We start from the raw sequence: 57,671 nt of genomic DNA on the forward strand, positions 1-57,671 counted from the left end.
GACGAGGAGCACGAGCTTCACACATGCACGTGCCGTGTCGAAGAGCGTGCGCACAGAAAAGACCTTCTGGAAGCCATTGACAGGGTTGAGCCGGCTGACGTCGGCGATCACCGGATCGAGCGACAAGACGATGCCTGTCTGCAACACGTTGGCCAGCAACGCAGCCAGCATGATCGTCACAAGAAAGGGCGCAAGCCAAAAGAGCGTGCCTTTGAGCGCCCCAGCAATCAGGGGCCACAGACTTGCACCGCCGGGGTCCATGCGTCCAGTTTGCAAGAGCAGCATCTGGTCGAACTGAAACTGCTCGCGCGTGGTGTCCCATCCACGCGAGCTCAGGTACACAACGGCGACCACGAATACAACGGCAGAAACGACGTCCGCGCTTTTGGAGACTTGGCCCTTCTCCCGGGCCTTCTGCAGCTTGTAGGGGGTTGCCGCCTCGTTACGGTCGAGATCTTGCTCAGCCATTACCGCCCAGCCTCCCGAGTGCCGAGACTTGACTGTGATGGGGCAGATGCGGAGGGAGCCGCCGCAATGAACATGGCCTGCCACGTATCAAAGATGCTGGCATACACACGGTTCATCGCGCCGCCCATGCCTGCAAACCACAAGGAGAGCACTGCCAGGCCCACGACGATCTTTGTGGGGATTCCGAGCACCAGCATGTTGATCTGGGGCAGGTTGCGCGAGACAACGCCCAAAGCAAGTTCCACCATCAGGATGCAAAACACCACCGGGGCGGCCAGAGCAAAGCCCAGGCTGAACAAGCCACCCGCCTGCTTCATTACGGCACCCGCCGCTGCCTCTGCAGACCAGGGCGCCCCTAGCGGAAATGCTTCGACGCTATAAGCCAATGCACGCAGCAAGGCGTGGTGCCCGTCCACCAGGAAAAACACCAGCACGGCCGCGTAATTAAACGTGGATACCAGCAAAGCGGATGGCCGCTGGCTCACCGGATCGAACACCTGCGCCAGGCCAAAGCCAATCTGCACGTCGAGCAGATTGCCCGCCATCGAAAACGCTGCGAAGGCCACCAGTACGCCCAGCGCCAGGGTTGCGCCCAGCGCCATTTCAATCACTGCAGCCCGTATCCAGGGGCCTGTCCCATCCACTGCAATCCCTACGGGCCTTTGCAGGCCCGCGGCCAGCGCCACCGCAAGCGCAATGACAACGATGGCCCTCACCCGTCCCGGCATGGGCATGGCATACAGCACGGGAGTCATGGCCAGAACGGTCGCGATGCGCAGGGACAGCAGGAAGACAGGCGCCATCAGCACCATCGGGCGCGTATCTCCGCGCAGAGCGGAAAATACCAATGTGTCGAGCGATCCGGCTGCCATGGTCAAAACTCAGAACATGCCGGGGATACCAACCCATAGCTGCGTCGCAAACTGCCCGAGCTTCTTCAGCATCCATGGACCAAACATGACGATCGCCACAGCCGCTGTGAGCAGCTTCGGAACGAAGGTCAAAGACATCTCTTGAATCTGCGTGACGACCTGCAACACGCTGATCAACAGCCCGACCAGCATGGTCAGGCCGAGGACAGGCAGGCAAACGACCAGACCTGTCCAAAACAGGTCTGAGAGCATCTTCAACGCAAGATCCGCATTCATTGGACACCAACTCTTAAAGCAGACGCGCACAAGTGCGCGCAAAGGCACGGGCCATAAACAAAAGTTGGTACTGGAAAGACGCCTCTGGCTTTTTGTGCTTTTATTGAGGTGCGCCCGGCATTCCCATGAAGGCACTCGCCCCACCCGAGGTGCTGCGACTTCAACTCCCTACCCCACGACAATGGCAAATCATGAGAGCGTCGTTTCGCTAGACAGCAAGTACGCCCTCAAACCGGCATTATTTTTCAGGTCCTGTGCAGACTCCATATGCCGATCGATGATCAATCGGCGCTGAGTTTACCGGGCCGAACACCTTTCCATACATCGAGCCCACGTCTGTTACGTTCTTGTTTAGTTTCAACAACAGTGGGCCATGCGAACCGAGTATTCGAAGATGAAGGGATGGTCTGAGCCTCTCGCGGTGGCGTTTTTGCTCGGCGTTTCACCGTCCACGCTGTCGTAGTGCCTGCGGGGCCGCACTTTGCAGCAGCCGCCCCGCCGCGTCGTACTGGCGGGTGTCCAGCAGGTACGCAGTGCCACTGGTGGCCTGCCCTTGTTCGTCCACGGTCTGGTGGCTGACGGTTTTAAGCCGGTTGGCGTCGTAGGTGTAGGTCTCCGTGACTGCGCCCAGCTTTGACTTCAGGGACTAAATGGACGCCATCGCTTGATGGGCATCATTTGTCGCTATATTTTTAGGAGCAAATTCGGTAGAGCGTCCGCGCCCCGAGGTTTGGCGGTCCAACTGGGCGTATCCGTAGGTGGCGGTTATCCCTCGGGGTGTTGAGCCTGCCAGGCGTACTTGCTACTCTGTTGATAGCAATCAAAGCATGCTGGGTAAGCGGTAGCGGCTAATTTTTATCAAACTTCGTGTACTGGGCCTCAACCAACCGAGATTCCTCTGGATTCACTGCACATGCAATGTTTCCTGACTGCCATCCTGCTGGCCCTGTGTTGGCATCCCCCCTGCGGCGACTCTTGGTGGTAAACATGCTGGGGCACTGGTGGTTGCGCCTTGGCCCCCCGAGGCCCACAGGAAGGGTGCGGCAACGGCGCAGGAAGGCCAAGGTGCAGTTCGATGCGGCGGGCTGCCAGACTCAGCCGTCCCGCAAGAAGCCAGCATGGGTGCTGGCCGAGGTGCTGCGACTCGCCGCGCATCTGCAAACGCCCCGAGCCATCGCCCACAACTTCAACCGTCTGCACGGCCAGCGGATGACGGTGGGCAAGACCTGGGTGCATGCGCGCTGCCGCGAGAACGCCGAATTCATCGCTGCGATGCGCCGAGGCATGAGGGGTAAGCCTCCCCGCATCGTGCCCGCCAAGCTGGAGTGGGGCATAAACCTGACCTTGACCTGTACCAGCGACGGCAACCAGCACCCCACCTTCGCCATCATCGACCAGGTTCGCGGGCCTTGCTGCGCATCAAGGTACTCACACGCAAATGCACTTGGACTTTGCTGTCCGAGTTCTATGCGGCCTGCGCTGAACATGGCGTGCCCGAGGCGGTGCGTACTGACAACGAGGCCAAGCTCACCGGTCGGGTGTGGTCCTCGTTCTTCAAGCTCGCGGGCATCAAGCGCCAGCGCATTGATCCGGGCTGCCCCTGGCAGAACGGGCGAATCGAGCGGCTGTTTGGCAACTTGAAGCCCTTACTTCGGCAACGCTTCATTCCTGACGCTGCGGCGCTGCAAGGGCGGCTCAATGAATTCGCGAACTTCTACAACCATGTGCGGGTGCACCAGAGCCTTGGTGCCCTGACACCAGCAGAAGCCCGGGGCGGGCAGACCTGAACGCAGTACGACACCGGTATGGGCAGGGGCGATGGGTGCAGTCGCTTGATGGGCTGATGTGGGCTACTGATTGCGATGTTGATTTTCAACCCCAACCGAAGCCGAAATATGAAGTGTCCGCATGAGGGAGGGATCAGCTCGTCCAAAGCGGAGGGTTTGCTAAAAAAGCAGGCGCACCAAGACGATGGATGGACGAGAGAAGCCAGTTGTGTGGGCGTTGGAGTGGGGCGCGAGGCCGAGATTGTTGAAAAATCAGCTCGCGAGAGCGACCAAAGGGTTGCGGACACGCGGATAGGACACGAACTAGAAAGCGTTCTATATAGAAAGATCAATCGTTAAATTGAATCTCGCATTCGTCCAGCGGGAAGCGTCGACTATCGGACAGCACGAGCATTTGTTCTATGAGCTTGGCCGTGACAAGACCTAGCTCTTTGGCCCCCTCCTCAATCTGCCGCTGCCATCCTGCAATGTCACCTTTGTAGTACAGAGCGTACAGGTGAGTTCCGTCTGGAGTCGTGATAACGCAGGGTTCCAGCATCACCGATCCTGCAGTCGGCACTATCGGATCGATACGACCGGTAACCTCTCGGAAGAGCTTCTTTGGAGACTTTTTACCGTCAAAGGAGACATAGCGAACGCGCTCTGCTTCATCACCACTTCCGGGAATCTTGCCTTTCTTTCCAATAGAACCACCAAGAATTTTTTCCATAGGACTGACCATGTGAACCTCTACTTACGAATTGCTGGAGTAATTACGAATCTAAAGTTCTCAACCCCAAGTTTCGTGAACATGTGTGTGTAATGCGTTGCAAACTCTGCGTTGTTAGTGTGGTAAACAACTCCTCCGTCAAAGAATGCCGAGTACTTTGCTGCTTGACTTAGCATTTTTTGTTGTTCGCGTACAGACCATGGGTAACTTCCGTTTGAGCCCTCAGGGTTGCGCAGCGAAGTATTCCAGTCTTCCACAAACTTTGCTTCAACTGCAGTCCTCTGACCATTCAATTCGATCACATGATCGGCCACTCCATTCACTAGCTTGCCGTTGACGATCGTTTGATAGCTGCGCTCCGCAAATGACACATCGTTTCCGTAAAGCGCGCGAATCCCAGATTCATAGCTCTTGCCCAAATCAATTGCTCGCTTGCCGCTAACTGTGACGGCGTCAGTGACCTCAAAGCCATGCGCTTTGCTGAGCGATTGCCCAACGCCGTCCGGAGCACCAATACTAAAGTAGTCATTTATGCCTAGCTGGCCGCCATTGGCCTTGTAGGTGACATACGCCAAATATTGAGCATCGTTGTATTGCGACGGGTTGTAAATGCCGGGTACGGTTAGTTTTGCTCCAATAGTGGCATCGGCAATGCGCAGCGTAAAGTCGTCTCTGTTGTACGAGAAAGAGGAGCCTCCCGCCTGCCAGTCAGAAGTTTCTGGATCGGGCATGAAGGTCGCTAAGCTTAGCCCCACCCCTCCGACCTTCAAGAGACGGTTGAGGCCGCGCCACATTCCATTGGCTGCAGGTAATTCCGCAGGTGCGGCAGCAAGCTCCGCATTTTGAAGGATGCGTTGCAATTGTGGATTGACGGGAGACTGAAATGCCAAGTCTCCATCGCCAACACCACCTTCACCCCCGTAAATTCGCAATCCCTCGGAAGTCAAGCGTATATCGGCCCCCTGCAGTTCCGCTGCAGTTGAGTAGTCACCCGAGTTCACAAGATTGCGGACATGTGTCTCTTTCCAGGACGCTATAGGGTCTTGTATTTGCTGGGTTTGCGTTAACGCACGGTTCCAGTCTTCTACTCCTGCTTTGAAGCCCAGGCTGTCTGAACCGTTACTCCAACCGTATAGCGCGTCTGACCGAGCCTGCGCTTGACTCTGCGCTTCGATTTCGGAGATTCGGAAACTGGATTGCGCCTCCCACATATCGCGTTGGTCTTGCGCAGCTTCCTGCTGCCCGATGAAGGTGCCGAGCCGGTCTTCCTGCATGCCCGAGCCTGCGCCCGAGGTTTGGCCATTGCTGTGGTCCAGTGATTGACCAAGTGCATTGCCAAACGGATTCGCCTCTGCCCCCTGCTGATCCCAATCCCCACCTTGCGCCGCCCACACCTCCTCACTGGCCCGGTCCATACGCGCAAAGTCTCCCGGCGTGCGCAGCATTTCGGCTCTCGGTCTGGCTTTGTAGGCCGCATCGCTCTGCCGGTCCATCTCGTTTTCATAGCCGTAGCTGCTCGGGTTGCCTGTCCCGCTCATGTTCTCGGCTACACCCTGCCCCAGAGCGTTGCCAAAGGCATCCACTGCCACTTGCGCAATGGACACCCTGCCGCCTCTCATCAGCGCTGTGGCAGTTCCTGCCACCAGGCCCGTGCTCAAGCGGGTCGCAAAGGCCGCAACGTCAGGAGCGTTTTCAAACACCGAGCTGAAGGCTCTGCCAAGATGGGGCGCTACCACCGCTCCCACACCCGCTCCTACAGCCGCTGCAGCCACGCCCTTCCAGTCGAAGCTCATTTGCAGCCCTGTCGCTACCGCCACTCCTTGGGTAATGGTGTTGCCTAGTGCCGAGCGGATCACGGCGTTGCCGAACTGGCCCGCGCTGAAGTCGACTCCACCCAGTCCGCCCGAGACGCCCGCGGAGATAGCGGCCATGGCCACGCTCTTCCAGCTAAAGCCTTTCTGCGCGCCAATGGCGATGCCGACAGCTTGGCTGGCAATGGAGCCCACCGCACCGCCGACGACTGCTGCACCAATGCTTGCGGCACTCACTGCGCCGGTGCCCCCTAGCACGGCCATCCCACCAGCGAAGCCGCCGCCACCTGCTGCTCCAGCAGCCCCAAAGTAAGCCCCCGCTGCACCTGCGGTATAGATCGTCACTACAACAGCCACGACGATCATGATGATCTTGCCCAGGATCCCGCATCCTCCGCCTTCGTCCGCTGGCGGCGCAGGCATGCTCGGTGTGGTGTCTCCCACCACTTCGGTGGCGTCGTAGGGCTTGTAGGTCTGCGCGTTGTTGTGCACCCCGGATGCTTGTCCCGCGATGCTCAGGCTTTGCCCTTCATTGAGGCTGCTGTCTGGCCCTTGCGCTGCCAGGCCGTTGAGGTCGGCCAGCTTCCACCACAGGCTGGCGTCTCCCCACACCATGCGTGCGATGCCCGCCAGGGTGTCTCCCCTTTGCACGGTGTAGCTGCTCACGCCGCTGTTGTAGCGGTTGTCGATGGCTTCGTAGGTGGCCCCGAATTCGCCTTGCGCTACGTAGTTGGGTTTGCCTTTGTCGTCGAGCTGTTTGTCCGGGTCGGTGCCTTTGCCGTAGGCGGTCATGACCTGGCCGGCGACCACCAGTTGCTTGAGGATGTTGCCTTCCTGGGTTTTGCGCAGGACGATGCCGTTGGCGTCGCTCTCAAACTGGCGCTCCAGGTTGGCGCCTGGGCTTTCGGCTTCGGGGTCGTCTTCGGGCCAGTCGGTTTCGCTCACCTTGGTGAGGTGGCCGTTGACGTCGTAGCTGCTGGTGCTGTCGCTGGGCCGTCCTTCGTTGTCCGAGCGCACTCCGTGGATGCTGGCCTCTAGGTAGCTGTCGCGTTTGTCGTAGGTCTTGGTGTAGCTCTGCGTGACGTCGTTTTCATCAACGATGTGGTACTGCAGGACGTTGCCTTCACCGTCCACGCTGTCGTAGTGCACGTCGTAGCTGCGGCTGCCGTCGGCCTTGAGGACCTTTTGCTGTACCAGGCGACCGTTGTCGTCGTAGGTGCTCTTTTTGGTGACCAGGCCACTGGCGCTGAGCTCTTCTCCCGTGAGCGCTTTCACGTAGTTGGCATCAAGCCCGCCTGCGGGGCCGCTTTGCAGCAGTCGCCCCGCTGCGTCGTACTGGCGGGTGTCCAGCAGGTACGCAGTGCCACTGGCCTGGCCTTGTTCGTCCACGGTCTGGTGGCTGACGGTTTTAAGCCGGTTGGCGGTGTCGTAGGTGTAGGTCTGCGTGACTGCGCCCAGCTGGGCCTTGAAGTAGGTGCTGCCCAGCAGGGCCAGGGGGCTGCCGCCGGTGTTGCCGGCGCCGTCGTTTTCTCGGTCGCTGGTGTAGCCGTATTGGGGGTTGCCGTCGGCGTCCAGCAAGATGTTGCCGTTTTCATCACGGGCGTATTCTCTTTCTGCCACCACCACCTGGCGGCCGAAGTGGGTGTCGCTGGTGCGGTTGCCGTTGAGGTCGTATGTGAGGATGTGGCCCTGGTCGGCCGTGAGGTTGGCTTGGTCTTGCGCGTTGCCGTTGACTGCCCCGTCCACCAGGATCTGGCGGTTCATGGTGTCGTAGGCAAACCATTGCGTTTGCGTGCTGCGCGTGCCTTGGTCTGTGGTGATCTGATTGCGCAGTTCTTTGAAAGGCTTCCAGCCGTACACGGGCTCTTCGCGGGTGATGACTTTGCCGGTGGCAGGGTCAACCTTGGGTTGGCCGGTGGCCGGGTCGATCACGGGCACGGTCTTGGTGCCCACCTGGGTCCAGGCTTTGCCCACTTCGGTCAGCTGCAGGCCTTCGGTGGTGCTGGGCAGCGGCACACCGCTTTGCACTTGCTGCCTGAGCACGTTGCCTTGTGCGTCGTAGTCTCGGGTTACGCGCACTCCGTCTTGGGCTTCTATCAGGGCCAAGCGGCCTTGGCTGTCGTAGGCCAGGGTCTGCTGCTGCAGGGTGGTGCCGTTCTGCACGGTCTGCTCAAAGACGCGAGCACCCACGGCGTCATAGATGTAGTGGCTTTGCTTGTTGGTTGCCGAATCCGTGATGTGAAGCAGGTTGCCCGCGGCATCGTATTGGTAGGCCAGATTCTGGCCCCGGCCACTGGTTTGCGACACCACTTGGCCTGCATGGTCTCGATCGAACTGCGTACTAACGCCTGCCAGGTCGGTGCGGCTGTCCAGGCGGCCAAAGCGGTCGAAGCTACTGGTTGCCGTATCGCCGTTGGCATTCTGATAAGCCACGCGGCGCCCCTGGCTGTCGAAGGCTGCACGTGTGACCTGCCCCATAGGGCGGGCGGTTGCAACGATATTGCCGCGCGCGTCGTAGCTGTAGGTTTCTTTCTCTCCCGCAGCGTTCGTCTTGCTGGTCATGCGCCCGGCCTGGTCGTAGACCATGCGGGTTACCAGTTGCACGCTGCCAAGGCCAACGATGTCGTTGCCCGATGCCTCGTGAGTTTCTACCGATGTCTGGGTGATGGAGGTTTGCCGGCCGAGTTGGTCATAGCCATACTGGGTGGCGTAGCCCATGGCATCGGTCATGCTCGTTCTCTGGCCGAATGCGTTGTATGCGTAGCTGACCACACCGCCGTCGGCGTGCTGTTCCTGCACCACGCGGCCATAGCTATCCAGCGTTTTGCCGGTGAGGTTGCCGTTGGCGTCGCGCTGCGCGATTTCCCTTCCAGCCGCGTCGTAATAGAAGTGCTTTGTGGGCGTCACGCTGGCCGCGCTGCCATCTGCATTCAGCGCCCCCACCTCAGGAAGCTCTTGCCTGACGACCTGGTTGAAGGCGTTGTACTGATAGTGCGTGACCCAGGCACTTGAACGGGCGTCGCTTTGACTGAGCAGGTTGCCCCATCGGTCGAAGGTCTGGTGTATGGCCGGGCGGCTGTTTTGCCCAGAGGCCGCATCCTGGCGCTGCGCAAGGTGGGCCACCGTAGTCCTCCCCAGCGCATCCAGCACAAAGTCCGTACGGCGCACGCCACTGTGTCCCAGCGCGTCGATCGCGGCGGAATCCATGGTGCCGTTGAGGCTGACGCTTCCATCGCTTTCAATACTGGTGGTCTGGCGCCCCAGAAGGTCATGGAGCTGAAACTGCCAGATGCCACCGGCCTCGCTGCCCTGACCGCGCGACGCATAGCTGCTGACCAGACGGCCGGCGTTGTCATAGGCATACCGTTCGCGTTCGGCATAGCCGCTGGTGCCCTGCGACACCACCTCGCCGAAGGCGTTGTACTCCGAGTCTTCCACCACCACCCCTGCTGCCTGCTGCACCGCAAGGGCCGCGTTGGCGCTGGAGATTGCACTGGAGCTCGCCGGAGTGATGACATGGGTCTTGCGGCCCAGCGCGTCGTATTGGAAGGCCGTGAACAACAGCTGATTGCTTGAGCCTTCGACAGCCACGCTCTGCCATGCCTTGCCCAGCAGGCCGCGCACGTCGTACGAGCGGAACTCGCTCACGGAGGCGTCATTCCCCTCATCGTCCACGTTGATGCGCGTCGTCTGTATGGCGCGACCATGACTGTCGTACATCGACAGGGTTACGCGGCCCTGCTGGTTCACGGCAATCACATTCCCCACTGCGTCGCGCACAAAGCCGACCGAGGCTTCTTGGCCTCCGAACGTCGCCGTCACCCGTCCCATCGCGTCGTACGACGTCTGCGTGTAGTGGTTGAGCGGGTCGAGGGCGTACAACAGATTGCCCACCGCGTCGTACGCGTACGTTGTAGTCAGGTCGCCCGTGCTTTGTGTTCCGTCTGGCGCAGCGCTGAACAGCACGTTCACCCGCGTCTCGGATACCTTGCGGTTGTGGGCGTCGTACGTGTAGCGGGTTGTACGGTCCTGCGCGCTGGCCTCGGGCAATGTGCCCGCTTCTGCGTCCCAGGGTTGGGCAAATTCAATCTGCGATGTGACATTGCCAAAAGCATCGAACTCGCGGCCCGTAACGTAGCCCATGGCGTCCAGGGCGCGCACCTGGTTGCCACGGATGTCATAGTCAAAGTGCTGAATGACCCAGGTGTCGTCTGCCAAACTTAGCAGTTGCCGTTGCTGTGTTTGTTGGCCAAAGATGTCGTAGACATATTGCGTGACAGGCCGCTCCATACGGCCCGACCCAGCGGCGCCATCGCTGGCCCACACAGCCGACTGCATGACGCTGACTGCCATGTTGCGCTTGTCGTACGCAGTCTCGACAGTGCGGTCTTTGGACGACTGCAGAGCAGCTGTGGAGCTTGCCAGGGTGCTCTCGGAAATGGTCTGGCCCTCCTCCACCACACCATGCGGCTCGGCATAGCGCGTGACAGCCACAACGTTCCCGAAGCGGTCGTAATTTTTCTCCGTGACGTAACCCAGGGCGTCCACCTCGAAGCGCAACTGGCCCCGCTGGTCGTATGCCCTGTGCGTTGCTACGCCAGCGGTGTCTACCACCACGACGGCTTCGCCGAACGCGTTGTAGACCGTGCGGGTGCTCAGCGAAAGCACCTGTTCGTTGCGTGTGGCAGTCGAAGCGCCAGAGCCCAACAATTGCGCCATGGCAGCGGCGTCCATCGCGGCCACCGGGGGCAGCAGAGTCCGGGTCAGGTGCCCTGCGGCATCGTATTCGTACCGGGTGGTCCGCCCCTCTGGGCGCCCATCAGCCTCTACCTTCTGCCTGAGCTGTCCAGCGCCGTCATACACAAAGCGCGTGACCACGCTTTCGGTCACTGTCGGGCCCTGTTGCAGGTTGCCGTGGGCATCCACAGTCAAACTTCCCACCGCCACTGCAGGATCCCGCTGGGCTACGACGTTTCCATCGGCATCGTATTCAAACCTTGTTTCAGCGCCATTTGCATCAGCACGCGAGAGCAGGTTTCCTAAACCGTCATAGGTATTGACCTCCATGAGGTCGCCGTTTCGTTGCATGGACAACAGGCGCCCCAAGGCGTCTACCCCGTACGTGACGACCTGATCGGCACTGTCCTCCTGCGGCAAGGTGGCAAATATCTCTTGCGCGGTAATCGAGCTGGGAATCTGCGTTACCGGCAGTACATGCTGGGTCACCTGTATGAGGCGCCCTACTCCGTCGTAGCTGCGGCTCGTGATGTACCCGGCCGCGTCCACACTGGCGCGCAGGCGCCCGGCCGCGTCATAGCTGTCCAGTGTAGTACGGTCATCTTCTGAGGGCGGCACCAGTTGCGCAAGTTGCGCTGACGCGGCGGCGGGATCAAGCCCGGCCACGAGCGACGGGCTCAGCGAATTCGCATAGGCGGTTCGCACCCGAAGCAGGCCAAACGCGTCGTATTCCTGGCGAGTCACCGCGCCTGCGGCGTCTACGCTGAAGGTTGCACGGTTCTCGGCGTCGTAGGCCTGCACCAAGACTCGGTCGTGCTCCGACGCCGCGGGCAGCCCCGCGTTCCACATATTGAAGGGCGCCGCGACCCGCGTGGCGTATTCATACCGACGCACCAGATTGCCCTTGGCGTCGTAAGAAAACAAGGCGACGCCGCCGAGCTCATCGACATGCGAGGTCTGCCGGTTGGCAGCATCGTATGTGTAGAACTGGATGCGGTCTTGTGCGCTCGGACTGACGGTGCTGGCAGCGCCGGGGGTATCTGCCTGATTGGCCCGCCGGATGCGCTGGATGGCGTTTCCGTTGGCGTCGTAGACGGTTTCCGATACGGCACCATTTCCGTCGATGGCCAGTCGTTGCCGCCCTGCCGCGTCGTAAACAAAATACGCGTTGCGGTCTTCGGCATCCACCGAGATAGCCGCAGCCAGCGCCTGTTCACTGAGGGCGCCTGGCAAAGTCACGCGCTGCACATAGCGGGTCTGTTGCACCATTTGCCCGCGTGCGTCGAACTTCGACTCCGTGACTGCGCCGGTGCCACTCACCACGAATCTCTGGCGGCCGGCGGCGTCATAGATGTAATGGGACACCTGATCCCGGTCGGAGGACTCTAGGGGGAGGCCATTGTTGACCGCCGGGTCCGAGAGGTTTGCGAACCGCGTTTCCTTGGTGACACGCCCGGCCGCATCGTATTCAAGCTGCCTGGCAGCCCCCACCGCATCGATGGAAAGCACCATGCGGTTGGCCGCGTCATACCGGTAGGTTTCCGAGAAACCTCCCATCGTCTTGGACAACAGGTTCCCGACCTGGTCATAGGTAAACCCGGTCGTTTCCGCCAAGGCGTTGGTAGTGGATACGAGGCGGTTTGCGGAGTCGTACACCTTGACCGTCACTTGGTCGTGCAGCGCATCGACAGCCACTGGTGGAGCGGTCCCGGGCGTCCAGAGCGCGGCATCAATGCGCTGAGCATGTCGACGCTGCTCCAGCACGTTCCCGTTGTTGTCGTAGCTGTAGCTGGTGACCTCCCCCAAGCTGTTGACCGTGCTAAGCAGCCGGTTGTCCTGGTCGTACTGGCGGTACTCCACCCGGTCTTGCGCGCTCGTGCCCAGTTGCGCACTGACTTGCGCCACCGTCAGTGTCCCGGCTGCCAGTTGCGCAGCCGCGACGGTCCCTGTGTGTTGGCGAACCTGCACCACGCGGCCTGCCGCATCGTAGGTCTGGCTTTGCACCTGCCCCATCGGGTCGATGGTGTAGACGAGCTGGTCTTGGGCGTCGTACACGTAGCGTGTGGTGTGGCCGTTGGCGTCCACGCTGCTGGTGACGTTGCCGTTGTCGTCGTATCGGTATGTCTTGGTCAGCGCCAGGCCGCTGGGGTCCACGATCTCTTTTTCACGCCGGCCCAGTGCGTCGTAGATGTACTGCGTGACGCTGCCGTCGGGCTGGGTCACGTTCACCACGTTGCCGCGTCCGTTGTGGGCGTAGCTTGTGCGAAGCGCTAATCCCTCGGGGTCCACCGTGCGGCTGAGCACCTGGCCCTTGCGGTCGTATTCGATGTCCGTGCGATTGCCGTTGGGGTCGATCGCGCTGATCTGCTGGCCCTTGGCGTCGTAGACATACTGTGTGGTCAAGGCCAGGCCTTGCGGATCCACGGTGCGGCTCAGCAGGCGATTGGCCGCGTCGTAGCTGTAGCTCACCAGGTTGCCGTTGGCATCCCGGGCTTCTATCAGTCTGTTGGCTGTGTCGTAGGTGTTGCTGCTTTGGCCCAGCGCCGTGCTGGTTTGCACCAGGTTGCCGTTGAGGTCGTATTGGTAGTTGGCTGTGTTGCCCCGGCCGTCGGTGACGCTGCTGGTTTGCCCGAACGCGTTGCGCGCTGTCGTGACCGTAATGCCTTCTGGCGTGGTCACCGTGACGCTGCGTGCAGCGTCGTTGTAGCTGTACTGGGTCGTGTGGCCCAGGGCGTCCGTCTGGCTCAACACACGCCCAAATGCGTCGTAGCTGCTGCTGGAGGCAACCGTGCCATTGGCACCCATGCCCGCGGGCTCTGTCTCGGCGATAACGCGCCCCAGGCGGTCGTACTCCCGGCTGCGCTCGTTGCCGTTGCCGTCCACCGTCCGAATCACCCGACCAAACGCGTCGTAGGTGTTCTGTACGCGAATGTTGGCGCCGGAGGGGTCCAGTTGTGCCGTGATGCGTTGCCCACGCGAGTCGTACGTCATCAACTCGTGCAATTCCCTGGTTGCGTCGACATCCGAAATGCGTTCGATCTCGTCTCCAAATGCGTTGTAAACGTGGGTCACGACCACGCCCTCTGCATCTATCGTCTGGGTCAGGCGTCCTGCGGCGTCGTACTTGTACTGCGTCACGGAGTTAGCGCTTGATGCGGCCTTCGCCGTGGCCAAAGCCACCACCGCAGCCGCGTTGTGAGCTGCGCCTAGAAGCCCACCCACCAGGTCCGTCGTATCCACTCTTTGGGCGTAGACCGTCGTCTGCACCACGCGCCCCGACGTGTCATAACTGCGCTCCGCGACTTCGCCATTGGCGTTGACGGTGTGGCGAAGCCGCCCCTCGGCGTCGTAGAAATAGACCGTTCTCAAGCCGCTGGGGTCTGTGCTTGCGATGCGCCGCCCACTGGCGTCCAACGTGTATTTAGTACTGTGCAGCGTCCACACGGTGTCGACGTCCGCGCCGCTGGCCAGCAGTGATGCCCCTTGAGCGGAAAGTTCCGCCACGACCCGCCCGTAGGCGTCTCGCCGAACAACACTCGTGCGCTGCTCTACCTGGCTATCCCCCTGAGCTACGGTGACGGCACGTCCAGCCAAGTCATATTGGTAGTTTGTGCCCGTTCCTTCAGCATTGACACGTTGGGTCATCAAGCCCAGCGCGTTCCATTGGGAGCTGCTCTTTTGATCCTTGCTGCTGGCCACTGGGCGCAGGTCAGCCAGAGTCGCACCGACGGATACGGTGCTTCCTACCTTCGTCGCATAGCGCACTACTTCCAAAACCCGGCCCTGCAGGTCGTATACCGTCTCCGTGAGGTACCCCTCAGGATCGACCTCGCCTACGCGCTGGCCGAGATGGTCGTAGTAGAAATGGGTGGCAAGGTCCTGGTCGGTTGGTGCAGGGCGAATCGTGCCGAGCTCGCCCAGGTGCTGGGCTGTAGCCAGCTGTGCAGCAAATGTTGCTGGGTTTGCAAACCCGGCGGCCTGAGTGGCATACGCCACGGACCTGACTAAGCGGCCTGAAGCGTCATACACGTTTTCCGTCAGATACCCTTGCGCATCGACGGTCGCAATCAGTCGGCCTGACTTGTCGCGAACCTGCATTTGCTCGCGGTCGATCGCCATACCTGTGGGCTGAGTGAGCGCGATGACTTGCTGTCCAGAGACGCCCTGGATCACCAGCTGAGAATCGTCGGCGGACAAGGTCAAACCCGTGCCGTCGCCCAACGAATTGACATCAAGCACCTGTGCGTAGTCTGTGCTCCCGATGAGGCGGTGCGCTCCATCTCGGTCGAAACGCTTGATATGGCCGATCCCATCAATTTGCGCGGCAAGCACCCCGGCACGGTCATAGACCGACCATGTGGTGCTGTCTGCACTGTTGGCCTCTGGGCGCAGCATTTCCAAAGTGACGCCGCCCTGCGGCGCATTGAGTGCGTTGGCATTGAATCCGGTGGTGGGGTTTCCCGTCGCATCGGTGAGCAGCGCCAGGTCGACGGGTTGCGCATACGTGGTGACTTTGGTCACCTGATTCGCCGTGTTGTAGCGGTATTCCGTGAGTGCCCCGTCTGCACTGATTTCTGCCGCTTTTCGCCCGCCAGCGTCGTACAGGAACCAGCGCCGCTGCCCGTCCGGGCCAGTGCTCATCAGCAAGCGGTTGTCGGTTCCGTAGGTATAGGTAGTGCCACCGGCCTGGCCGTCGGCATTGATGGATTGAGTCAGGTTGCCGTTAGCGTCATACGTATAGGTAACCGTCTCTCCGAGGCCATTCGTGGCGCTGCTCAGGCGGTTGAGTGCGTCATAGGCCCTGACAATCACGATGTCCTGGGTGTCGTCGGCGACAACTGAAGGAACACTGTCCGGGGTCCAGGCGGCGCCCCAGAGAGCGGCATCGATACGCTGAGCATGTCGACGCTGCTCCAGCACGTTCCCGTTGTTGTCGTAGCTGTAGCTGGTGACCTCCCCCAAGCTGTTGACCGTGCTAAGCAGCCGGTTGTCCTGGTCGTACTGGCGGTACTCCACCCGGTCTTGCGCGCTCGTGCCCAGTTGCGCACTGACTTGCGCCACCGTCAGTGTCCCGGCTGCCAGTTGCGCAGCCGCGACGGTCCCTGTGTGTTGGCGAACCTGCACCACGCGGCCTGCCGCATCGTAGGTCTGGCTTTGCACCTGCCCCATCGGGTCGATGGTGTAGACGAGCTGGTCTTGGGCGTCGTACACGTAGCGTGTGGTGTGGCCGTTGGCGTCCACGCTGCTGGTGACGTTGCCGTTGTCGTCGTATCGGTATATCTTGGTCAGCGCCAGGCCGCTGGGGTCCACGATCTCTTTTTCACGCCGGCCCAGTGCGTCGTAGATGTACTGCGTGACGCTGCCGTCGGGCTGGGTCACGTTCACCACGTTGCCGCGTCCGTTGTGGGCGTAGCTTGTGCGAAGCGCTAATCCCTCGGGGTCCACCGTGCGGCTGAGCACCTGGCCCTTGCGGTCGTATTCGATGTCCGTGCGATTGCCGTTGGGGTCGATCGCGCTGATCTGCTGGCCCTTGGCGTCGTAGACATACTGTGTGGTCAAGGCCAGGCCTTGCGGATCCACGGTGCGGCTCAGCAGGCGATTGGCCGCGTCGTAGCTGTAGCTCACCAGGTTGCCGTTGGCATCCCGGGCTTCTATCAGTCTGTTGGCTGTGTCGTAGGTGTTGCTGCTTTGGCCCAGCGCCGTGCTGGTTTGCACCAGGTTGCCGTTGAGGTCGTATTGGTAGTTGGCTGTGTTGCCCCGGCCGTCGGTGACGCTGCTGGTTTGCCCGAACGCGTTGCGCGCTGTCGTGACCGTAATGCCTTCTGGCGTGGTCACCGTGACGCTGCGTGCAGCGTCGTTGTAGCTGTACTGGGTCGTGTGGCCCAGGGCGTCCGTCTGGCTCAACACACGCCCAAATGCGTCGTAGCTGCTGCTGGAGGCAACCGTGCCATTGGCACCCATGCCCGCGGGCTCTGTCTCGGCGATAACGCGCCCCAGGCGGTCGTACTCCCGGCTGCGCTCGTTGCCGTTGCCGTCCACCGTCCGAATCACCCGACCAAACGCGTCGTAGGTGTTCTGTACGCGAATGTTGGCGCCGTCCGGATCCACCAGTGAAATCAGTCGCTGGCTCCGCTGGTCATAGACCATTTGCTCGCGCAAAGTCTGTCCAGTTGCCACGGTGGAAATGCGCTCTATCTCTTCACCGAGGCTGTTGTACACATGGCTTACAACCGCGCCTTCAGGGTCAACGGTCTTGAGCAACCTCCCTGTCACGTCGTATTCATAACGCGTGACCGAGTTGTTCTGGTCTCCCGCTGCCTTTGCTGCAGCCAATGCGGACATCGCATTGCCTGGGGAAGAAGCATTCAGCACGCCTCCGCTCCAGGCGCCAGCAGCCACATCGACCCTCTGGGCATAGACGGTCTTTGCAGTCACCCGGCCAAAAACATCGTATGTGCGCTCGGTCACTTCTCCCATCGCATTGACGGTGTGGGTGATCCGACTGTCTGCGTCGTAGAAGAAGGCTGTAGTGCCGAGGGAATCGGTCGAGCTGGTCCGCCGGCCACTCGCATCGTAGGAGTGGGAGATGCCATGCTGCGCCCAGATAGCATCTATCTGCGCAGCAGTCTGATTGCCGTTGAGCAATGCCGCGCCGTTGGCACTCAACTCTGCGATCAGCCGCCCCTGCAGGTCGTAACGTGCCGTCAGGGTTCGCGACTCGCCCACTCCGGGCGCAGTGGTGGTCTGCGTCAGTTGGCCGGCCAAGTTGTAGCTGTATTCGGTGACGGTACCGTCGATCTCAGTCTTGCTGATCAGGCGGTTGAGTTCGTCGTAGGCATAGGTACGACACTGATCCTGGGGCGACGAAGCTGGGCGCAGGGACGCGATGTCAGGGGCCGAAGAGGCCGCCGCAAGCGCCTGCAGGGAGGCGGCGGCGACGGCTTGGGAGCCGAGCACCGTGGAGTATTGAACGCTCTGCTTCAGATTGCCGGCCAAGTCATACACGTACTCGGTCAGAAACCCTTGCGCATCAACCTGAGCGAGCTTTTGGCCCCTAGCGTTGTAGAAATGCAGGGTAACCTGGTCCGCGTCAGCGGCTTGAGGAGTCAGTTGCGCAAGTGTCGCCCCGCCCCATACGTCCGGGTTTCCTGGCGACCGCGTGGCATACACGGTGGCTTTAACCAGACGCCCGAGGCCGTCGAATTCATTGCGGGTGAGATAGCCGGCGGCGTCCAGGTGGCCCACAGCCCTTCCAGATGCGTCAAGGAGAGTGCGCTCGACACGCGGCTCGAACATTGTCACGAGATCCCAACGGGTGCCATCGGCAAACGTTGCCAGCTGAACCGGGTTCAGGTCGTTAGAGGGCCTTCCGTCGGCGAAGAAGCCTTCGATGGTGACTTTGTCGCCACTGCCGACGATGCTGACCTCCAGCGAGTCTCCCACTCTCCGGGCCACTACATCCCGTGGGAGTACGCCCGGCTTGAAGGCCAGGACCCCGCGCGCGTAAGCGGTGTTTTCACCGTGGGCCGGACGTGCAAGGATGCGATCACGGCCATCGCCTATCCCAAAAAGGAATGTGCTCGCGCCACTACCGCCATCCAGGACGTCGTCGCCAAGTCCGCCATCCAGCAAATCACTGTCGCCGGATCCAATCAGCTTGTCGTTGCCATCCAATCCCGTCAGTACGTCCGGCGTCAAATAGCCAATGATCAGATCGTCGCCGCTGGACGGAGTTTGCACTGCCAGCTTTACGAATTCGACGTCGACGGTCGAGCCATCGGCAAAACGAAAAGCATCGACCTGGTAGTGGAACGCACTTTGCGCGTCCCCTTCGAAGTAGGACTGAATCCGCAACGAGTCGAGGCTATCTTTGATCAATACCAAGAGGTCCTGACCTTCGCGCCTGAAGATCACGTCGCTAGGCACCAGACCGGAAAGCTCCACGGTATCGGCGGGCATGGCTTGCCCGGAGTAGTAGTCCCCCGAGGCCCAGTTGTAGATAGTGTCATTGCCGGAGCCGCGGCTAAACACATACGTATCGGCTCCATCGTCGCCCATCAGCAAATCATTGCCTACGCCGCCATCAATGCGGTCGCTGCCCGCCCCTCCCTTCACCGTGTCCTCGCCAGCGCCACCGAGAACGATGTCATTGCCTTCGCTGCCGTCGAGGTTGTCGTCGCCTTCATCGCCTTGGACGATATCGTTGCCCGAACCGCCCAGGACGGTGTCGTTTCCGGCGTTGCCTGACAGTGTGTCGTCCCCGCCCTGCCCGGATATCCAGTCCGCGCCTTCGCCGGTAGCGAGACTCTCGCTACCCGCATAGCCCCACACCCGATCATCGTCGGCACTGGTTGCTTGAACTACCGATTTCACATAGTTCGCATCGACAGTGGATCCATCGCTGAATCTGAACAGATCAATGCGGTAGTGATAGACGCTTTGTGCGTCATCTTCAAAATATTGCTGAATCCGCAATGAGTCGAGGCTGTCCTTGATCACCACCACAAGGTCCTGACCGTCGCGCTTGAAGATCACGTCGCCAGGCAACAGACCAGAAAGCTCCACGGTATCGACGGGCATGGTTTGTCCGGAGTAGTAGTCCCCCGAGGCCCAGTTTTGAATGGCGTCAGTGCCGTATCCACGGCCGAACACGTAGGTGTCTGCGCCGTCGTCACCGTACAGCATGTCGTCGCCTGCACCGCCGTCAATGCGGTCATTGCCGGCACCACCCCTGACCGCGTCGTTTCCGGTTCCGCCCAGTAGGACGTCATCGCCTGCATCGCCGTCGAGAGAGTCGTTACCTTCGTCGCCAGCGACGGCATCGTTACCGGATCCGCCTGAAATGGCATCATTTCCCGCTCCGCCGCTGAGCGAGTCGCTGCCGCCCAGGCCAGAAAGCGAGTCCGCCCCCTCGGAACCCGAGAGCACATCTCCACTCTCATATCCCCAGATAGCGTCATCGTTGACACTGGCGATCTGCACCGTGGATTTGATCTGAGCCGCGTTGACAGCCGAGCCATCGGCAAAGCGGAACTGATCGATTTGGTAGTGACCTCGTCCTGTTGCATCCTCGTAAAAGTAGTACTGGATACGCAGCGAATCAGGACTGTCTTTGATGAACACCATCAAATCACTGCCCTCACGCCGGAAGATCACATCGTTGAGCAAGAGGCCCGTGAGTTCTACCGTGTCAACATTGGTGATTGGCGTGTCAGAGTAGTAGTCTTCATGAGTGAAGTTGTTGATGTAGTCGTTGCCCTGCCCCCGGCCAAACACATAGGTGTCTGAGCCGCCCGCTCCGTATAGGGAGTCGTCTCCGACCGTGCCAACAAGAACGTTATTCGATTCGTCGCCTTGAATCGACTGACCGGCAGGCTCTGCAGGCAGAGGCAGGTTTAGGTTGGCAGCGTCAATAGCCTGGGAATAGCTCCAGTTCACACCATCGCCAAACTCGAACCTGTCAACCGTGGTGCCGTAGTAGGAAGTCCCTTCGTCTTCATAGAAGAAGTTGAGTACCCGCAAGGTGTCATTGGTCCCCTTGACCTGTATAAGGAGGTCGTCGGTGCGCTCGGGATTCGTATGCGACCAAGCTCGGACGGACGGCACCCTTGTGAAGACGACGTCTGCTGGCGAGAGGCCTAGCAACCGAATGACGTCTGTGTTGCTGGCAATGTTGTCCCCATAAGCCTCGTTGGCGATGACGTCCTGCCCCGAGCCTTTGCGGAACAGATACACATCCGAGCCCTCGCCCCCTTCCAGCCGGTCGTTGCCAACCCCTCCATCAAGGATGTCGCTACCAACCCCGCCCGCGAGCGTGTCGTCGCCGGTGTCGCCTGCCAGCTGGTCGTTGCCCTCGCCACCGGTGACGTTGTCGTTGCCCGTCCCGCCGCTGAGCGTGTCGTTGCCAGCATCTCCAAGAACGTTATCGTTCCCCGCACCACCCAGGATGGTGTCGTCGCCCGCACCGCCCTCTACCTGGTCGTTGCCCAGTCCACCGTCCAGCGTGTCGTTGCCTCCGCGTCCATAGATGGTGTCATCGCCTTGCAGACCTTCGATGGTGTCGGCCCCCACGTAGCCGACGAGCCGGTCGTCGTTCGGGGTTTGTGCACGGACCGCGAGCTTGACGTCCTCGATCGTCCACTGCACGCCATTGCCAAATTCGAAGCGATCGACGGCCGTGCCGTAGGTTGACTGAAGCCCCTCTTCTGAAAAGAAGTTCAGCACCCGCAGGGTGTCGTTGGTGCCTTTGACCTGGATCAGCAGATCGTCGGAGCCGCCCTGGCTGTCCAACCACCATCCTCTGGTGGAGACTGTGCGGGTGAAGGTGACGTCCGTTGGCGATAGGCCCAGCAGCCGAACAACGTCGGTCTTGCTGGCAATGTTGTCCCCGTACGCATCGTTGGCAATAACGTCCTGCCCCGAGCCTTTGCGGAACAGATACACATCCGAGCCCTCGCCCCCTTCCAGCCGGTCGTTGCCAACCCCTCCATCAAGGATGTCGCTACCAACCCCGCCCGCGAGCGTGTCGTCGCCGGTGTCGCCTGCCAGCTGGTCGTTGCCCTCGCCACCGGTGACGTTGTCGTTGCCCGTCCCGCCGCTGAGCGTGTCGTTGCCAGCATCTCCAAGAACGTTATCGTTCCCCGCACCACCCAGGATGGTGTCGTCGCCCGCACCGCCCTCTACCTGGTCGTTGCCCAGTCCACCGTCCAGCGTGTCGTTGCCTCCGCGTCCATAGATGGTGTCATCGCCTTGCAGACCTTCGATGGTGTCGGCCCCCACGTAGCCGACGAGCCGGTCGTCGTTCGGGGTTTGTGCACGGACCGCGAGCTTGACGTCCTCGATCGTCCACTGCACGCCATTGCCAAATTCGAAGCGATCGACGGCCGTGCCGTAGGTTGACTGAAGCCCCTCTTCTGAAAAGAAGTTCAGCACCCGCAGGGTGTCGTTGGTGCCTTTGACCTGGATCAGCAGATCGTCGGAGCCGCCCTGGCTGTCCAACCACCATCCTCTGGTGGAGACTGTGCGGGTGAAGGTGACGTCCGTTGGCGATAGGCCCAGCAGCCGAACAACGTCGGTCTTGCTGGCAATGTTGTCCCCGTACGCATCGTTGGCAATAACGTCCTGCCCCGAGCCTTTGCGGAACAGATACACATCCGAGCCCTCGCCCCCTTCCAGCCGGTCGTTGCCAACCCCTCCATCAAGGATGTCGCTACCAACCCCGCCCGCGAGCGTGTCGTCGCCGGTGTCGCCTGCCAGCTGGTCGTTGCCCTCGCCACCGGTGACGTTGTCGTTGCCCGTCCCGCCGCTGAGCGTGTCGTTGCCAGCATCTCCAAGAACGTTATCGTTCCCCGCACCACCCAGGATGGTGTCGTCGCCCGCACCGCCCTCTACCTGGTCGTTGCCCAGTCCACCGTCCAGCGTGTCGTTGCCTCCGCGTCCATAGATGGTGTCATCGCCTTGCAGACCTTCGATGGTGTCGGCCCCCACGTAGCCGACGAGCCGGTCGTCGTTCGGGGTTTGTGCACGGACCGCGAGCTTGACGTCCTCGATCGTCCACTGCACGCCATTGCCAAATTCGAAGCGATCGACGGCCGTGCCGTAGGTTGACTGAAGCCCCTCTTCTGAAAAGAAGTTCAGCACCCGCAGGGTGTCGTTGGTGCCTTTGACCTGGATCAGCAGATCGTCGGAGCCGCCCTGGCTGTCCAACCACCATCCTCTGGTGGAGACTGTGCGGGTGAAGGTGACGTCCGTTGGCGATAGGCCCAGCAGCCGAACAACGTCGGTCTTGCTGGCAATGTTGTCCCCGTACGCATCGTTGGCAATAACGTCCTGCCCCGAGCCTTTGCGGAACAGATACACATCCGAGCCCTCGCCCCCTTCCAGCCGGTCGTTGCCAACCCCTCCATCAAGGATGTCGTTGCCAGCCCCGCCACGGATAGTGTCCTCGCCAGCTCCCCCCCAAAGGCGGTCAGCCGAACCGAATCCATCGATGACGTCGTTACCGCCGGTGGACAGGTTGGCTAAAACCCCTATCTGCGCCCGGTCCCATACGACACCGTTGGAAAACTCAATTCTTTTCAGCCCATTTGGATAATAGTCGCCTAAGCTCCCATTTGGGGCGTACAAAAAGTTAGGGTCGGTAATTGATGCCGAAAACTTCGCAGACTCTATTTTAACGAGGTATTCTCCCGGCTTTCGAGAGATCCTAATATCTGCCGGATCAATTCCTTCCGCCATACGGATGACCAGCGGCAAACTCCTGAAAGTCGAATTAATTTCAACATCAGCACTTCCGACACCTATATCGAGGACCTCTTCCACAGCGGCGGGAGCTGCAGGGGCGATTTCGGCATTCGGAACCACCACCAGCCGCAGCGTTTGGCTCGCAGACATGTTGGTACTGCCGAAAACCATGCTGACCTGGATTTCCAGGTCAGTGAGTTGTTCCACGGAAGGTCGACCGTAGAAAGTCTTCGTGCTTGAATTAAATTTCAGCCAAGCAGGGAGCGGACTTCCATCTAGCAAAGTTGCAGAGTAACTGATGGCATCAACGCTTGCTTCCCCATTGAACACACTGTCGGGAATGGTGTAGCCAAAATCCAAACCGCTAACGGCCACCTGATCAGGAATATGCCCCAAGCTTTCAGGTGCATATGTAAACGGCACCTCATCGTCAATTGGCAAAAGCCAGAGCATTTGCCGAACATCATTCACAGTAGTAGCGGCTGACACTAAAGAGGGGTCAACGGTACGCCCATATCGTTCCGACCCTACGGCTCTATAGAATTCATCGTAAATTGTTTCAGTGACCCCACCCAGGCAATCAATTTCGAAACGAAGACGCCCCCCTCGATCGTAGACTTGCCACTTGGTGAAATCGCTTTGATTGCTTGTCGGCCGAATTGAATCAAGCATTGGATTCAATGGCTGCCCCAGGCCGTCGATTAACTTCTCGACGTCGACATTTTCTGCATACACCCTTGTTTTGATCAATCGATCAAACTCATCATACGAATACTCGGTAAGAGTACCATCCGGGTCTACAGATCCGATTTTCAATCCGCCCGTGTTGTATAGGCTCCAGTATTTTTCGCCCGATGCACCGGTCCGCATGACCATATTGCCGTTCGAGTCGTAGTACGACCTGCTAACTCCCAACTCCGCTCCCGACGGTAGCTCACTCCTGGTGCTGATGAGCCTTCCGTGCGAATCATAGGCAGATATATTGACCAAGCCATTTTTGTTTGAGACAACGGTTGTGGCGTTAGCATCATCATAACTCGTCAAGTCAAGCTGACCAAGAGCATTTTGCGCAGATAAAATCCGCCCTAATCCATCGTAGGTAAAAGCGGAATTTCGACCTGCCGAATCGACGGCTTGCAAAAGCTGGCCTCTTGCATCGTAGATGTAATGCTGGACTGACTCAGTCCCATCGACAACGCCACTTCCATCCGGGTTAATACTTGAATATTTCGTTACAGAAGATATTTGCCCCCTGAAATCGTATGCGATTTCAATTTTCGACAAACTTGCCGAAGCCTGCCCTGCCGCCCAGGCCTCCATATCCAAAGCATCAATAAGAACCATACCATCCGCATTGAAGCTGGGCGCCCGCCGCGTCTGGTAGCTAATAGTCTCCGTATTCCTTCCGAAAGCGTCATATCTGTACTCCACGACGTCCCCCACCTCAGAGATAGAAAATCTCAGGCGACTCTGAATGGATGGATCGTAAACAAATTGCTTTCCCTTTTTCAAACCGCCGGAGCTAGTCACCTCCGCCAGCAATTTATTCTGATCGTTGTAAGTACTCTCGACCACAGGGCCTAAATCAGTCGATGCGCGAATCAAATTCCCACGGCCATCGTAGGCCATGGAAATAATTTTGCCAGAAGACTCTATATGGCGAACTAAATTCCCGGAAGTATCATAATAAAACTGCTCAACATTGTTCGAATTTTGCTCATGCGGTCGAACGATCTCTTTGATGCGTCCAAAAACATCGTATCGATAGGTGGTAATTCCCCCTGCTGGATCTGTAACAGCTATCTCGGTGGTGGCCTCGAACCGAGCTAGGTTAATTTCTACATCCGTAGTCAAGGGAACGTTGAGCGGTCCCTCTAGCGAGATATCAATTCCTGGATTTGCAATTTTTAATGCATTGATGATTGCAATGTCAGCAGATCCATATAGGCGGACCGCTAATTGCTCCCACGACTCACCCCCCTTCAAACGGTAGTAGGGAGTCTTGTAGGTGGACCCAGATACGGCGTTGCGGGCATTCAGAGTGTGATATTTTTCTGGCCCCTCGTACACGATCACGCTCAGAGGCAGATTGATAACCGCACCCTCAACCAGAGGAATGTCGTTGAGGAAATTCTGGAGCTGCGAAGCAGCAAGGGGGTCATCGCTTCCATAAACAGACAAGAGGATCTCCGCCCAGCCTTGGCCGGCGGCGACTACGTGCTCAATCGAATTGCTGAACGCTTTGTGTATGTTCACACTGAGGTTGGTGGGCAAGCCAACTAAGGAACTGCCGACAGTGAGCCCGGGGTTACCCATGGCTGCGGCCAGGGCATCCGCGTAATCAGCATTGCCATACAGGGAGGTAGCGATACTTGCCCATGTCGCGCCTTCAGCCACCAGAATTCCCTTGACAGAGGGCGGCTGCAACGTGATGACAGATGGCATTCCATAAAGCACTGTGCCTTCGGAGATATCTACGTCACCCATGGCCTGGCGCAACTGATCTGCAGCGGACTCGCTACCGTAAAGCGCCAGGGCTATCTCGGCCCACGTCGCGCCTGGTGAAACCACATAGTGAGGAGAAACCGCGACTTGTTCCGTATACGCAAGAACGTCCGGTATTCCCGTGATTCGCGTTCCTACAGTGAGCGGAATATCGTTAAGGAACGTCTTCAACGCGTCAGCTGCGCTAGGCGTGCCATACAGGACATTGGCCAGACTTTCCCAAGTAGCGCCCGCAGGAACTATGTAATAGGGAGTACTAGATGAATCGAAGCGGGTGCCGATAATACTATTGACAGTATCGCTCGAATTTTTCTGGAGCCAAATCGCCTGGATATTCCCATTGTCATCGATGCCGATGGCCGGAGTGTCTGAGGCAGCGGTCCCAAGGGAGTTATAAATATCCTCAATGAGGACCGCCCCCAGCCAAGCCCCTCCATTAAACCGCGCCGCCAAGACATTGTTTGTCGAACCGTCCGATTGGACAAAGCCCACGACTGCTTGCCCTGCATTATTTATGGCTGCGGCGGGATTTCGAGCTACCCCGCTCTCAGACTCTAGTAGTACCTTTCCTTCGGGGCTCCATGTCTTGGATGAATACACTCGCGCGAAGACATTCCCTGATTCCGTCCAAGCGGCAATGGCATTGCCATTTCGGCTCATACTCAGCGACGGCACACCCGTTGCAGTGGTACTCAGCGTGATCGCACTACTCCAAAGTCCTGTCGCCGATGTCAAGGTCTTTGACAGGAGGGAACTCCCTTGGAGCCACATGGCCAACCCGTTGCCCTCCAAGTCGAAAACGATTTGGCTCTGGCTAACGGCCGTCGTAGAGTTCTCGAAAATCGTAGAGGTCGAACTACCCCATGTCCCGGTTGTGGAGTTATATTGCGTGTAGAACAGGCTGTTGGCCGTCTGGGTGCCAAACTTTTGCCGCCAAGCTACTGATACATTTGCCAAGCTATCGATAGCGATACTGGGAACTAATGCAGTTCCAATATCATTGTTATTAACAGTACCCACATCATCAATGGCGACCGGACTGCTCTGCCAGCCGGCACCTTGATTTAGCGTGGCGTACAGATTATATTGAGTCCCGTCTGTTTGCGAGAACACGACGACCGATAGTCCGTCGTTTGTGATTGCCGCCACTGGATTGGTAGCGGCGCCAGTCGCATTTTCTAGCAACGGTATTGCGTTGTTCGGCGTATCCCAAGAGCCGGCAATATTCCTACGGGCGTAGATGTTCGAGCCTTGAACCCATGCGAGAATGACATTCCCATTTGCGCTTGCATCTAGGGTGAGCTTGCTGGGCGCACCTGATAAGCTGCCATCCATGACGACCGGACTGGCCCAAGTACCAGTTTGACTGCTATATTTCTGGTAGTAGATATTGTTATTCTGCACCCACGCCGCATGTGCATTCCCTAGTTCATCATATTTAAACTGCGGGGCACTCGCCGCTTGAGTCAACGATTCCAGAGGCGACGCGGCTGCCCAACCAGGGCCCGTGATGGCGCCAGGGGTTAAATACCCCGTCCTGTCTTCGAGAATCGAATTCTGCAGCGCTCCAGAATTGAGATCCCACAGCGTTGGTTCCGGGAGTACATCTTCTAATGCAGCGGAATTCACCGGTACATCCACTGAATAATTCAGTGTCTCAGGGATGAGGAACTGCTCTGGTGAGGACGGCATCTCTTGAATGCCCAGAGCAACCTTGAGTGCGGCAATTGCCGCAGCGATGTGTAATGGATCGTCAATTCCGTAAATTGTCTGAACAGCCCATTCCCAAGTATCCGCCGGCGAAAGTAGGATCGTGGGCCCTGACAACTCCATGACCGTAAGCGCTGAAGGAATAGCGCTTACTGAATAGCTTGGAAGAGCGACCGAGTCCGCCGTGGTTGTGGCGTACGAATAGCTTGTCGTTCGGGGGCTCCCATTGACAATTTGGGTTGCCTGAACAACGCGCTGTTTACCTGCTATTAATTCATACGATATATAAAGCGCTGAGCCATCCTTCTGGATAACGCTTGAAATACGCTGACTGTCCCCGTCGTATGTGTACGAGGTGGTGTAAGTTGCGCCATCTGCGATTGAGGCGTCCTCTGGCGTCAGGTCCACGATGACCTGAGATAGCCTGTCAGCTAGATCATACTGATATCGAACCAGTACGGATTCCTGCCCATTCGCATAAATGCTCTTGACGCGAACAAGATTACTTCCAGAGTATTCTAGAATGGTTGTATCGCCACTGGCATTAGCAATACTCGTTAGCAGATTACCAGTGTATGAATACGTAGAGTAATTATTTTCCCCATCATTCTCAGATTCAAGCCTGCCTGCCACGCCGTCCCAGCTGTAGGTTTCTGCAGTGGATGAGGCTCCATCCCTCCACGTCCAAAGGTTGGCGCCGGTATTGAGTTCAAGATAGTCATCTGCCCCTGCCCCATCTTTGGTGACATAAACCCCGCGGGCTGTGTCATAGCGATATAAGGCTTCTGAGCCGTCAGCGTCGACACGAACCACCGAACTTCCGGCGGTGTTGGCAACCCCCGCCAACAGTTTCACGGACCGATAAAACCCTATACGCCAGTTGTCTGCATTCTCGTCATCGAGCAAACCTTGACTGTTATAAGTTCTCAAGACGGCGGTGTCATTTCCCAGAGCAACGCTTAGGTCATCGTTGCGCTGGATTACCAAATTACCTGTGACGGCATTGACATATGCATAGTCCTTGCCGCGCCCCACAGCAGCAGAGGGGTCCTGAACTCCGCCATTGAGTGAACCCAAGGAAGTTGACGACAAACCCAAGCTATTGCCCGCAACGATGCCCACCATGACAGTTCCTTTGTTTCTTGATTCAAGATGGGGACAGACCAGTCGCGAGAGCGGTTGCGCTTCGCTTCGGCCCTACCCCTTCAGCAATAAGTCCAAAAGAAGCGGCGTTTGTTGAGGGCGCGCGGGGCAAGCCGAGCAGTTCGCAGCCTTCTCGACGAAGTGCCCAAATAAAATCAACGACTTACGCGAAATTTGGAGGCGTATATCCCAGTGTGCAGAAGGGGTATTGCAGCCCTTTTCCACCCTCAAAAGTCTCATACGACTGAGGCTTGTCACTTGTTCATAGCTGCGCGGTACTACACCTCCATGCCGTAAGATCGCCGGCAATATCAGTGAGGCCTGTTATGGATATCAGTGGAGGGGACCACGCAGAGCGCGAAGCACTGCTGCGACTTGAGAGCTTTCTTGTCCAAGACCCGGACAACATGTCGTTGCGGACCGCGATTTTTGAAGCTGCGCTGCGGTGCGCAGATTGGAATTTGGCTCGCGCCCAGATTGATTTTGGGCTCCGCCATGCGCCAGAGTCCATGGTCTGGCGAATCCGCGAGGGCGACCTTTTGCTGGCAAAAAAGGACTATCGCCAGGCCCGCGAGGTGCTCCAAGCGTTAGGTCACGACGCGCTGCCCGCGGAAGCTCAAGATACCCTTCTCCACAACGTTGCTTATACGTATTTTGGCGAAAGCAACTTCGACCAATGCGTTGCGATACTTGAACCGCGCATGGCGAAGTTGCTGCAGGGTGAGCTGTCGGCCCATCCGCCGAACGAGGCCGAAGTAGGCCTGCAAAAGCTGTGGTTGCGCGCTTTACACCACAGCAAAGACGCAGCCCGTGCGTGCGCTTGGGCTAAGGCTATGGATGAAGCAGGAGAGCTTTCGCACAGGGTCGCGGGAATTGCGAGTCTCGCGGCTCTGGACGCGTCTGAAACAGTTTTAGCTCAGAAATGGTCGCGCATCGCACTTGAGAGCGACATTAAAGAATCGGAGCGATCAGAAGCAATTGTGACGCGGGCATCGCTCCTCTTAGCCAGTCGGGACACTGAGCAGGCGTGCAAACTTGCCGATCGCGCGCTCATGCTGAGCCCGCGCGAAGGGCGCGCATGGTCAATCCGAGGCTTTGCCAAGATGCTTGACGGCGCTCTCGCGGAAGCACAAGCTCACTTTTACACTGCCCTTGAAACACTACCGGGCCACATCGGAACGTGGCACGGGCTCGGGTGGTCTCAGTTGCTGGCAGGATTGCTCCAAGAGGCCCTTGCTACGTTCCAGCATGCGTTAGATCTTGATCGCAACTTTGCGGAAAGCCAGGGCGCTGTTGCGGTCGCCCTCTTTCTCACCGGTGATGCAGTGGGAGCAAAGAAGCACGCAGACAATGCCCTTCGCTTGGATAAGAATTGTCTTGCTGGGCAGTATGCTGCGGCGCTGATCAGCGGTGAATTGCAAAGTGCACAGGCGCTGCAACGCTTGGCCAAGCGAATCCTTGGAGCCCACCAAGGACCGCTAGGGGGGACTATGGCGGACTGGATCCACCGACCTTAGCCCCGAAAGCCGAGTGGTCCTGTGGCCCGGGGCATCGCTGGGCCCAGAGGGACATGCAAAGCGTCGCGTGGTCCGCGCAAATTCGAACGGATCACACCCCATATCTTGAACCTGATGATCATCCATGCGGCCCTTTCCGCAGCCGAAAGGGAGCTGTCTTGGCGATACCTAAGCCTGCGTTGATGTCAGGCTTCCCATGCACATATGGAGTCGCCTTGTTCCCCCCGAACGGTTTCAGTGCACTGATTCCGTTTGAACTATCGTTTGATTCCAACAGTTGAGGGCTAACCCTGGCTTGTTGCGTATTGCGCGTCCTGCCGACGTTTCCTTCTGGGTCTTGTCAGCCTGACTGCCGCAAGCCGCTGTCGCGGACAAAGCGTTAGCTCCGTTGCGTTCTTTGGTGCAGGCACCTTGTGGACTCCCGTGATCTTGACCAATCACGGTTTTGGGTTCTTGGCCGTCCCAACTATTCCTGTCCTACTCGATAGCGGTTTTGGATCGCATCAGCTGGCCATTTCCCTCAACAGGACGAAATCGGCGGGATCCGGTTAGTTGTGCTTGCTGAGGAAGGGTCAGAGACTCCTCCCCGCCCTCGGGCTATTGCGACTGCTGGGGCTCAAGGGCTTTGCCAGCCCTGGCGACGCTGGCTCTGTCCAGACCCGAGCGCAGGCACGAGGACAGATGTACTCCGTAGGTCGTCAGCCGATCGTCCAAGGCGGCGACGAGCTTGCTGGCCGCACGCAGCCGTGAATTGCGCAGTTAGTGACCACGATAGATAGAGAAACAAATCAGTCTACGGGGAAAGAAACCCTAAGCCGAAGATGGCTTTACTAAACAATTTCTCGACCATGTGGATTGACTGGATTGAGTGCGGGAGGCCGCACCGTCACCACACAGGAAACAGACATGGTCGGGATCGTCAGCGGCAACAGTTTAGGCCTCGGGGCAAGTTCTTTGGCAACACTGGGACAGAAAGGCGTTGGCACCAACACGACCCAAGGGCGCAGCGGCGAACAGGCGTATATCAACGTTGCGAACGGCAACCTTGTTCTACAGCGCCAAGATGAGTACCTGGCCAGTGTGGGAAGCGATTCGGCAGTAGTTCGCACGTATAACAGCCAGGGGGCTTTTGACGAAGGTGAGTGGTCGTATGGCCTCCAGCGCAAGCGACTTGCCTTCCAAGGGACGGGGGCAGCAGACGTCGTTGTCACGCGCACGGACCACGACGGCGCTCAGTTGCTCTACACCTATGACGCTACCACCAGCATGTATGTCAACCGCGATGGCGGCGGTGCGTATGACACCCTCCAACAGGCGAACGGCCAATGGGTGTGGACGGATGGCGAAACCGGTATTCAAGAGCATTACGACGCCACCGGGATCCTGCGAAGCCAAAGTGACGCCAACGGCAATGCGATTACCTTTGCCTACAACCCCGACGGCCTTTTGGAAAGCGTTACCACCGCTTCGGGCGAGTCCACGCGCTACGACTACAACAATGGACGCCTCACGCGGATTCAGGTTTTGGATCGCAATGGCGCGACCAGTACCAGAGTTCACTATGGATACGACAACGCCGGGCGTCTTGCCACAGTCACAGTCGACCTGACTCCATCGGACAACTCCACGGCGGATCTAAAGAAATACGTCACCACCTATGGCTATGAGGGCACCAGCAAGCGGGTTGCCTCAGTCACGCAAACCGATGGCACCGCCCTGTCCATCTCCTACGTAGAAGTGGGCGGTGAGCATCGCGTTGCAAGCGTCACAGACGGGGCCGGCAAAACGACGCAGTATGCATATGACCTTGCCGGATTGCGCACAGTAGTCACCGACCCCCTCGGAGCCGTCAGCAGCTATTCCTACGATGCCAGCGGACAACTGACGGGAGTACGCACGGGTATCACAGCCGCCAGGCCAGAGGGACTGACAAGTCTCACCTACCACTACGACAGCAACGGCAATCTTGTCTCAATGACAGATGCCTCGGGACAGAGTATCGGCTACCAGTACGATGCAAATGGCAACCAAACCGTCAAGACCGATGCTCTGGGCAACTCCGTCAGGAGCACATACAACGCTCACAACCAGCTGCTGACCCAAACCGTCGCAGGCATTGATGGCATATCGCTCACGACACGCTATGTGTACGACTCCGCCAAAGGTCGTCTGGAACGTTTCCGCATCACACCAGAAGGCCGAGTCCAAGAGTTTCGGTATGACGCATATGGGCAACCTGTCACCACGCTAGAGTACTCGACCAGTATTTACCCAACTGCAACCCTGGCGGAGACTAACGTCCCGGATGAGGCCCAAATGCAGTCCTGGGTCGCTTTGCAGAGCCTCGCGGGCGTCATGCGAACCGACATAGCCTATGACTTTAGAGGCCAGCTCCAGACCAGCACCTCTTACCAAACGGTCGATGCCGCCGGCAATGGCAACGATCCAAGCACAACGCACTACCTCTACGGGCAAGCGGGAGAACTCCTTCAGATCGTTCGTCCGAATCAGGACAGCATCACGCAACATGTCTACGATGGTCTGGGACGCCTCATTGTCAGCAGTGAGCCTTCGCCTAGTGGAGGCGCGCCCACCACGGTTGTCATTGACTACGCCGACGCCGCCCGTACCGTCACCACAACTCGCGCCAACGGCCTGACCACGCTCTCGTCCTATAACACGGCAGGTCGGTTGATCAGTGTCTCTCAGAGCCAAGCGGGGACCAATCTAGGTGTTACGCGTTACAGCTACGACGCGGTTGGACGCTTGACTATGACTGAGGACCCCACGGGCGTACGTCAATGGGTGATCTACGATGAAAGTGGCCGCAAAGTCGCGGATGTGGACGGGACAGGCGCGGCTGTCGAGTACGTGTACAACGACAACGGCCAGATCGTTCAAACCATCGGTTATGCCCGTCTCCTCGGCGCTCAATCCCAGGAGCCTAGCCTTGCAACGATCAGAGCCCAAGGCGGCGCCGACGATCGCAAGAACTGGCGCATTTATGACAAGTCCCAGAGACTTGTGTGGCAAATCGACACGCAAGGATATGTCACCCAGACAACCTACGATGGGGCGTCCCGCATTACCGCGGTCACGCAACTCGCCACTCCCATCGACACGGCGCTACTTGCCAATGTCGCACAGATTGTTGCCGGCGGCACAGCAGGGCCATCTCAAGGAGACGGTCGCAGCCTCAGTGCTATTGGGCTGCAGGTCACCCCATCCTCCGCTGTGCAAGGCTCCACTGTCAGGCTCACGGCCGTTGTGCTGGGCAGCAATCCTGCGGGGCCCGTCAATTTCTACAACGGACCAACCCTGGTTGGCACCGCCGCAATGGTTGGTGGCATTGCGACCCTCGAACTGAACAACCTACCAGCAGGCCAGCTCCAGATCTCCGCCCGATACGCTGGGGATGCAAGCAATGCAGCGGCGGTTTCGGCTCTCGCCAATCCCACTGTTTTAGTGCCCACACAGACTGCACTGTCGGTTTCCCCGCCCACAGCTCAGGCTGGCAGTACCGTCACTCTTTCAGCCTCAATAGACAACGCTGGAGCGAATGGCTCAATCGCGTTCTTCCACGGCTCTATTCTTCTGGGCACAGCCACAGCAGCAACCGGCCAAGCGAGCCTTCAGGTCACAGTAAAAGCCCCTGGTTTCTCTACCGGCGCCAACGACCTACATGTCACGTACCTGGGTAGCCCATCCCATGCAGGAAGCATTTCCGCTGCACAGAATCTCAACGTCACAGCTGCTTCTGTAGCCACTCCGGGGCAGGCAACAGACACTGGCATTGCTGCGGGCGTCAGCTACCCCAACAACCCGTACTTTGGCGATACGGTGAATTTCTGGGTCAGCATGTGGGGCGGCAACACCCCCCCAACTGGCGGAACCCTCAATTTTTTCTCCGGCGCAACGTTTCTGGGCAGCACCACTGTGGACGCAACGGGCAATGCCACGTTCGCCACGGCGGCACTGCCACTGGGTGCCAACAACGTCACCGCAGTGTATGCAGGTGATGCGGGCCATGTAGGCGTCACATCTTCTCCCATACAGATCACCGTCGCGCCCGTTGCGACAACCACAGCCTTGAGCGCGTCCAAGGCGCAGATCCGCCAGGGTGAGTCCGTTAGTTTCGCAGCCACGGTGACAACCGCATCGGGGCAACCGGCACAAGACGGCCAAGTCGCTTTTTACAACGGCAACACCCTCTTGGGCGCCGTACCCGTCGTCAACGGCGTAGCGGTTTTCGTGTCCCCCAGCCTTCCCACCGGCACCGCATCCGTTCGAGCTGTCTACGAGAGCAACGCAACCGCTCAACCCTCCACGTCACAGTCGGCAGTGGTGCAAGTCCGCACGCCCTTGACCCTCACGGCGACACCCGCTTCAGCCGGCCCAGGACAGACCGTTACCCTTACGGCACAAATTCCGGACGGTGCATCCACCGGCAAAGTCACGTTCCTGGACGGCTCCGCTATCGTGGGTGCCGCAGACGTTGTCAATGGCGTTGCTACCCTGTCGCTTTCCAATCCAACAACTGGGGTACATGCCTTCTCCGCAAGCTATAGCGGCGACGCCAGCACCCCTGCCGAGTTAAGCAGGGAGGCTGCCTCCGTCACCGTGGCGGCGGGGTTGCGGCCCGCCAGTCTTGAACTGAGCAGCGCGCTCGCAGCCAACGGCTCGCTGACCCTCCACGCAAAGTTCGCCGGCACCAACCTTCCATCAGCCGGCCTTGTCACGTTCTCGCACGGCGGCACTGTACTTGGCACCGCGGCCATCATCAACGGCTGGGCCAGTCTCACACTAGCCAACCCACCGTCCGGCAATCCACTCCTTAGTGCGGACTATGCCGGAGACGCCACGTACGCAGCCGCAAATGTCGGCGCCTTCTTGCAAGACAGTATCGCCAGCACACCAGCGCTCGCGTTGCGCAGCAGCATCACGCAGCAAGGCAGCAGTTCCTCGACGTTGTTGCTCAGTGCCCTTGCTGATGGCATTCCAGCCGGCGGCACAGTCACCTTCTACAACGGAGCGAACGTCCTTGGTCAGGCAAGCCCAGTCAACGGTATCGCAACCCTCACAGTAGACATTGGATCGGGACAACACACCTTAAGCGCCCGCCATGACAACGGCCAGGGCACGGTCGTGAACTCAACCACCAGCATTGTCTCGGTAGCCGCCACGAACACCGGGATTGCAGCAGGCCTGAGCTATCCCAACAACCCCTCTTGGGGAGAGACTGTTAATTTCTGGGTCAGCATGTGGGGCGGTACGGCACCTCCTTCTGGAGGCACCGTCAGTTTCTTCTCCGATGGCATTCTGCTCGGCAGCTCCACCGTAAGTGCATCGGGAAACGCCACCTTCGCCACATCGGCCCTGCCACTGGGCTCCAACAGCATCACTGCTGTGTACTCCGGAGACGCTGGTCATACCGGAATCACCTCAACTCCGATTTCTGTCAATGTGGCGGCAGCCACCACAAACACTGCGCTGACGGCGTCCAAGACGCGAACCACCGTGGGCGAAGCTGTGAGCTGGACAGCAACCGTTCTCACGGCTGCGGGGCAAAGAGCACAAAGCGGTCAAGTCACGTTCTACAACGACCAAACGGCCCTTGCGACCGTCTCCGTCGTCAACGGCACAGCTACGCTCACCTATCCCGACCTGCCAGTAGGAACAGCATCCGTTCGTGCTGTTTTCGAAAACGGGAGCGGCAACGCCAACTCGCAGTCCTCCACCCTCGCCCTGACGGTGATGACTGCTCCCGTAAACCAGTCCACGGCTCCGGCTGGTCCGTCCGGTACACCGCTCCCACCTGCACAAATCGCAATTACATCGGCCAGTAGTGCCCCGGCGGGCAGCGCCTTGGCCATCAGAGTCACTGGGGACAGTCCTACGGGCAGTGTGGCGCTGCTCAGCAACGGAGTCTGCATCGCAGTCGCAAATCTCATCGATGGCACTGCAACACTGCCAACTGGCACGCTGCCTTCTGGCTCTCACCAGTTGACCATTTCCTATGCCGGAGACCTCAAAAATGCCAGCAGCCAGCACTCGTTCAGCCAGAATGTCCAGCAGGCGTCAGCTCCCACCAGCACTGTTCTAAGCGCCGCGCGCCAAAACGCCACGATCTTGCTGACAGCGCGAGTTCTGGGCAACAACCCAGTTGGGGGTATCAATTTCTATCAAGGGGGCGTGCTGCTGGGGACCGCCTCTCTGGTTCAAGGGCTGGCCTCACTGACCCTCAGCGATCTGCCTGATCCGACGTTGCCCCTGACAGCCTCCTACGGCGGAGATGCAACCAATAGCACCAGCGTATCGTCCACACTGCCTGCGGCCGCGCTCGCGCTCGCGTCCTCGCCTCTCAATCTCACACATAGCTCGTCCGACCGCGTTGTCCGGCAGGTCTACAACAAGGACGGTCAATTGCTCGCCACCGTGGACGGTGAGGGGTATCTGCAGGAAATGCGCTATGACGCTGCCGGGCGACAGCTCGGCACCATTCGATACGCTACGCGAATCGCCGATTTTTCTGACGATGCAACGCTGCAGCCCCGGTTGCAAGTTGCGCGAAATACCTCGGACCTTAGCGGACTTCGCCCAGCCTCAAGCCCTAGCGACATCAGGTCGTTCATCCGCTACAACGCGCAAGCCCAAGTCGTGGCGTCCGTGGATGCGGAAGGCTACCTGACCGAATACACCTACGACCAAAACGGCAACGTAGCGCAAACCACCAAGTACGCCCAGCGAGTCAGTGCGTCCGTCAATCCTGACACTGCCAGCATGGTGGACCTTCGTCCAACGACCAGCCCTCTGGATCAAATCGTGCGCAGGCAATGGAATGCGCGAAACCTGTTGGTGCAAGAAACAGCTGCGGATGGCACGGTCACCAAGTACAGCTATGACGCATCCGGCAATGTTCTTTTCTCCACCAAAGCGGAGGCGACGGCCAACTCTCGCAGTCTTGCAAGCCGCTACGATGCGCAGGGGCACGTTACGGCCGAGCTGTCAGCCACAGGTGTCGCCTTACTTGATGCGGGACAAACGCAGGCGCAGATCGATGCGATCTGGAACCAGTATGGTCTCAAACATACTTATGACCTTGCAGGTCGTAGAACCAGCACGGCAGACGCCAACGGCAACAGGACGCTGTACTTTTACGATGCAGATGGGCGCCTCACGCATGTAGTCAATGCCCTGGGGGAAGTCGTAGAAAACCAGTACAACGCGTTCGATCAGATCGCCACCACGGTTCGCTACGGAACCCGGATCAGCCTCACAGGCCTTACTGGCTCCAATGCAGGCGGACTGATCAATGCAGCCCTCACCAGCGCTTTGAATGCAGCCAGAAATTCAACCGTCGACAGCAAGGATATCTATACCTATGCGACCACGGGCACATTACTGACGCATAGCAATGCTCAAGGCCTTCTGGCCGGCTACGCCTATAACGCATTCCGCGAAGAATCTTCTCGCACCTTAGCCAACGCACTAAGCCCGGCGATTCATACCGTCACAGCCTACGACCGACGCGGCCTCAGGACCAGCGAATCGCGGGACCCCGCCGGGTTGAATGCCATCACCACCGCGGTTTACGACGCCTTTGGGCGCCAGACCAGTGCAACGGATGCCAAGGGCAACACACGGTCGCAATCATTCGATCGTCTCGGACGCACGGTCAGCCAAACCAATACGCTCGGCAACATAGACCACACAACCTACGATGCGTTTTCACGCAAGGTGAGCTATAGCGACGCGCTCGGCAATACCACCACCTATGCGTACGACCAGACCGCACGCAGCCTGACGATTACGAGCCCTGAGGGCGTTCAGGTCAAAACCGTTCACGACCCCCTTGGACAGGTGCAGACCGTGACCGACGGTCGCGGAAACTCCACGACCTACACCTACGACGCCGACGGTCACTCCACGGGCATCGCTACGGCACTCACCAGTACAGCAGAGCAGTACGACCGCGCCGGACGCCTCGTTCAGACGACGGACGCCAATGGCGTCAAGGTCCAGCTGGCTTACGACGCAGCCAATCGCTTGCTGACGCGCACCGTGGACCCGACGGGACTGAACCTTGTTACCGCCTACGCGTACGACGCCAAGGGTCAGCAGCTGTCGGTCACCGACCCCAACGGCTCCGTCACCCGCTACACCTACGACCTGCAGGGCCAACTCACCAGCCAGGCTGTTGACCCCAGCGGGCTCAACCTCGTCACTCGCTACACCTACGACACGCAGGGCCAAACGCTGAGCGTGACCGACCCCAACGGCTCAGTCACCCGCTACACGTACGACGCCGCCGGCCGCCGTGTCCAGGAACAGATTGACCCGGCAGGGCTGAATCTCACACGCACCTACAGCTACGACAAGAACGACAACGTCACCAAGATCGTCGATGCCAACGGCAATGCCAGCTACCGCGGCTACGACACCGAAAACCGGCTCACCCACACCGTGGACGGAGCGGGCGGCGTGGTTCAGACCGTTTATGACGCAGCAGGGCGGGTAAGCAAAACCATTGCTTACCGAAATGCCATCCAAACCACGGGCCTGGACTCTGCTGCGGTTTTTGGACCAGGTCCGTCCGGCGTGGCCGGGCAGATATCCCAGCGGGTGGTTCGCTCCACCGAAGACCACATTGAGTACCGCGGATACAACGGCGACGGCTGGCTCATGACCAGCGTCAATGCACTTGGCGAAGCTACGTCCTACACGCGTGACGCCAACGGCAATGTCCTGGAACAGCGTCGCTATGCCGCTCGCCTGGATATGAGCGGTGCGACAAGCTGGACCACAGAAACAGTGCTGCCGCTAGTAGCTGACGACGCCCACGACCAACGCATCCGAACCGCCTACGACGCGCTGGGCCGGTCGACGTACTCGATGGACGGCACAGGCGCCGTGGTCCGCTACGTCTACGACGGCAACAGTAATTTGCTTGAGCGCACCGCCTTCGGCCAGCGTGTCAATGCGAACACTGGTTGGCTCGAAGGGGATTTCGCCTCCGCCGTCTCGAGCCAGTCCCAGTCAAGCGAGAACATTGTTCAGCGCTACGGCTATGACAAGGCCAACCGGCTGTTGTGGAGTGTCGACGGTGTCGGCGCTGCAACGCGCAACGCCTATGACCGCAACGGCAACGTCATCAAAACCGTGCGCTTGGCCACACCGGTTGCGATGGGCAGCGGTATGTCAACGCCGGGGTTCATCGAGTCTGCGGCAGATGCAGCCAACGACTATGTCTACGACGCCGCCAACCGGCGGGTCTACACGGTCAACGCACTGGGCGGCGTCTCGCAGACAGGCTACGACGCCAACGGCAACGTTACGCAGCAACTGGACTACGCAGTCACCATCACGCCGCCGGCTGCCACCACCGGGGCAGTGTTCAGCCCTTCTATTGGCAACTACACGCTCGCCAACATTCGTACCGCATTGGGAGGCGCGGCAGACTACCAGCCCGGAAACCGCCTGACCCAATACGCGTATGACGCCGCAGACCGCTTGGTGGTCACCGTCAACGCGACAGGGGCCGTGACGCGCACCGACTACGGCACCAACACGGTCACGACAACACGCTACGCGGCCCAGGCCAATATGAGCGGCCTGACCTCTGCCAGCCGGCCGCAAGACATCCTCGCGCGCGTGCAGGCCAGCTCCGACGACCGCACAGGTGTCCAGGTCCTTGATGGCGCGCGCCGAGTGGTGTTGTCCATCGACGCACAAGGGAACGCAACGTCAAGCGCATACAACGGCTTGGGCCAAGTTACGTCCACAGTTGCCCATGCGGCCGCCGCCAATGGCACTCAGGCCGTAACCACGCCGGGACAAGACAGAACCACCACCTTCCGCTACGACGCGGCGGGCAGGCTGGCAGGCAGCACGGACGCACTGCAGCGCTCGGAAAGCTACACCTACGACGCTCACGGGAACAAGGCCAGCTTCACCAACAAGAAGGGAAGCCTGTGGGAGTACCAGTACGACGTCGCAGGGCGCATGGTGCTGGAACTCTCCCCGCAAGTTCAAGTTGCCTCGGTGGTCAACGATGGAAACGGAGGGTTGACCGTCGACGGCTCGCAGACCGGGTCGGTCCAGATCGCCACACAACTGCAGTACGACACCTTCGGCAACCTGGCATCCCGGACCGAAGCCGCCGGCCGCCCTGAAGCAAGAACGACACGCTACGAGTACGACGCGCTGGGCCGCCAGACCAAGGTGTTTCTGCCTATCGTCGGAGTCTATGACGCGTCTGCGGACAATCTCGTCACCAACGGCCAAACCGGGACCGCGTCCCGTGCCGAAGCCGCTGCGCAACTCTGGACGGAAACCCGTTACGACGCTTTGGGCAATGCAATTGCGGGGCGCGATGCCACGGGCAACTGGAGCTACAAGGCCTACGACCGCGCGGGGCAACTCTCGTACGAGGTGGATGCAGAGGGCTTCGTCACCGGCTACACCCGCAATCGTTGGGGTGAGGCTGAGTCGCTGGTTCGCTATGCCGAGAAAAATATGTTGTGGACCGTCGCCGGATCCGCGCCGTCCGCTGCAGACGTGCGGACGCATATGGCCGGCAAGAATCACGCAGCCGACCGTGAGTTCCAGACCACCTATGACCGCATGGGCCGTGTCCTGCAGGTGCAGGAACCTCAGGTTTTCAACTACGACAGCGAAACAGGCACTCAGTCCCTGGGCCGCAAGACCACCGTCAATTCCTATGACACCTTCGGCGACCTTGTCGGGGTGAGCAAGAACCTTGGCGACTCACGCTGGAGCTTGAGCACCAACAAATATGACCAGTTGGGCCGATTGACAGCGTCCACGGACGCACTGGGGTTCGTCACTAGCTGGAGCTACGACGCAGCAGGCAATGTTCTGCGCAAGGTCGAGTATGCGAGCGCTCAAAGCACAGGCGCCACCACTCCCAACACTACGGTGGGTGACCGCGTCACGGACTTCAGCTACGACCTTCTCAACCGCAAGACCGCTGAGATCCGCCGCGGAGCCGGGTACTCCGAAATCGACCCCAATAGCGCTTGGTCGCTGGTGGAGCGCACTGGCGACCTGACCACAGCCTATACCTACGACGCCGTGGGCAACCTGGTGTGCACCACCGACGCCGCAGGCGGCAAGACCTACAGCTACTACGACGCGCTGGGCCGTGTCACGGCAGTTGTGGCACCGTCTGCCAATACAGGCACAGGCGGCCTGAACAACGGGGCATCGAAAGTTGCCGCGTTGACGGAATTCAAGCGTGATGCCCACGGCAACGTTCTTGTCTCTACAGAACGGATAGCTGGCGCGCTTAACGCCACTGAAGCCGGGTTCATGACCGCGGTCGACCTCTTTAAGGACCGAGTCAGCCTGTCACGCTTCGACGCGCAGGGCCATCTGGTGCAAACCACCGATGCGCTGGGCGCGAGCCGTCACTTCTCCTACAACGCTCAAGGCCAGATCGCCAAGGAATGGCAAACCGTCAGCGTGCTCAACGAAAACGGAGCCCAGGGATATCAGACGCTGTGGCGCGCCTACGGGTACGACAAGGTCGGGCGCCAAACCCATACGTTCACGCCGCTGCAGTATGGGCCGGTAGGAGCTCTGAGCAAGGGCGACACCAGCCTGACCTACAACGCCTTTGGGGAAGTCACACAGCGCGAAGTCCGCGACGGCCAAACCTTGGTTGCACTGGAGAAGCAGGACTACGACAACGCTGGCCGCCTGTGGCGCAGCAATGCGGGTGATGGCGTTACCAAGGTCATGGCCTATAACACCCAAGGCCAGCAGACCATCCAGCTGATCGCCAGCGGAAGCATCAACCTGGAAAGCTACAGCGGCACCCAAGCAGCGCTTACTGGGCAGTACCTATCGCCCGAGCAGTTCCGCCGCACCGACATGCGCTACGACGCGCTGGGCCGCCTGACGCAAACACTCGCACCTGAACGCGTCAGCGATCAGGCCATGAGCATCTCCACGCGCGAGAGCCTGATCTACGGCACCATTAGTCAAAGCCAGTCGATCAGCCAGCATCCGATCAACACCTCCATCAACCAGGTAGATCTGGTGTGGCGCTCTCTGCAAAACCTTGGCAGCGGCGACGTTCGGATTACGCTGACGTACGACACTCTGCCCTACACAACCGTTACCAACCAAGACTCGGGCACGACAGCAGACTATCCGGCCACGCTCAATCAAAAGATCAGCTTGGTTGTCAGCGCGGAAGAGGCTGCCAATGGCTATGTTCTCAAATGGAGCACCGACGATCTGCGCCGGCTTTCAGACGGACGTACGGTTTGGTCGCCAGGTCAACCATTGGGCATCAGCGCCATCAAGGGCATCAAGCTGGAGAAAATGGACCTGTTCGGTGCTTGGACCAGCCTGTATGACGTGGCACCGCCGGGCCACGCTCAGCCGATGAACTGGTCAGAAACCGCGAGCCCAGGCTTCATCTGGAGTGAATCTGGCGACGGTCGGATACCCATCTACCGCTACTACAACCGCATCTCGGATTCGCACTACTTCAGCACCAGCGCCGGCGAACGCGATACTTTGCTCAACCAGCAGCAGGGATGGCTGGACGAAGGCATTGCAGGGTACGTCAGTGCGAGCCCGGCCGCCGGATTGGTGGCGATGTACCGCTTGACCAAACCCGGGCTTGATGGGTCTGTCTACGCACGAGGCTCGGAACTGACCGCACTGACCAACCAAGGTTGGGTTAACAAGGGCATTGATGGCTATGTGGGCGACCCTGCGGGGGGCACGCCTCTGGGCATGGTCAAGCTGTACAGCCTGCAGCACAACCGCAACGCGACCAGCGTGGACGGTACGCGCGCCGATGGCCTGTACACCACGGCACTGAGCGACCGCAACGCGTTGCTCGGCATTGCCCCTCCTGCGCCAGGTGTAGCGAACCCCCGCACACCTACCCTATATGCATCTGCCGGTGGGCTGACCATCGAAGTCACCTATCCGCAAGACTTGGTCAGCAGCACAACGCTGGAATACCGACGCACAGGAAGCGGCGATGCCTGGGCCACCGCACCTACAGGCATTCAACGATCCTTTGGATCCGCAGCCCGTTTTGACGTGAGCCAACTTGGCCTCGGCAATGGCAGCTACGAGTACCGCATCCGCAACACCAACCCAGAAAAAACGCGCGAAGTTGGCTCCGGCACATTCAACATCGGCGCCACAGGCCCAGCCACATTGCCAGTAATGGCGGGCGTCAACCAGGGCACTGCCAATATCGACGGCACGTTCTACCGCGTGCTGCAATGGCCCAAGCCCTCGTCCGACTGGACTGTGACCTTCCGCTATTGGCCGAAGGGAAGCACCAGCGGTGGGACGGAACGTGCCGTAGGCAGCGGCATCTTCAGCTATGGCGACGGCCGCACCAGCGGCATGGGCATTGGGATGCAAGGCATCGCGCTCAACCTGGGGGCGGGAGACTTCGAATACGAAGTGCTCGCGCAAAAGGCAGGTGGCGCAGAAAAGATGCATGCCACGGGCGTGCTCTCTGTGCCGCAGGGTGTAAACGCGTGGGACAGCACACCACCGGTCACCGCTGCCAACAACAACGTCACCAACCTGGGAATTGTTGGGTATGTCTGGACCGAATGGGCACCCGGCCGCACGCCGTTGCACCGGTACTACATGCCGTACAACAATGACCATCACATCACCACCGCAGACCCCTCCGTCATCGCCATGTTCGAGCAGATCCTGGCCGACCAAAGAGCCAACCCTAGCTCACCGCAGTACGCCTACTACGATGGGATCATGGGCTACGTCGAGACTGCGCCGACCGCGAACAATGAGCGCCTGTACCAGTACAAGTACGGTAACGAAAACATCTACCGCCTGACGGCCAACCCGTCGGACATCGGCTACTACCAAACGTTGACCTCGGCGCCAAGCTCGCTGAGCCCAGGCGTCTGGTACCAGTCGGCCTACCAATTCGACGGCTACATCTCCAAGGTCCCTGCCCCCGGCACCACTGCGCTGTATGCCGTATACGACGGCAACTCCTACGGTCCCCTGAGCCAGGGCGACTACCTGACCACCATCTACGAACAGGAAGTCCTCTACTGGTACATGCTGAACGCCAGCAACAGCGCTACGGCCAAGATTGCCGGCGTCAAAACCAGCATGGCCCAGATTGACGGGCAGGTACACCCTGTCCTCCAATGGGAGAAACCCGAGGCCAATGCCAGGGTCACCGTCACGGCCTCGCCGCCCCTGCCATCGTTCGGCAGCTCGCCCAGCGTGTTTACGCAAGGCGACAGCCACGGCAGCGCGTTCAGTGCGGGTGGCAGCCAGGGCATCGTGCTCAGCACCATGCAGCCTGGTGCCAGCTACACCATCTCGGTGGTCGTCGAGTACCCCGCCACAGCGCAGCACCGCGCCTACAAAGCCCGCACGGACATCACCATCAACGTGCCCGCCGCCGGCCCCAGTGGCGCCGTTGCCAACATCGACAACACGCCGGCGTACACCCCGCCTTCGCACATCGTTGCAGGCACGCCCTACAACCTCACCAGCCGCGCCATCAGCAGCCGCACCTACGACCGCTGGAACAACGTCACGTCGGTGCAAGACCCGCGCGTCCTTGATGCCACCGGCACCCAGCACTACACCACCACCTACCGCTACAACGCCAGCAACCAGCTCATCGAGCAGACCCTGCCCCAGAACTACCCTGAGGGCGCCTCTACCATCCGCATCTACTACGACCAACTGGGCCGCGAGATCGGCGTGCGCGATGGCGTTGGCAGCCTCAACATCAAGGTCTACGACGCAGCCAGCAACCTGGTGCAAAAGCGCAATGCCGACGGCGGACGCACCGACTACCGCTACGACGCCTTTGGTGACCGCATATCGTCTGCAGAGGTCCTCAATGCGCAGCGCACGGTGGTCACCAACTTCGCCTACGACAAGCTCTCGCGCCTGACCTTCACAGCCCTGGAGCGTGCCATCACCCGCCATGCGGTGACGAACACCGAAGGCACGGTGCAAAACGCAGAGGGCGGCGCCACTGCCAACGGCGTGACCACGCAAAGCCGCGAGCAAACCCTGCTCGAACGCGTCGAATACGACGAGGCCGGGCGCCGCGTGCGCGTCATCAACGGCAACGACGAGTCCACCCGGTATGTGTACGACCGCGCAGGCAACGTCGTCTATACCGGCCAGGAAGCCGGGCTGCGCCCGGTCGACGGCCAAGGTCTTCCGGCCAGCCATGTCTTGAAGTACGGCTTTGTCTACGCCTACGACGCCCTGGGCCGCAAGGTGGAGCAGTCCGACGCCAACGGCCTGACCCAGACCTGGACTTACAACACTCTGGGGCGCCTGACCGGCCACGGCGACAAGAACGGCGCCGTTCAGTACAACTACGCCTACAACCTGGCTGGCCAGCTCACGCATGAGGGAAACAACGCGGGCCTGAAGAAAGACATCGGCTACCAGTACGACGGCGCAGGCCAGCTCATCCGCATCCAGGACAACTTCCTGGGCCAGACCACTTCGTACTCCTACGACCTGACAGGGAACCGCCTGAGCGAGCGTGTCACGCAAAAGACCAAGCTGGCCAGCGGCGACTACGCCAACGTGGTCTACCAGGACAACCGCCTGTTCTACGACGCGCAGAACCGCCTGCGTGCCGTGCTGGACGGCCGCGTGGACGTGCGCATCGACTATGACTTGGCGGGCAACCGCAGCAGCGTGTCCACAAAGGTCAAGACGCAGTCCGGGGGCACCGAGAAGGTCAACAACAGCGTCACACGATTCACCTATGACGCGATGAATCGCCAAAAGGGCAGCTCTGAGTACGCCTGGAACGGAGATCAGTTGGGCACCCTGCTGGAGACGCACAACTACGTCTACGACCTTGCGGGCAACCGCATTGCCGACAACAACGTGTTCATCAGCGGCGGTGGCGAAAACGGCAGCAATGTCAACGGCAGCTATGCCTACATCTACGATGACCTGCACCGCATGGTGAGTTACAGCGGTTACGGCATTGCCGAACGCCAGACTTACCAGTACGACGGTGCTGGCCGCGCCGTCTACACCATGTCGCTGGTCAAGCGCGGTAGCCTGTGGAACGAGGAGCACCGCTACAACCAGTACGCCCCCGCCGGCAAGCTGCAGGACACCCGTGCGGTGCTGCGCCGTGACGACACCAAGGCCAAGACCCATGTGGATGACATCCGTTACCACGACACCACCGGCAGCAATGCCGCCACGGGCCTGGGCTATGACGCCGCAGGCAATCTGCGCGGCTATCAGCAGGTGAGTGACGGCGACGCCACCACCACGCGCTACCAGTACGCCACGCAAAACGGCAGCTACTTGCAGTCAGAGGCCACTACCACGCGCGGTGGCAGCTCTGCCACCAGCCATACCTGGCGTGATGCCAACGGCTTCATCAGCCACATCACGGAGACCAATACCGACGGCAGCCCTACCTTCAAGGATCTGCGCTTTAACCGCGCCTTTGTGAACGACGTCCAGGGCAACGCCTTGTATGTGAACCAGGCTGCAGGGCAGACGGGGCGCATCCAGAACGGCCCGGGGGGCTACATCGGTGGCTGGGTGGGTGATTCGCTGGACCCCGGCCATATCCAGCGCCAGCTGGTGGCCAATGGCCAGGTGCTGGGCCGCTTTGGTGATGCGCCCGACAGCATCAACGATGCCGACCCCAAGGCGGTGCCCAAGTATGTGCACTCCACGGACTTCCAGCTGGAGGCGCAGGTGCTCAATCTAAAGGGCGCCAGTGTGGACCCGGTCTCCTACACGGTGGTGGGCGGCGAGACGCTGCGCGATGTGGCGCGCAATGTGCTGGGCGACGGCAGCCTGTGGTGGCGTATTGCCGACGCCAACGCCCTGGCGATCTCGGCCGATGCACCGCTGACCGTGGGGCAGACGCTGTCGGTGCCCAAGCTGGCGCTGAACGCGAACAATGCCGAGACCTTCCAGCCGTATGACCCGAGCAAGATCACGGGCGGGATGGAGGCCACGCTGCCTATGCCTGCGCAGGGGGATAAGTGCGGGGGGATCGGCCAGATCATCATGATCGTGGTGGCCATTGTGGTGACGATCTATACGGCCGGGGCGCTGAGTGCGGGCGCTAGCAGTTTCTTGTCCACCATGCAGGCGGGAACTTCGGCCCTGGCCGGCAGTGGCGGACTTTCTTTTGGCGGTGCCGCACTGTCAGCAGCTGCAGGCAGTGTGGTCAGCCAAGCGGTAGGCATTGCCATCGGAGCCCAAGAGGGCTTCAACTGGAAAGCGGTGGCCTTGTCCGCCCTCAGTGGGGGGATTGGTTTCGGGCTTAGTGAGATGGGCGTCGCTGGCAGCATCGCCAGAGCTACCAACAGCAGTTTCCTAGGAGCGGCTGGCCAAGCGGCCATCGCCAATGCTTTGACCCAGGGGGTCAGCGTGGCCACCGGGCTGCAAAAGAGCTTTGATTGGAGGGGCGTGGCGGCCTCCGCCGTCGGGGCAGGTGTGGGTGCGGTGGTGGGGGAATCGCTCGGGATGAATCACCCCGACTTTAAGACGCTGCCATTCGGGGAACAATTTGGAGCGCGCCTTGCCACCGGGCTGGTGGCGGGGACTGCTGCAGCGATTGCACGCGGGGGCAAGGTGGCTGTGCAGCAGGTAGCTGTGGATGCGTTTGGCAATGCGTTGGGGAGCTCGATCGCAGAGGCGAACTGGGGAGGCGGTCAGCAGGACAGCCAGGGCACCGTGTACAACGATGGCGACATCGGTCGCAGTGAATTGCGCTACGGCGCAGCGGCACCGGCGCAGCAGCCGGAGGTCGACGCTGTGCTCGGCGCGTTCAACAACTCAACGCCGGTCGGCGTCGAGGACGCTGATTTGGTTGCTGCTGCAGGTGACTACAACCTGGGCCGCGCACGTCGAACTGCAATGGATGCAGGCCCCATTCACGATGAAGCTGGCAATGGGAGTTTCAGCGGGACGGGCCTCAAGGTCGATCCGTCGAAGTTGCCAAGATTCTGGACAAGCGAACGCTTCGAGCCGCGCTATGCGCCGAGTCTGGGTTGGAAGGAGCTTGGGGAATATCTGAATCCGGTCACGCGCCTTGAAGGATTTGCTAATGGCTTCTCATTCAGCGGCATGGTGGACGGTGCAGTTCAGCTGTTCACCGACCCGGAGGGGACTGCCCGTGCGATGCAGGACAGCACGAGAAAATACTTCGAGGCTGGGCGCCGCGGGGACTTCGAGACGGCTGCTCGGTTCGAGGGGCAGTTCGCCGGCGAGCAAGCCGCAGGCCTCGTCCTTGGCTATGGGGTGGGTCGTGGCCTTGGGTTCGGTGCGCGCGCGTTCAACGCTATGGGAGGGGTAGCATCGGACCTGGTTTCATCCTCGTTAGCTTCGTCCACCGGGCTTAGGGTGAATGCTAGTGCATGGGCAGTTGCAGGTCTTGAATCGGCGGTAGTTGCTGACACAGCGGCTGCTGGAGGTTTGACATCGAGCCAAATAAGCCAGAGATATGGGAGCTTCTCGCAGCGCTACTCTCTTCTGAACCAAGTCGCAGAAAGCTCGACTCTCAGTGAGGCGAAGGGCGTGGTTTATGCGTTCCGGGAGATGAAGAGGCTGGGCTTCCAGCTTGAGGATGTTTCTCTCAAGTACAGAGGCAACCAAGGTCTTGATCTCGTCTTCTCCAATCAAGGAAAATACGCGATCGTCGAGGCTAAGCACGGGAAATATCTCTCCAGTTTGGAGACCTATGCAGGCGGTCTGAGGCAAGGCAGCGTTGACTACAACATCAGTCGGTTGGAGCGCTACGTTCAGTACGGAGATGGTAAGAACGTCACGTTCGCGAACCGGTTGCTCAACGACGCATATAGTGGGCAGCTAGACAGCTTTGCAACGATGTATCGTGGCAAGTCCTTGTATCAGCTACCCTTGGGATGGCCGAAGGTTCCCGCCCTTAAGAAATAACATGAATCCGCAAGAATCATTGGACTTCTTCGCGACGCAACTATCGCGCTCCAGCAAAGGGCTCGAAGTTGCCCACGCGTCTCGCAATTTGCAGTTGGCAGCGCTCAACACGAGGCAGATGTTCAAGGGACATCTCATGTGTGGACTGATCAAGTGGAGACAGGGGGAAAGTCCTGTCCGCCATTTTGAGGACGCAGTTAGGGTGGTGAGTGAATCGTCTGAGCTTCTGAGAAGCTGGGATACTTCATTCGAACCCATCGAGAACCTGCCGAGCAGTCGTGCGGCGCTCCTGGCGAGTTTGCTTGGATCGCCCTTTGAAAGTGGATCGCCCGAAAAGGCGGATCTTGCTGCGGACGTGCATCTTGACTATCTGCTGGCAGAGGCAAGGGAGGCTGCGGGTTCGCAGCAAGCGCGTGCGATCGTTGCAAGACTTCTCGAAGGAAAGCGCACCTCCTTGGCTGGAGAGACCTATCAAACCTACTTCGAAGTTCTGTCTGCTCAGCCGGGCTCCGAAGCGCTAACAACTCTAGTGGGGAAAGCGGAGGCGCTCTTCACCAAGCGCGGAAGGGACGCCTTCTTCTCTGGAGGCGATCAAACGGAAGGTGGCGGACCCGATAACGCGCTGGTCGTTGATTACCGCCTTGGAGTCGCTTTGAAAAAGATGGGCTATAGGGGCCCTTCAATTCATGCTTGGGCCTGGTAAATCATCAGGGAAGCCAACCGCAACCCCTTAGCCGCTAAGGACTGGGGTTCAAACAACAAAGGCCGCTGATTGTCCTGGCCGCGTGTCTTGTACGCGTGTCCATGGTGATCACTCCTCGAACCCCGCTGCTTAAATAAGCAGCAGGGTAGGTTGAACACCTGGCTCACTTTTACTTCGGCGCTACGTCCAAAACTGGCTCAGTTTCCGGTCGGCGCCAACAGTCATTGGGAATCTCTGCATCGCTCAGTTGCGCTGAGATGGACCGAAGCAGGTGCGCAACTGCTTAGACTTCTAATATCGACCAGAAGCGGCCATACGCTGTTGCGCTAACGTTTTGCGTTGACTACGTTGGATGGCTTTCACAGTAGTGAGATGCGAAATTTGGTGGTCGGCATTTTGTGCCGACTACGCAAATCGCCGAAAGCTAGTTAATCCCAGATTAAACATTGCTGTGTTGATAAAAGAGGTTATCGCCGCCACCGAAGGTGCACGCAGTCAATGAAGGCCACCTCGCGCCATACAGGCGGGTCGCAACTGTCGTTAGAACGGTTATCCATACTAAAAAGTGTTGATAGACGCATATATAGCACTTGGGGTGAGGTGTACTCTTTTAGAAATTGTTGGTAGACCTTCGGTGGGTTCCGCTTTCGTCTGTTTTGACATCGGAGTTTTCCAATTTGTGGGTAGAGGCTCCAAGGTCCAAGACGACGGGTGCAACAAACCGTTGATGCCCGACCAAGATGCGGTCGCCAGTTCCCAAGTCTAGATTTATGGTTCCATGAAGAGCTGATCCCTAGCTGCTGAAACTTGCACGAACGCCACGGCCGAGGCGGCTTTCCTGGTTGATATCTGCTTGCGTCTATGATCATCCCATGTCGCGACGCAGATGGACCGCGAAAGCTCATCAGTGACTGCACGGTAAGGCTGTCAGGGGCTATGCAAAACTTGATATCAGGGAGAGATAACAGAGATGCTCGCGATGCAAGACATGGTGAAGACGATGCGAGGGATCGCTCCTTGGCCCGTCATGCGCGCCTTCCTCAAGCGCAGCGGCCTCCCCGTCGCGCGTGGCTGGGATGAAGTCATTGAGAAGTTTAACGAGCTGCCAGCTTTGGAACGGACTCGTGCCGAAGCGAGTGTCGAAAAGTTCCTGACCGACTACCACCTTCACGGCGAGAAGTGGGTCACTTTCCTGGAAGTTCCTGAGCACTTTCGTGACCGGCTATCGACCTACCTCGGCAGCCTACAGCCCGAAAACGGACAAGCCACTTCGGATTTCCCATTGCGTATGGCGGACGACTTTCTGATGACCGAGGAGCAAGATATTTTGCAACTGGTCAAGGTAACGACTCAGGGCGATGTCGTCAGTTTGATTTTCTCAGGAATTGCGGCAGCCGAACGCAAGGACACAATCTACCCGGATCAGTTTGTCACTAGCGGTATCCCACCTGCCTTCACAGGCTATGAGGAGATCGTACTCATTCGCCGCCAAGCGTCGCAGTACTTCCCTGTGATCGTCTTCGACAAGGCTCAGGGTCTAGTGCAAGCGTTGGTGCCCAGCCTCGGCAATATGTCTGCAGAGGATGTCTTGCTGACAAACCTTACGCGCAAAATTAATGAATTGCTCGTTGCGGAGTTTCAGCTCGACCTCCAATTGCTACGCAATCACAACCTGTTTCCAGCCATTCACAACATCTACATGGAACCCACCGAAGGGACCGTTGTAGAGTTGGGCTTCCAGACAGAGACCGGCTCGGCTAAACTCGAGCGGATGAAGGAGCATGACCTCCGACAGGAGCCCTTTCACGTGAAAGGCAAGGCGGCCGTTTTTAACACTCTTCTAGAATTTAGGTTAACCGTTCGGTGGGAGTTGAATGGCCACAATGTAGAGTTGATGTTGCCTGGCACAACGCGCACCATCGCTAAGTCACCTCCCTACGCTTTGTACCGAGCCCGCATTACCGGGACGGTTGACCAGGCAGAATTCGGGCACTGCATCGCCAAGCTCCTCGACTACAGCTAACCGTGAGCTCTCGACACCTGTCACCCTATGACCGTGCACTGGACGCCTGTCGCGGCGACGATGTCGAACTTCGTGTGTGTCGATGGGTCGCACAGAGGATTGTGGAGAGTCGAGAGCAAAGATCGCCGAAGGTATTCGCTCCCTTAGAGGTCTCTCCCGAGGTGATCTTCCGAGCACTCGATAGCAGCGATGAGTCCCATTACAGCAAAATCATCGAAGCATTCCACAAGATGAGCTTGAACAGCATCGGTATGCTGGAAATGCGCTATGAGTGGCATGAAGACAGTGAAGATATCCTGGCGATTCCTGTGCCCGTAAACGGTCGTGACGTGGCTGACGCACTTCGCACGGGGGGGATGTATAGCCCGGTTTCCGGTGAACTGATCCGCGACTTCTCAAGCCATGTCCACGTCATTTACATGGCGCGAACGGACAAAGATCCATATCAGGTAGCTGCAGAATGAGCGTGACAGTGGATGAGCTTTGCCGACGCCACGGCAACCAAAAAATACTTGATTTTTTCGAGCGACGCTATCCCTCGTCATACCAATCTTTCCTGGACACGGTGCATGCGTGCATGGATAGGGCGACCGTAGAAGTGCAACGTGCCGCGCAGTACCTCTATAGCGCCGACGAAGACACCATCACGACTTTCATCGTTTCAAACCTCCGGGCTCAGCAGCTCGACGCTGAACACGATAGTGATAGCGGTGGGCACGTAGACGTATTCATACAAGACGCCGACAAGAAATTCACTTGGGCGGCCGAAGCCAAGATCGACAGCAGTGCAGATTGGGTGCAAGGCAGCATCCCGCAACTAATGGATCGATATGCGGACGGCACTGTAGGCGCAGACCAAGGCGGCATTTTAATTTATATCAAGAACGAAGATGCTGCCAATTACATGCTTCAGTGGCGCAATCACGTTGTTACCAAGTACAGCGGCATAGCTAAATTTCGAGATTGGAACTGCAGTACGCGTCACCCGTATTCATTTTTCTCCGAGTGTGTGTACAACAAGACGGGGCAACTGTTCGGGATCCGCCATATCGGACTCACCTTGTTCCGTCAGGCTAGCAAAGACGACGCGGACGCTAAGGCCGCCGCGAAGAAACACCTTGATGAGTCGCGCAAAGAAGCTGAGCGTTTGGCATCGGCGGCCGCCATTGATGCGGCTGTCCTGGCTAAGTCACTTGAAGATCTCGCCGCCACGCGGCACTCTGATGCCGATTTGCAAGCGGCTGCCGGAAAAGCTCGTGCTATCGCAGAGAGGGTCGAGGAGGCTGCGAAGGCTGCGACAGGCGCGCTGCCACCTAAAAAGCGGGCCCGTAGCACAGCAGTCAAGCACGTCAAGTAGAGGGTGACCGCTTGGAGGAGGGACGTCCCAAGTCAACATGCTTTGCGCTCTGTCCCCCGTGAAGAAATACAGGTCCATAGGGGCGCTGCACAACAACTTCTTTTGCATGCCCACCGATGCCGGTAAATTTTCTGGGGTCGGATCAACCTCCAGACGAAGCGAATTGACGGTCATGTAAGGTAGGTTGACGCTTCAACGCGTCACCGATGCTTGCGAGTTGCCCGTCTCTGAGACTCCGTGCATGCTATGACTCAATGCTGCAGTGGGATCTGTGGCAAGAATTCCATCCCCGTCCTCTTCACCAGCTCCTGATAGCTGATCGGCCGACTCACCGTCTCCCCCTCGCGGTTCTCCTGCCAATACGCCCAGGCTCTTTGCGTGGACATGTCATAGACCAGCTTGTACAGAAAGGTCGGCACCTTCACCCCATTGGGCCCAATGCGCGGACCGTTGTCAGTGAATACCGGCCCCGTGATCACAAACACATCCCCCTTGGCTCGGCGCGCGTAGCGCCGTGTGTCCTGCTCAATCTTGTTCCAGGCGCCCCCGTTGTGCTGGGCATTCTGCGGAACCATGTTGGCCAAGCTGAAGCTCTGGGCCATGGCCGTCGGGGTGGGCATATCTCCCGCAGGGGCCATGTGACCTCGGCTGTAACCTGAGTTCTTGTAATCCTCCGGTTCTGCCCGCTCACGGCTTGGAAGTCGTGCATCCGCAAAGAAGCGCTTGGCGCGCTTCTCGTCGGCATCTTCGACGAGCCTTCGATTAAGGCGCTGCGCAACATATACAGGCGTCTTGGTGGTACCCGAGTGCAGCACCGCAAAAGCTTCATAGCAAAGCTCCCGCAACTGCGGCCGGGGTGTGATGGCCGGATGCGTGCCATTTATGAAGAACTGCGGACACTGCGCGAAACTGGTGGGCTCGGGCGTGAGCAGGGGTGCACTGTCGAACTGCGGGAACTTTGCCCATGAAGAATGCGGGAGAACTGTGCCGGCAAGGGTCAGTGCCAGCACGGCAGCCAGGCGAAACCCACCCGATCGAAAGAACAAACGATTCACAAAAAGAGCTTCCAGCGAACAGAAATTGAAGGAGCCCACTTGGAGCATCCTTCACCGTCTGACCTTTGCCGGAATGCACGCAAGCCACAGGGTTTAACGCTGCTTTCAGATTGACATCTGCAAACAAAAAGGACTCCCGATGGGAGCCCAGTTTGCTTGGCCAGTGCGGGTGTGTTCAAAACACCTCCCATGGCAGCAGCACCCCGCCACGCGGCATGCCACCACAATGGGAAGTCCCGCAACTCGTCAATTACATGGCGCTGAATTCGCCGTGGGGGATTTGGCCGGTGCGCACGGCTTCAGCGGCCTGGGCACGCACGGCAGCGCGGTCAGCGTTGGACTTGTAAGTCACCACGCGCGAGCCTGCTGGCTCCAGGCTGTGGGTGCGGGCTTCGACAACCGCTTCAGCATTCACTTCAGCACGGGTGCGGTTTGTGTCGAACTTCAGAGCAAATTGCGAGCCATCGGCTTCGTCAGCCTGGGCGCTAAAAGAAGCGAAAGCGGCAACAGCGGCGATGGAGAGGAAACGTGCGGTCTTGTTCATGATGAAAATCCTTGGAGGTTACGTCTCAAAAAAGCCGGGTCAAAAACCAATCTTGAACCGGGTTCGGTGAGTCGCCTTGCGGGTTCGGCTCATCGATGGGTTGAACTGTACGCCGCTGTCGTACAGACAAAAACCACTCAGTCGCAAACTAACTGTTCCAGTATTGGGAAGAATGGCGCACCGCTGCTAAGTGATCGCCCCTCTAACTTCAAGTCACTCTCAGTGACTCCAAGAACTCCGTCGCATTGAGCTGACTCTTGTCCTCCATGCAGTTATTGTGAACACCGCGTGCGGGTACCCGAGCATCCGCCTACCGAAGAAGCTGCACAACGACAGGAGCCACCATGTAGAGCCCGTAGAGCACATACGCAATGCACGGTAAGGCAAGAACGGCGGCAGCCAGAATCAGTGCGAGCCTGTAAGGAGGCACCGCTGACGAGAATGCCGCGATGCCGACGGCCATGCCAATAGCTGCGCAGGCAGCGAGCCAGGAGAGCGCTCCTGCCCAAACCTTGCCATGGCCGCAACCTCCCTCAAAGTCAGAGGCGCATGGCGTGTGAACTGCAATCGCCAGTTTTGCTGCGAATGACGCGGTAGCGCAGTAGAGGATGAATAAAAACGCCAGAGTAAATTTTGGAACCGATGAGTTTTGCGAAGCGCGGTTTTCGGTCAATGCGAAGCCTTGATGCGATGCAGCTCACAAAGCCTGCTGAAGCTGCGAAGTGGAGTGTTTGGACATGGATGCGGGCATTGTGCAGACGTTTGCATCTGAGGTACCGTACCGATGCTCACTGGGCTCCATGGCGAGAAAAAACCCTGGAGCCGGACGGCGGCGGCGCGCAAAACTATAGCCTGCGGTCTGCACGTACCGCACACCTGAGCTGCAACGACTAGCGCAGCGCCTCATGCGTGGACCCGACCCTAACGCTGATCATGAAGTTGTGAGAACAGCCGGTATGCAGCGATTGCAGTCACCCAGTTCTGGGAGCCGAACGCTTAATATCGGCCAGGGGCGGCCAGGAGCGGCCAGTGGGGGCGGCTAGTAGCGGACGCTCAATGTTCGGGGTGAGTCGCCGATTACCGCGTACCGCAATTGGTCGACATAGGGGTTAGAGTGCAGTTTCAAAGACCTCAGCTTCCTCACCAAATTCCAACTCTGCCGCCGTCCGGACAAGCGCTGGAAACGCGAACCAGTACTGCCTTCTGACCGCGTCTTTGACGAAGGATTCGCCAAAAGATTCGCAGAAGTGTCTGACCTCCCACGGAGCGAGGTGATCTCGGTCAATCGAGAGCAGCTTACGTCTGTGTTTCCTCATCAATCTTCTGAACTGGCCCAGTGTGGTGATTTGGAATCGCGCTAGTTCTGGAACCAGTTCATCGAACGACGCAGTTCCGTAGTCGTTCCTTGGGAAAGATGCGAGCCATCACCTTGTGAATGAGCTCACCCGATAGGGGACGTTGGTTGACTCGGCTTCGAGCAGAGATTCGATTCATGCTGCGCCTAATGTGATCTATTCCTGAAAAGTTGCTAGCAGTAAGCCAGCGTAAAAATACTGCCAGAAAAAGTCCGCGAAACCTGGTTGGCGTCGACCGGCTAACTGCGGCCTGGCAGGTGGCAGAACCAGATACTCCAGCGGCCGGTTTGGGACAATGTCGTGCAAGGGCAGCTTTGGGCCCACAAGAGACATTGCGAGCGCTCCGAAGCGGTCATTCGCCCGGTGTCGCGACGCTCTGAAATCCTCGCGCAAATTCGAGGAAATCTTCTGCAACGTGAAGTGCAGCAGCCGGTTCCATACCAATCATTGGCAGCATGAAGACAGCGCCTGTCGCGTCGAATGCATAGACTTCACCGCCCCCGTTTCCGGCGAACGCCACGTAGCCCGGAGCGTATACATCAACCTCGATTTCTGCGTTGGCGCTTGTGACCTCATCCTCGCCCCACAGGATGACATAGCGCTCTTCATGCGCCGTGACAGAGAAGCCCTCGAACAGACCGTTCGTATCGATGAAGGCACGGTAGACAGCAGGTAGTTGGATGGTCATCGAAAACGTCTGTTCATGGCCGGGTTACGCCGCTAAAGCTCAAAGGCCCCTTTGAACTGCTCAGGCCAAACAACAACGTACTTCTCGCTGGTCTTTAGGCGCTTTGCGACCACTGTATCGTTCAACACTCCCCTCAGCTTCAGGAATGCATAGACGCGCTCAAGAACCGGCGCCCACGTGCTCGTTGGGTAGATGAAGATGTTGAACTTGCTTTGCCCGATGTCATGGCCGTCGACCACGGCAAAGCTATTCTGGGAGAACGCCTGAATCAGCGTCTCTTCGATATGCAGCAACGAATCGAGGCTGGTGGACTCAGTTATCGGAAGCTGAACGATAAGCTGATTTCTAGGCATTTTTTTGCGTTCCGAGCGAGCTAGGCACCGTCGTTGAATGACCGATAGTGGCCGAATTCTGCCCCAGTGTGAAGGGCGCTAGCGAGCCTAAAGCTAAACTTGGTTAGGTCGAGATTTCGCCGACACGTCGTGCTGCCTGAGCCCGTCCAGGAACACATGTGGCAGGTCAAAATTGGCGGCCACATCGCAGAGCACGTCGATCATCACACTTCGAAACTCATCGGTCATTGCTGGCACGTCTAGCTTCTCAAGGCGCCGCGCATTCAACTCGACTGCCACAGGAAGATAGGCGCCTTTTGCGTTGATAGGACCGATCTCAGGATTTAGGTCGTCGCTTTCACCGTAGCGCAAGATGAGGCTGATGCTCTTGAACGGCGCAGTAGCCAAGAATTTGTGCTCCACGAGCTCAGGCTCCAGGGCATTTCTTGCCGCGAGTGCAGCTTGCCCATCGCCTTTGATTCGGCACTTGATCAATCCCACGGCGCCGACGATCAGATTTCGAACTTCAGTCACAGCTCCTCCCGTTAGTGCGGCCATGACCGTTTCTGGCCGATAGTAAGCGTTCGACTTCAACATACGGACGACTGCAATCGCTGCATAGGAGTCCTTCCAGGCAGGGCCGTGTAGAAGGTCGGCTACGCGCTCGAAGGGACGCATCACCGCGGCTTGGACGATGCCAAGACCATCGCCAGACTGCTGCGGCACATTCCAAGCCAGAGCCTTAAGGACGCCCTGCCGCCCTCAAAACAATGACGTCGGCCACCAAGGTCGGGTGTCCCGATGTTCCTTGCACCGAGTGCGATGCCAAAGCTCGGGGACAGGCTTGCCAGGAGCACCGCACGCATCGCAGATTGA

General features: G+C 59.0%; 20 protein-coding genes (2 of these 20 cut by a window edge). 7 read left to right on the forward strand and 13 right to left on the reverse strand.

The features are described 5' to 3' along the window. The 4 genes from ACSQ3Q_RS20630 to ACSQ3Q_RS20645 all read right to left on the reverse strand — a co-directional run. A protein-coding gene (locus tag ACSQ3Q_RS20630) for an EscU/YscU/HrcU family type III secretion system export apparatus switch protein (RefSeq protein ID WP_436136193.1) crosses the window boundary here: on the reverse strand, window positions 1-468 show its 5' end (the start). Its footprint begins 627 nt before the window's first position; only the first 468 of its 1,095 coding nucleotides appear in the window; the start codon lies at window positions 466-468; its stop codon lies off the left edge, out of view. Next, window positions 468-1,340 (reverse strand): flagellar biosynthetic protein FliR, encoded by an 873-nt coding sequence (locus ACSQ3Q_RS20635; protein WP_436136194.1) that lies wholly within the window; start codon window positions 1,338-1,340, stop codon window positions 468-470. Before ACSQ3Q_RS20635 ends, ACSQ3Q_RS20630 begins: the two co-directional genes overlap by 1 nt. Window positions 1,341-1,349: 9 nt before the next feature. Further along, window positions 1,350-1,616 carry a flagellar biosynthetic protein FliQ gene (locus tag ACSQ3Q_RS20640; RefSeq protein ID WP_436136195.1) on the reverse strand — a complete coding sequence of 89 codons (267 nt, stop codon included), beginning with the start codon at window positions 1,614-1,616 and terminating at the stop codon, window positions 1,350-1,352. A gap of 442 nt (window positions 1,617-2,058) precedes the next feature. Beyond that, the gene (locus ACSQ3Q_RS20645) at window positions 2,059-2,181 is read right to left on the reverse strand and encodes a hypothetical protein (RefSeq protein ID WP_436136196.1); all 123 of its coding nucleotides are present in this window, start codon (window positions 2,179-2,181) and stop codon (window positions 2,059-2,061) included. Between the two features lie 844 nt (window positions 2,182-3,025). On the opposite strand from ACSQ3Q_RS20645, the gene ACSQ3Q_RS20650 reads away from it, so the two are divergent. Beyond that, a complete protein-coding gene (locus tag ACSQ3Q_RS20650; protein ID WP_436136197.1) occupies window positions 3,026-3,403 on the forward strand; it encodes an integrase core domain-containing protein in 378 nt (125 codons plus the stop codon). Between the two features lie 328 nt (window positions 3,404-3,731). Here the strand turns inward: ACSQ3Q_RS20650 and ACSQ3Q_RS20655 are convergent, their stop codons facing one another. Further along, window positions 3,732-4,112: a hypothetical protein gene (locus ACSQ3Q_RS20655; protein ID WP_436136198.1), complete on the reverse strand. Its 381-nt coding sequence runs from the start codon at window positions 4,110-4,112 to the stop codon at window positions 3,732-3,734. A 20-nt stretch (window positions 4,113-4,132) separates the two neighbouring features. Next, on the reverse strand, window positions 4,133-28,243 hold the full coding sequence (locus tag ACSQ3Q_RS20660; RefSeq protein ID WP_436136199.1) for a calcium-binding protein: 24,111 nt from the start codon (window positions 28,241-28,243) through the stop codon (window positions 4,133-4,135). 344 nt (window positions 28,244-28,587) lie between these two features. On the opposite strand from ACSQ3Q_RS20660, the gene ACSQ3Q_RS20665 reads away from it, so the two are divergent. The 6 genes from ACSQ3Q_RS20665 (at window position 28,588) to ACSQ3Q_RS20690 (ending at window position 52,821) form a co-directional block, all read left to right on the forward strand. Continuing rightward, entirely contained in the window at window positions 28,588-29,778 is a 1,191-nt protein-coding gene (locus ACSQ3Q_RS20665) for a tetratricopeptide repeat protein (protein ID WP_436136200.1), read from the forward strand. Between the two features lie 906 nt (window positions 29,779-30,684). Then, window positions 30,685-48,738 (forward strand): Ig-like domain repeat protein, encoded by an 18,054-nt coding sequence (locus tag ACSQ3Q_RS20670; RefSeq protein WP_436136201.1) that lies wholly within the window; start codon window positions 30,685-30,687, stop codon window positions 48,736-48,738. A gap of 1 nt (window position 48,739) precedes the next feature. Further along, window positions 48,740-49,441, forward strand: coding sequence for a hypothetical protein (locus ACSQ3Q_RS20675; protein WP_436136202.1), 702 nt, complete (start codon window positions 48,740-48,742; stop codon window positions 49,439-49,441). A 970-nt stretch (window positions 49,442-50,411) separates the two neighbouring features. Then, window positions 50,412-51,464, forward strand: coding sequence for a hypothetical protein (locus ACSQ3Q_RS20680; RefSeq protein WP_436136203.1), 1,053 nt, complete (start codon window positions 50,412-50,414; stop codon window positions 51,462-51,464). Window positions 51,465-51,466: 2 nt separating this feature from the next. Beyond that, the gene (locus ACSQ3Q_RS20685) at window positions 51,467-51,928 is read left to right on the forward strand and encodes a hypothetical protein (protein ID WP_436136204.1); all 462 of its coding nucleotides are present in this window, start codon (window positions 51,467-51,469) and stop codon (window positions 51,926-51,928) included. Further along, the gene (locus ACSQ3Q_RS20690) at window positions 51,925-52,821 is read left to right on the forward strand and encodes a hypothetical protein (protein WP_436136205.1); all 897 of its coding nucleotides are present in this window, start codon (window positions 51,925-51,927) and stop codon (window positions 52,819-52,821) included. Before ACSQ3Q_RS20685 ends, ACSQ3Q_RS20690 begins: the two co-directional genes overlap by 4 nt. A 251-nt stretch (window positions 52,822-53,072) precedes the next feature. On the opposite strand, the gene ACSQ3Q_RS20695 is transcribed toward ACSQ3Q_RS20690, so the two are convergent. From ACSQ3Q_RS20695 to ACSQ3Q_RS20725, 7 genes are all read right to left on the reverse strand, one after another. Continuing rightward, a complete protein-coding gene (locus ACSQ3Q_RS20695) occupies window positions 53,073-53,915 on the reverse strand; it encodes a DNA/RNA non-specific endonuclease (RefSeq protein ID WP_436136206.1) in 843 nt (280 codons plus the stop codon). A 211-nt stretch (window positions 53,916-54,126) separates the two neighbouring features. After that, window positions 54,127-54,420: a DUF4148 domain-containing protein gene (locus ACSQ3Q_RS20700; protein WP_436136207.1), complete on the reverse strand. Its 294-nt coding sequence runs from the start codon at window positions 54,418-54,420 to the stop codon at window positions 54,127-54,129. 310 nt (window positions 54,421-54,730) lie between these two features. After that, a complete protein-coding gene (locus ACSQ3Q_RS20705; protein WP_436136208.1) occupies window positions 54,731-55,093 on the reverse strand; it encodes a hypothetical protein in 363 nt (120 codons plus the stop codon). Window positions 55,094-56,127: 1,034 nt separating this feature from the next. Beyond that, window positions 56,128-56,463: an SMI1/KNR4 family protein gene (locus tag ACSQ3Q_RS20710; protein WP_436136209.1), complete on the reverse strand. Its 336-nt coding sequence runs from the start codon at window positions 56,461-56,463 to the stop codon at window positions 56,128-56,130. 32 nt (window positions 56,464-56,495) lie between these two features. After that, entirely contained in the window at window positions 56,496-56,756 is a 261-nt protein-coding gene (locus ACSQ3Q_RS20715) for a hypothetical protein (RefSeq protein WP_436136210.1), read from the reverse strand. 153 nt (window positions 56,757-56,909) lie between these two features. Beyond that, window positions 56,910-57,392, reverse strand: a complete 483-nt coding sequence (locus ACSQ3Q_RS20720; RefSeq protein ID WP_436136211.1) for an Imm39 family immunity protein — start codon at window positions 57,390-57,392, stop codon at window positions 56,910-56,912. Between the two features lie 165 nt (window positions 57,393-57,557). Continuing rightward, a protein-coding gene (locus ACSQ3Q_RS20725) for a hypothetical protein (protein WP_436136212.1) crosses the window boundary here: on the reverse strand, window positions 57,558-57,671 show its final stretch. The gene runs 552 nt beyond the window's last position; only the last 114 of its 666 coding nucleotides appear in the window; its start codon lies beyond the right edge, outside the window; the stop codon is at window positions 57,558-57,560.

It is taken from the genome of Acidovorax sp. LjRoot129 (assembly GCF_964253765.1).
Lineage (GTDB): Bacteria > Pseudomonadota > Gammaproteobacteria > Burkholderiales > Burkholderiaceae_C > Acidovorax.

Excerpts from the sequence above, each read along its gene's own strand:
- ACSQ3Q_RS20635 (WP_436136194.1), bottom strand. The coding sequence starts at position 1,340 with ATGGCAGCCGGATCGCTCGACACATTGGTATTTTCCGCTCTGCGCGGA.
- ACSQ3Q_RS20640 (WP_436136195.1), bottom strand. The coding sequence starts at position 1,616 with ATGAATGCGGATCTTGCGTTGAAGATGCTCTCAGACCTGTTTTGGACA.
- ACSQ3Q_RS20655 (WP_436136198.1), bottom strand. The coding sequence starts at position 4,112 with ATGGAAAAAATTCTTGGTGGTTCTATTGGAAAGAAAGGCAAGATTCCC.
- ACSQ3Q_RS20660 (WP_436136199.1), bottom strand. The coding sequence starts at position 28,243 with ATGGTGGGCATCGTTGCGGGCAATAGCTTGGGTTTGTCGTCAACTTCC.
- ACSQ3Q_RS20665 (WP_436136200.1), top strand. The coding sequence starts at position 28,588 with ATGGATATCAGTGGAGGGGACCACGCAGAGCGCGAAGCACTGCTGCGA.
- ACSQ3Q_RS20670 (WP_436136201.1), top strand. The coding sequence starts at position 30,685 with ATGGTCGGGATCGTCAGCGGCAACAGTTTAGGCCTCGGGGCAAGTTCT.
- ACSQ3Q_RS20675 (WP_436136202.1), top strand. The coding sequence starts at position 48,740 with ATGAATCCGCAAGAATCATTGGACTTCTTCGCGACGCAACTATCGCGC.
- ACSQ3Q_RS20680 (WP_436136203.1), top strand. The coding sequence starts at position 50,412 with ATGCTCGCGATGCAAGACATGGTGAAGACGATGCGAGGGATCGCTCCT.
- ACSQ3Q_RS20690 (WP_436136205.1), top strand. The coding sequence starts at position 51,925 with ATGAGCGTGACAGTGGATGAGCTTTGCCGACGCCACGGCAACCAAAAA.
- ACSQ3Q_RS20700 (WP_436136207.1), bottom strand. The coding sequence starts at position 54,420 with ATGAACAAGACCGCACGTTTCCTCTCCATCGCCGCTGTTGCCGCTTTC.
- ACSQ3Q_RS20710 (WP_436136209.1), bottom strand. The coding sequence starts at position 56,463 with ATGACCATCCAACTACCTGCTGTCTACCGTGCCTTCATCGATACGAAC.
- ACSQ3Q_RS20720 (WP_436136211.1), bottom strand. The coding sequence starts at position 57,392 with ATGTTGAAGTCGAACGCTTACTATCGGCCAGAAACGGTCATGGCCGCA.